At 69.9% G+C, this 50736-nt stretch carries 38 protein-coding genes; 19 read left to right on the top strand and 19 right to left on the bottom strand.

The genetic code is table 11. The features are described from left to right. Nucleotides 1-124: 124 nt before the first annotated feature. The gene (locus ACWEMY_RS20170; protein ID WP_452391246.1) at nucleotides 125-928 is read right to left on the bottom strand and encodes a methyltransferase domain-containing protein; all 804 of its coding nucleotides are present in this window, start codon (nucleotides 926-928) and stop codon (nucleotides 125-127) included. Nucleotides 929-983: 55 nt separating this feature from the next. Between ACWEMY_RS20170 and ACWEMY_RS20165 the strand changes: the two genes are divergently transcribed. The 3 genes from ACWEMY_RS20165 to ACWEMY_RS20155 all read left to right on the top strand — a co-directional run bounded on the left by ACWEMY_RS20165 (nucleotide 984) and on the right by ACWEMY_RS20155 (nucleotide 4025). After that, nucleotides 984-1562 carry an HhH-GPD-type base excision DNA repair protein gene (locus ACWEMY_RS20165; protein WP_375932725.1) on the top strand — a complete coding sequence of 193 codons (579 nt, stop codon included), beginning with the start codon at nucleotides 984-986 and terminating at the stop codon, nucleotides 1560-1562. 106 nt (nucleotides 1563-1668) lie between these two features. Further along, nucleotides 1669-2382 carry a hypothetical protein gene (locus tag ACWEMY_RS20160; RefSeq protein ID WP_375932728.1) on the top strand — a complete coding sequence of 238 codons (714 nt, stop codon included), beginning with the start codon at nucleotides 1669-1671 and terminating at the stop codon, nucleotides 2380-2382. 362 nt (nucleotides 2383-2744) lie between these two features. Further along, on the top strand, nucleotides 2745-4025 hold the full coding sequence (locus tag ACWEMY_RS20155) for an ROK family transcriptional regulator (protein WP_278260686.1): 1281 nt from the start codon (nucleotides 2745-2747) through the stop codon (nucleotides 4023-4025). 21 nt (nucleotides 4026-4046) lie between these two features. On the opposite strand, the gene ACWEMY_RS20150 is transcribed toward ACWEMY_RS20155, so the two are convergent. Further along, complete coding sequence (locus ACWEMY_RS20150) at nucleotides 4047-5672, bottom strand: DUF2207 family protein (RefSeq protein WP_452391245.1); 1626 nt, start codon at nucleotides 5670-5672, stop codon at nucleotides 4047-4049. Between the two features lie 284 nt (nucleotides 5673-5956). Here ACWEMY_RS20150 and ACWEMY_RS20145 point away from each other — a divergent pair, with 284 nt between their 5' ends. Both ACWEMY_RS20145 and ACWEMY_RS20140 read left to right on the top strand, forming a co-directional pair. Continuing rightward, nucleotides 5957-6868: a neutral zinc metallopeptidase gene (locus ACWEMY_RS20145; RefSeq protein ID WP_375932734.1), complete on the top strand. Its 912-nt coding sequence runs from the start codon at nucleotides 5957-5959 to the stop codon at nucleotides 6866-6868. A gap of 80 nt (nucleotides 6869-6948) precedes the next feature. Next, entirely contained in the window at nucleotides 6949-8025 is a 1077-nt protein-coding gene (locus ACWEMY_RS20140) for a neutral zinc metallopeptidase (RefSeq protein WP_452391244.1), read from the top strand. A 3-nt stretch (nucleotides 8026-8028) separates the two neighbouring features. Here the strand turns inward: ACWEMY_RS20140 and ACWEMY_RS20135 are convergent, their stop codons facing one another. Both ACWEMY_RS20135 and ACWEMY_RS20130 read right to left on the bottom strand, forming a co-directional pair. Next, the gene (locus tag ACWEMY_RS20135; RefSeq protein ID WP_452391243.1) at nucleotides 8029-9318 is read right to left on the bottom strand and encodes an ammonium transporter; all 1290 of its coding nucleotides are present in this window, start codon (nucleotides 9316-9318) and stop codon (nucleotides 8029-8031) included. 77 nt (nucleotides 9319-9395) lie between these two features. Continuing rightward, nucleotides 9396-10220 (bottom strand): hypothetical protein, encoded by an 825-nt coding sequence (locus ACWEMY_RS20130; protein ID WP_452391242.1) that lies wholly within the window; start codon nucleotides 10218-10220, stop codon nucleotides 9396-9398. A 485-nt stretch (nucleotides 10221-10705) separates the two neighbouring features. Here ACWEMY_RS20130 and ACWEMY_RS20125 point away from each other — a divergent pair, with 485 nt between their 5' ends. The 4 genes from ACWEMY_RS20125 to ACWEMY_RS20110 all read left to right on the top strand — a co-directional run bounded on the left by ACWEMY_RS20125 (nucleotide 10706) and on the right by ACWEMY_RS20110 (nucleotide 20550). Next, nucleotides 10706-13231, top strand: a complete 2526-nt coding sequence (locus tag ACWEMY_RS20125; protein ID WP_452391241.1) for a DNA polymerase III subunit gamma and tau — start codon at nucleotides 10706-10708, stop codon at nucleotides 13229-13231. A 189-nt stretch (nucleotides 13232-13420) separates the two neighbouring features. After that, entirely contained in the window at nucleotides 13421-14635 is a 1215-nt protein-coding gene (locus tag ACWEMY_RS20120; RefSeq protein WP_375932748.1) for an acetyl-CoA C-acetyltransferase, read from the top strand. A 39-nt stretch (nucleotides 14636-14674) separates the two neighbouring features. Further along, nucleotides 14675-16825 (top strand): 3-hydroxyacyl-CoA dehydrogenase NAD-binding domain-containing protein, encoded by a 2151-nt coding sequence (locus tag ACWEMY_RS20115; RefSeq protein ID WP_452391240.1) that lies wholly within the window; start codon nucleotides 14675-14677, stop codon nucleotides 16823-16825. 188 nt (nucleotides 16826-17013) lie between these two features. Beyond that, on the top strand, nucleotides 17014-20550 hold the full coding sequence (locus ACWEMY_RS20110; RefSeq protein WP_452391239.1) for a protein kinase domain-containing protein: 3537 nt from the start codon (nucleotides 17014-17016) through the stop codon (nucleotides 20548-20550). Between the two features lie 3 nt (nucleotides 20551-20553). Here ACWEMY_RS20110 and ACWEMY_RS20105 read toward each other — a convergent pair whose 3' ends face one another. Together ACWEMY_RS20105 and ACWEMY_RS20100 are read right to left on the bottom strand one after the other, a co-directional pair. Next, on the bottom strand, nucleotides 20554-21879 hold the full coding sequence (locus tag ACWEMY_RS20105) for a class I SAM-dependent methyltransferase (protein WP_452391238.1): 1326 nt from the start codon (nucleotides 21877-21879) through the stop codon (nucleotides 20554-20556). Beyond that, nucleotides 21876-23315 carry an FAD-binding oxidoreductase gene (locus ACWEMY_RS20100; protein WP_452391249.1) on the bottom strand — a complete coding sequence of 480 codons (1440 nt, stop codon included), beginning with the start codon at nucleotides 23313-23315 and terminating at the stop codon, nucleotides 21876-21878. Before ACWEMY_RS20100 ends, ACWEMY_RS20105 begins: the two co-directional genes overlap by 4 nt. A gap of 151 nt (nucleotides 23316-23466) precedes the next feature. On the opposite strand from ACWEMY_RS20100, the gene ACWEMY_RS20095 reads away from it, so the two are divergent. After that, the gene (locus ACWEMY_RS20095) at nucleotides 23467-23901 is read left to right on the top strand and encodes an SRPBCC family protein (RefSeq protein ID WP_452391237.1); all 435 of its coding nucleotides are present in this window, start codon (nucleotides 23467-23469) and stop codon (nucleotides 23899-23901) included. Between the two features lie 27 nt (nucleotides 23902-23928). Here ACWEMY_RS20095 and ACWEMY_RS20090 read toward each other — a convergent pair whose 3' ends face one another. From ACWEMY_RS20090 to ACWEMY_RS20080, 3 genes are read right to left on the bottom strand one after another with little or no spacing between them, the layout of a single operon-like run. Continuing rightward, nucleotides 23929-24279 carry a VOC family protein gene (locus ACWEMY_RS20090; protein ID WP_452391236.1) on the bottom strand — a complete coding sequence of 117 codons (351 nt, stop codon included), beginning with the start codon at nucleotides 24277-24279 and terminating at the stop codon, nucleotides 23929-23931. Beyond that, nucleotides 24276-25106, bottom strand: coding sequence for a MerR family transcriptional regulator (locus ACWEMY_RS20085; protein WP_452391235.1), 831 nt, complete (start codon nucleotides 25104-25106; stop codon nucleotides 24276-24278). The genes ACWEMY_RS20090 and ACWEMY_RS20085 overlap by 4 nt, the downstream gene beginning before the upstream one ends. A gap of 45 nt (nucleotides 25107-25151) precedes the next feature. After that, a complete protein-coding gene (locus ACWEMY_RS20080; protein WP_375932775.1) occupies nucleotides 25152-25715 on the bottom strand; it encodes a hypothetical protein in 564 nt (187 codons plus the stop codon). Between the two features lie 224 nt (nucleotides 25716-25939). Here ACWEMY_RS20080 and ACWEMY_RS20075 point away from each other — a divergent pair, with 224 nt between their 5' ends. Both ACWEMY_RS20075 and recR read left to right on the top strand, forming a co-directional pair. Further along, nucleotides 25940-26284 (top strand): YbaB/EbfC family nucleoid-associated protein, encoded by a 345-nt coding sequence (locus ACWEMY_RS20075; protein WP_452391234.1) that lies wholly within the window; start codon nucleotides 25940-25942, stop codon nucleotides 26282-26284. Continuing rightward, nucleotides 26284-26892 carry a recombination mediator RecR gene (recR, locus tag ACWEMY_RS20070; protein ID WP_071925851.1) on the top strand — a complete coding sequence of 203 codons (609 nt, stop codon included), beginning with the start codon at nucleotides 26284-26286 and terminating at the stop codon, nucleotides 26890-26892. Before ACWEMY_RS20075 ends, recR begins: the two co-directional genes overlap by 1 nt. Here recR and ACWEMY_RS20065 read toward each other — a convergent pair whose 3' ends face one another. Further along, complete coding sequence (locus ACWEMY_RS20065) at nucleotides 26893-27534, bottom strand: hypothetical protein (RefSeq protein ID WP_452391233.1); 642 nt, start codon at nucleotides 27532-27534, stop codon at nucleotides 26893-26895. A gap of 152 nt (nucleotides 27535-27686) precedes the next feature. On the opposite strand from ACWEMY_RS20065, the gene ACWEMY_RS20060 reads away from it, so the two are divergent. The 5 genes from ACWEMY_RS20060 (at nucleotide 27687) to ACWEMY_RS20040 (ending at nucleotide 37163) form a co-directional block, all read left to right on the top strand. Next, nucleotides 27687-31412: a transglutaminase family protein gene (locus tag ACWEMY_RS20060; protein ID WP_452391248.1), complete on the top strand. Its 3726-nt coding sequence runs from the start codon at nucleotides 27687-27689 to the stop codon at nucleotides 31410-31412. 28 nt (nucleotides 31413-31440) lie between these two features. Next, nucleotides 31441-34215 carry a circularly permuted type 2 ATP-grasp protein gene (locus ACWEMY_RS20055; RefSeq protein WP_452391232.1) on the top strand — a complete coding sequence of 925 codons (2775 nt, stop codon included), beginning with the start codon at nucleotides 31441-31443 and terminating at the stop codon, nucleotides 34213-34215. After that, the gene (locus ACWEMY_RS20050; protein WP_452391231.1) at nucleotides 34212-35108 is read left to right on the top strand and encodes a transglutaminase family protein; all 897 of its coding nucleotides are present in this window, start codon (nucleotides 34212-34214) and stop codon (nucleotides 35106-35108) included. The genes ACWEMY_RS20055 and ACWEMY_RS20050 overlap by 4 nt, the downstream gene beginning before the upstream one ends. Nucleotides 35109-35111: 3 nt before the next feature. Further along, on the top strand, nucleotides 35112-36179 hold the full coding sequence (locus tag ACWEMY_RS20045) for a zinc-binding metallopeptidase family protein (protein ID WP_452391230.1): 1068 nt from the start codon (nucleotides 35112-35114) through the stop codon (nucleotides 36177-36179). Nucleotides 36180-36278: 99 nt separating this feature from the next. Next, nucleotides 36279-37163, top strand: a complete 885-nt coding sequence (locus ACWEMY_RS20040) for a bile acid:sodium symporter family protein (protein ID WP_452391229.1) — start codon at nucleotides 36279-36281, stop codon at nucleotides 37161-37163. Here ACWEMY_RS20040 and ACWEMY_RS20035 read toward each other — a convergent pair whose 3' ends face one another. The 7 genes from ACWEMY_RS20035 to ACWEMY_RS20005 form a co-directional block, all read right to left on the bottom strand. Next, nucleotides 37164-37955: an ABC transporter ATP-binding protein gene (locus tag ACWEMY_RS20035; protein WP_452391228.1), complete on the bottom strand. Its 792-nt coding sequence runs from the start codon at nucleotides 37953-37955 to the stop codon at nucleotides 37164-37166. Then, a complete protein-coding gene (locus ACWEMY_RS20030) occupies nucleotides 37952-39013 on the bottom strand; it encodes a taurine ABC transporter substrate-binding protein (RefSeq protein ID WP_452391227.1) in 1062 nt (353 codons plus the stop codon). The genes ACWEMY_RS20035 and ACWEMY_RS20030 overlap by 4 nt, the downstream gene beginning before the upstream one ends. Continuing rightward, the gene (locus ACWEMY_RS20025; RefSeq protein WP_452391247.1) at nucleotides 39010-39864 is read right to left on the bottom strand and encodes an ABC transporter permease; all 855 of its coding nucleotides are present in this window, start codon (nucleotides 39862-39864) and stop codon (nucleotides 39010-39012) included. The genes ACWEMY_RS20030 and ACWEMY_RS20025 overlap by 4 nt, the downstream gene beginning before the upstream one ends. Before the next feature lie 156 nt (nucleotides 39865-40020). Then, the gene (locus ACWEMY_RS20020) at nucleotides 40021-40737 is read right to left on the bottom strand and encodes a type 1 glutamine amidotransferase (RefSeq protein ID WP_452391226.1); all 717 of its coding nucleotides are present in this window, start codon (nucleotides 40735-40737) and stop codon (nucleotides 40021-40023) included. Continuing rightward, a complete protein-coding gene (locus ACWEMY_RS20015; RefSeq protein ID WP_375932810.1) occupies nucleotides 40734-41969 on the bottom strand; it encodes a MurT ligase domain-containing protein in 1236 nt (411 codons plus the stop codon). Before ACWEMY_RS20015 ends, ACWEMY_RS20020 begins: the two co-directional genes overlap by 4 nt. Nucleotides 41970-42015: 46 nt before the next feature. Further along, nucleotides 42016-43677 (bottom strand): hydroxysqualene dehydroxylase, encoded by a 1662-nt coding sequence (locus ACWEMY_RS20010; RefSeq protein ID WP_452391225.1) that lies wholly within the window; start codon nucleotides 43675-43677, stop codon nucleotides 42016-42018. A gap of 244 nt (nucleotides 43678-43921) precedes the next feature. Further along, on the bottom strand, nucleotides 43922-44851 hold the full coding sequence (locus tag ACWEMY_RS20005; protein ID WP_452391224.1) for an EamA family transporter: 930 nt from the start codon (nucleotides 44849-44851) through the stop codon (nucleotides 43922-43924). 71 nt (nucleotides 44852-44922) lie between these two features. Between ACWEMY_RS20005 and ACWEMY_RS20000 the strand changes: the two genes are divergently transcribed. After that, complete coding sequence (locus ACWEMY_RS20000; RefSeq protein ID WP_452391223.1) at nucleotides 44923-45822, top strand: LysR family transcriptional regulator; 900 nt, start codon at nucleotides 44923-44925, stop codon at nucleotides 45820-45822. 56 nt (nucleotides 45823-45878) lie between these two features. Here the strand turns inward: ACWEMY_RS20000 and ACWEMY_RS19995 are convergent, their stop codons facing one another. Together ACWEMY_RS19995 and leuA are read right to left on the bottom strand one after the other, a co-directional pair. Further along, complete coding sequence (locus tag ACWEMY_RS19995) at nucleotides 45879-47579, bottom strand: nucleotide-binding protein (protein ID WP_452391222.1); 1701 nt, start codon at nucleotides 47577-47579, stop codon at nucleotides 45879-45881. 276 nt (nucleotides 47580-47855) lie between these two features. Beyond that, nucleotides 47856-49655 carry a 2-isopropylmalate synthase gene (leuA, locus tag ACWEMY_RS19990; RefSeq protein WP_375932824.1) on the bottom strand — a complete coding sequence of 600 codons (1800 nt, stop codon included), beginning with the start codon at nucleotides 49653-49655 and terminating at the stop codon, nucleotides 47856-47858. 272 nt (nucleotides 49656-49927) lie between these two features. Between leuA and ACWEMY_RS19985 the strand changes: the two genes are divergently transcribed. After that, complete coding sequence (locus tag ACWEMY_RS19985; protein ID WP_452391221.1) at nucleotides 49928-50689, top strand: sulfite exporter TauE/SafE family protein; 762 nt, start codon at nucleotides 49928-49930, stop codon at nucleotides 50687-50689. The last annotated feature ends 47 nt before the right edge of the window (nucleotides 50690-50736 follow it).

The raw sequence follows: 50736 nt of genomic DNA, 5'->3' as shown, positions 1-50736 counted from the left end.
CGTGATCGACGCGGCTCGGCTCTGTGGCCGTCCTCGTTCGTTCTTCGTCCGACGACCCGGCCGCGACGGCCGCTGCGCGGCCTGCCCCTCCTCGGGGTCGGGGCGTGCGGGGCCGGGTTTGGTGCTATCGCTTGTGTGCCAGGACGCCGAACAGGGTGACCGAGATGTGGATGTCGCCGCGTTCGGCGCCCGCGCGCAGGTCGGCGAGCAGTTGGTCGCGGTCGGCGGTGGTGATGGTGCCGCGTAGGACCGCCAGGTCGGCGATCCGGCTGACCAGGGCGCCCGCGCCGACGGTGCGGTCCTGGACCAGGGCCTGGGAGCCGACCTCGTCGACGACCAATCCGGCCTCGGTGAGCAGGCCCGAGAGCCTGCGCCCGGAGTGTGGGTTGGTGGTCGAGGAGATCAGGGTGTCGATCACGGCGCGCACCACTCGCGGGTCGCCGGGGTGCACGATCGCCGTGGCCCAGTCGCTGTCGACCACCACCGCGCGGCCGCCGGGACGCAGCACGCGGGCGATCTCGGCCGCGGCCCTGGCCGGGGCGGTCAGGTGCTGGAAGGCGCGTTCGCAGAGCACGGCGTCGAAGGCGTCGCCGCCGAAGGGCAGGCCGTAGGCGTCACCGGAGACGAATCGCGCGGGGGAGCCGTACTCGGTGGACCGGCGTTCGGCCGAGGCCAGCAGGTTGGGGTCGGGTTCGACGCCGATCGCGGCGCCGGTCGGGCCCACCGCGTCGGCGAAGGCGAAGACCTCCGAACCGGTGCCGGAGCCGACGTCGAGGGCGCGTTCGCCCGGGTGCAGCGCGAGCGCGTCGTGACTCCAGGCGCGCAGGCTGCGCATCCCGGGCTGGGTGACCTCCAGATCGTGGGCGTCGACGAGTTGGTCCTGGCCCGCTTGATCGAAACGGTCTGGACGGGGGGTGTAGTTGGTCATGGGTACCGCCATCATGAACTCAGAGGCTACTGGTGAAATGTGTCACGATGAATGTATGACTCGTACGCTGTGTCTCGCGCAGGAACCCGAGGCCGACGAACTCCTCGGTAGCGACGATTTCGCGTTGCTGCTGGGAATGTTGCTCGACCAGCAGTATCCGATGGAACACGCGTTTCGCGGTCCGCGCAAACTCGCCGAGCGAATGGGTGGATTCGATCTGCGCCGCATCGCCGAGGCCGATCCCGCGGAATTCGAGGAACTCGCCGCCACGCCGCCAGCCATCCACCGGTACGGCCGCTCGATGGCGCGCCGGGCCCAGGCGCTCGCGCAGTACCTCATCGAGAACTACGACGGGGTGCCCGCCAACCTCTGGACCAGCGGCGATCCCGACGGCAAGGAGGTGCTGCGCCGGTTGCAGGACCTGCCGGGCTTCGGCGCCCAGAAGGCGAAGATCTTCCTGGCGTTGCTCGGCAAACAGCGTGACGTGCGTCCCACCGGGTGGCGAAAAGCCGCCGGTTCCTACGGTGACGAGGGCTCGCGGCGCTCGGTCGCCGACGTCGTCGACGCCGAAACCCTCGCCGAAGTCCGGGAATTCAAGAAACAGGCGAAAGCGGCGGCGAAAGCGGCGGGCTGAATTCCCGGGTTCCGATCTCGCTGTTTTTATCCCTCGTCCCGAGCGCGGATCTGCTCGAAGCTTGCTTCTCGAACAGCTCCACCACAGATGAGGGATTGGCAAGTTTATGAAGATGAGGAAGCTCGCCGTGGTTGCGGCGCTCGTGACCCTGGCGACCGGTGTTGCCGCGGGCACCTCCTACGCGGACCCCGCCGCCGAGGCCGCCGCTCCGATCAATTTCAGCGCTCAGGAAGTCAACGGCACCTCGGTGATCACCACCGACGCCGGCTCGCTGGTCGTCGAGGAAGGCGCCTTCAAGGTCAAGGCCGCCGACGGCACCACGGTGGCGGCCACGCCGCTGTCGTTCCGTCTGGACGAGTTCGAGCTGCCGATCGCGGCCGACATCTCCGGCAACACCGCCGTGCTGACCCCGCAGCTGGACCCGGCCAAGGCCGTCTACAAGCCGGTCGCCCTGCCGTTCGAGGACAAGGCGCCGTGGAAGTCCGAGTACGACCGTGAGCAGGCCGCCTGGAGCCGTCTGACCTCCACCATCTCCCTCGGTGCCGCGATCGGCACCCTTGTGGGTGGCCTCGGCGGCGGCGCCGTGGGTTGCGTGCTGGGTGGCATCGCCGGCGCGACCGTCGCCTCGGCGACCATCGTCGGCCTGTTCGGTCCGTTCATTCCGGCCGCGGCCATCGGCTGCATCGGTGGAATCCTGGCCATCGGCGCGCTGGGCACCCTCGCGGGCCAGATCCTGATCACCGCTCCGGTGGCGATCGGCGCCGTGATCCAGTACGTCACCACCATCAACCAGCCCTTCACCGCACCGGCCACCAAGTAGCCGACGCGCACTCCGCAACGCCCCCTCCGGTCCCGCCGGCGGGGGCGTTGCCGTGTCGAGGGGGCTGTATTGCGCGCCGGTCACAACCGGCTGACCTGCGGATATGGTGTGCCGCACAGCACAATCCGCCGGTTCGGCTTGGATGGGTGCGAATTCGGTGTTAGCTTGATTGTTATGTCCGGCAACCATCCCCTCGTAGCGCGTGTCACCTACGTGACCGCCGCTCTGGGCTTGCGTCTGCCGTTGACCCGCGAACTGTGTCGTTCCTGCCGCTGCAGCTGAGCCGCTCCGGCTCGTGTGCTGCCACGTCACACGTGTAGGCAATCCCGTTGGGACAACGGGATTTCAGCAAGGAACTTCATATGTCTGCTCCCACCATCGATCGCCCCCTCTCTCGGGCGGGTGCCGGTCGTCCTCGTGTTTCCCGCCCCGTCGTAGCCCCTGAGCTGCGCCGCAGCGACAATCCCGCCGCCGCCGTGCTGCGTACCGCCGCCTCCGGCCCGGTCTCGCGCGACAATGCCGCGCGCACAACGGGTCTGAGCATCGCGACGGTGAACCGGCAGGTCGCCTCGCTGCTCGCCGCCGGTCTGCTGCGTGAGCGCCCCGACCTCACCGCCGCCGGTGCGGTCGGCCGTCCTCGGGTGCCGTTCGAGATCGACCACGAGGCCTACCTGACCATCGGCATCCACATCGGTGCCGCCGCGACCAAGATCGTCGCCGCCGACCTGCGCGGTCGCATCCTCGGCGGGCTCGCCATCGCGACACCGCAGACCGGCCAGGATTTCGCGGTCACCACGGTGGCCCGCAGCGCCAAGGCGTTCCTGCAGCGCTGGCACAAGCGCACCCCGCTGTGGGCAGGCGTCGCGATCGGTGGCCGGGTCGACCCGCACACCGGCGTCGTCGACCACCCCAAGCTGGACTGGAAGGGCGCTCCGCTCGGCCAGGTCCTCGGTGACGTGCTCGAACTGCCCGTCTCGGTGGCCCCGCACGTGGAGGCCATGGCCGCCTCCGAGCTGCTGCTGCCCACCTTCGACGCGCGCCGCCCCGAACCCGACACCGAACTGCCAGCCACCCAGCACGGCAGCAGCCTGTACTTCTACGTCCGTGAGACCGCGGGCATCGCCGTCACCCTCGACGGCCGGGTACATACCCCGAGCAACGGTCCCGGTTCCATCGCGCACCTGCCCACCGGTTCGGATGTGCAGTGCACCTGCGGTCGGCGCGGCTGCTTGGAAGTGACCGTCGGCGACCGGGCCCTGCAGGCCCGCGCGGTCGGACGCGGCATCATCCCGGCCTACAACGGCACCGTGGGCACCACCATCGCCGATCTGTACCGGGCCGCCGAGTCCGGTTCCGAGCCGGCCAGGGAGCTGCTCGCCGAACGGGCGACCATGCTCGGCCAGACCGTGGCCCTGGTGCGCGACATGCTCAACCCCGACCGGGTGGTGCTCGGCGGCCAGGCCTTCACCGGCTACCGCCCTGCCCTCGGCCACGTCGCGCGCGCGTTCACCCAGAGCACCCAGCTGCCCCCCACCGACATCCGGATCAGCGGATTCGGCGGCAAGGTACAGGAATTCGCCGCGGTGGTCACCTCGCTGAGCGCGCTCTACGCAGATCCGCTCGCCGCCATCCGCCGGGTGTAGTACCCGGCGGACGGGGGCGGTTCACCTCGGGTTGAACGCGCCTTCCAGGGCGGTGATGAAGAACGGGAACTGCGACGCGAAGCGGTGCAGATCGCGGTCGCGGTCGTAGCCGGCGAACCAGTACAGGCCCGGCTGCGAATCGGCCGACGGGTCCATGTCGCGGAAGGTGCGCACCCAGTTGTCGGCGCGGCCGCTGATCACCGTGTAGGGCAGGGCACGGGAGAACACCGTCTCCTGATCGATCGGCGGGATCTGCTGACGCGCAACGGTATCCAGGCCGCGCTGCATGGCGCGGATGCGGCCGACGGTGGTGTCGCCGAAGGTGGTGCGCGTGGGCAGGTAGTTGGGCAGCAGCATCGCCGCCCCGCCCGCCAGCGCGATGGCGACGCCGACCAGTGCGTGCCCGGAGGTCAGCGCCAGCGCCACGGTGGTCACCGCGCCGACCGCGATGAGGGCGGCGCCGATCCAGCGCGGCAGCGCTCGCTGCTTCGGGTCGGCGAAGGCGCCGGTGGTCACGGCGTCGGCGCGCATGGCGGCCCGGATCGGTTCCAGCTGAACACGTCCGGGCGCGCGCAGTTCGCGCACGGCGACGGTGTCGGTGCCCTCGGGCAGCAGCATGTCGTAGACGACGCGCTCGTAGTCGCGCAGCTGGTCGTCGGGCGCGTTGACGCGGCTGATCCGCCAGTCGTCCTCGCCGCGCGCGTTCACCGGCGCGATCCACAGGTAGCGGCGGACCGCGAGATCCACCACGGTGGCGGCGATGTCGACCGGATCGACCTGTTCGTCGAGCAGCAGGCCGGCCTCGCCGGGCAGCACGCCGTCGGGGGTGGTGAAGTCGACCCGGCCGCCCTGCTGGGTGAGCGGTTCGAAGGTGTCGTTGCCCGCGACGGCCTGAGCCGCGCGCTTGCGGGCGAACAGTACGTAGCCGATCATCGCGGCCAGCGCCGCCAGCAGCGCGCCGAAGGCGGCGAAAACCGGTGCGGTGAACGAGAACGGACCGGCGGCGCTGCCGTCGCGCACGTCGGCGTTGGCGGGCACGGTGCCGGGGGGCATCTGCAGGGTGAGGTCGATCGCGTCACCCTTGCGCAGATCGGTCTGGGTCAGATACAGCACACCGTCGGGTTCGGTGTGCACATCGGCGCACGGGCGCGCGTTGCCCGCCGGGCCGAGTTTGCAGTCCACGATGCCCATTTGATAGCTGGGGCTGATCACCGAGACGTCGAGCGCGGCGATATCGGCGTTGAGGACGCCGAGCCAGTGGAACACCTGGGTGCCCGGCGCGTCGGCGACGGTGTTGTGCACCGAGTAGGTGAACGTGGATTCACCCGGCTTCGCCTCGACCACGAATTGATCGTTGGCCGTGGTCGCGGTCCCGGCGCCGGTCGCGGTGACATCGGTGACCTTGAAGACGCGCTCCACGTCGTCGTCGATCTGCACGCGCAGCGGCAGCGACATCGTGAAACTGCCGTCGGCGGGGACACCGACGGTCTCGGTGACGCGGAGCACACCGTCCTCGGTGAGGGTGAGGTCGGCGGTGATCGTGACACCGGCGGGCGCGGGCTCCGTGTGGGCTACCGGCGCGGCCGCGAGCAGACCCGCCGAAGCGAGTAGCAGCGCGCCTGCGGCGCCCCCCCGAAAAGTCAGCATGGCTGCTTACTCTAGACAGCTTGCTATCCTGCGTCAGCGGCTGTCGGCGACGAACTAGACGAGGGGGTACGGGGGACGTGACCCAACCACCGTACGGATATGGCCCGGCAGGGCCTGGTGGACGTCGGGTTCCGCCGCCTCCCGGCTATGGACCGCCCCCGGGATACCGCCCGCAACCGGGCTACGGTCCGCCGCCGGGATATCAGCCCGGATATCAACAGCCACAGGGTTACGCACCACGCCCCGCCTCCTACGGCCCGCCGCCGGGGTACCGGCCACCGCCGATGCCCTACGGTCCGCCGGGCAGGCCGACGCCGCCACCGCGCAAAGGTGGCGGCCGTTTCGTCTCGTTGCTGCTGGTGGTCATCATCGCGGTGGTCAGCATTCTGGTGCGCTATGCCGTGCGCAACGGCATCGATATCGGCTCGGTCGCCGTCGGCCCGAAGCCGAGCACCACCTATTCGCCCGAGCCCGGCAGCGCCCCCGCCAAGACCGGCGACAACCCGCTGCTCCTCGACGCCAACGGCTCGCTGGTGCCCGCCTCCTGCGACTACTCGCCGTGGGGCACCCAGGTGGACAAGGCGCGCGCGTTCTTCGAATCGGCCGCTACCTGCCTGGACGCGGCGTGGAAGCCGTTGCTGACGAACAACGATCTGCCCTTCGAGTCGCCCAAGCTCAGCGTCACCGCGACCACCGCGGGCATCACCACCCCGTGCACCGGCTCGACCAGCAACTTCGCCGCCTTCTACTGCGCGGCCAACAAGACCATCTACATGCCGATCAGCCAGTTGCAGACCGACATGTTCAAGGACAACTGGGTCGTCTACCTCTCGGTGTTCGCCCACGAGTACGGCCACCACATCCAGGCCCAGTCCGGCATCCTGCGCAAGGCCAACAGCGAACGCGTCGACGTGGGCGCCCGCTCGGACAAGGGCCTCGAGCTCTCGCGCCGGGTCGAGTTGCAGGCCAACTGCTTCGACGGCATGTTCATCGCCTCGTCCAAGGGCGGCAATTCGCTCACCGCGAGCCAGGTCACCCTCGCCACCAAGGACGCCTACGGGCGCGGTGACGGCCCCGGTGACATGCGCGATCACGGCACGTCCGAGCACGGCGGGCAGTGGTTCGAAGCCGGACTGGACCGCAATCTCACCGCGCAGTGCAACACCTTCATCGCCAGCGCGAGTGATGTGAGTTGACCGGCCCACCGGGACCGTACGGTGGCCCGCCGTACGGCTACCGTCCGCCGCCGGGTCACCCCGGGCACTATGGCAGGCCGATGCCGCCGTACGGCCGTCCGGCTCCGCCGCCCTATGGCCGTCCGGTCGCGCCGTACGGCCGCCCGTTGCCGCCGCCGTACGGCTATGCGCCGCAGGGTTATCGGCCGCCGCCGCGTCGTGGTGGGTCGGGCGTGCTCGGTGCGGTGCTGTCGATCCTGGTCGTGATCGGTGTCGTCGGGGCGCTGCTGGTGGCGGTCGGGGTGTCGGAGCAGTCCACCGACAATGTCGCGCGGACGACCCCACCGAGTTTCACCTACACCCCCTCGTATTCGCCCGCGCCGACGACGAATCCGGTCACCACCACCCGGACCACGACGAGCGTGCGCACCACCGCGCCGACCACCACCAAACCCGCAGGCCCGCAACCGGTGATCGCGCTCGGTCAGCACCCACTGTTCCGCGACGACGACTGGGGCCTGACCAACCTGGACTGCGATCTGCCCCGCTGGGCCACCGACGCCGCGACCGCGCGCGCCTTCTTCGCCGCGGCCGCGACCTGCCTCGACGACATGTGGCGGCCCAACCTGGCCGCCGCGAACCTGCCGTTCAGCAGCCCCGGACTGGTTGTCGCCGAGGACAAGTCGCAGCTGTCCTCACCGTGCGGCAGCGCCTCGAGCGACGCGTTCTACTGCAGTGCTTCGGCCACGATCTACATGTCGACCAGCGAGCTGCTCAACTACCGCACGCCGTTCCCGCCGATGGAGGCGCTGTCGATCTACGCGCACGAGTACGGCCACCACATCCAGGGCCTGACCGGCCTGTTGCAGGCGGCGTCGAACCAGCGTCGCGAGCAGGGCACCATGTCCGCCGGTGGGCTGGAGGCCTCGCGCCGGATGGAGTTGCAGGCCAGCTGTTTCGGCGGGATGTTCATCGGCTCGGCCGAGGCCGGTGGTTCCTACACGCCGCAGGAGGGTTCCTCGGCGATCAAGAACCACTACCAGCGCGGTGACGGCAACGGCCGCCACCGCGATCACGGCACCCCCGAACACAACGGCAACTGGTACAACCACGGCTACACCAAGAACCGCAATTTCGAGTGCAACACCTGGCTGGCCCCGGCCGACGAGGTCAGCTGAGGCTCAGTGCGGGCGGCCCTGGCCGTAGTGTCCCTCGCCGAAGCGACGCGGTGAAGTGCCGTGCACGCCTTCGGCATACGCGGTCTCGGCGTGCAGGGCGAAGTCGATACCGGAGGTCTCGTCCTCCTTGCTCACCCGGAAACCGATGACCTTGTCGATGCCCTTGCCCAGCGCGAACGACACCACGAAGGCATACGCCGCGACCACCAGCACCGCGAGGATCTGCTTGCCCAGCTGGGCGAATCCGCCGCCGTAGAACAGCCCGTTCACGCCACCGGTCATCACCTGGGTGGCGAGCAGGCCGATCAGCACCGTGCCCACGATGCCGCCGACGAAGTGCACGCCGACCACATCGAGCGAATCGTCATAGCCCGCACGATGTTTCCAGCCGACCGCGAAGGAACACACCACACCGGCCGCCAGGCCGACGATCACCGCGCCGAAGGTGTTCGTCACGCCGCAGGACGGGGTGATCGCGACCAGACCGGCCACCACACCCGAGGCCGCGCCGAAGGTCGTCGGCCTGCCGTCGCGGATCTGCTCGACGATCAACCAGCCGAGCATGCCGAGGCTGCCCGCGATCAGGGTGTTGAGGAAGACCGCCGCCGCGGTGCCGGTGGCGCCGAGTGCCGAACCGGCGTTGAACCCGAACCAGCCGAACCACAGCAGACCGGCGCCGAGCAGCACGAACGGCAGGTTGTGCGGGCGCATCGCGTCGATATTGAAGCCGATACGCGGGCCGAGCACCAGGGCCAGCGCCAGCGCCGAGGCGCCGGAGGCGATCTCGACCACCAGGCCGCCCGCGTAGTCCAGCGCGCCGAAGTTCAGCAGCCAGCCGTCGGGACCCCACACCCAGTGCGCGATCGGCGCGTAGACGGCCAGCGTCCACAGCGGCACGAAGGCCATCCAGCCCGCGAACTTGGCGCGGTCGGCGATGGCGCCGGAGACCAGCGCGGCGGTGAGGATCGCGAAGGTGAGCTGGAAGGTGACGAACAGCAGCTCGGGAATGGTGCCGCGTACCGAATCCGGGTTGATCCCGGCCAGGCCCGCGTGGCCGAGGTCGCCGATCAGGCCGCCGCCCGCGTCGTCACCGAAGGCCAGGCTGTAACCCGCGATGATCCACACCACGGTGACCAGCGGGATCGCGATGAAGCTCATCATCAGCATGTTCAGCACGCCGGTGGAGCGCACCATCCCGCCGTAGAAGATGGCCAGCGCCGGCGTCATCAACAGCACCATGGCGGTGGCCGCGAGTAGCCAGGCGGTGGCCGCGGGATCGATCGTTGCGGGCACGGTAACTCCTTTCACGCGTGAATGCGTTGCGAGGAAATTACCGAATACTCACCGGTACACCGGGGAGCGGAGGGGGTCTAGGCGCGGTTTTCCTTCGCCAGCGCCTTGGCGCCCCGGCGGCCGGGAAGCGGCAGGTCATCGCTGTCGGCCAGCCATTCGGCGGTGGTGAGCCAGCGGCGCTGGGCATGCGCGTCGGCCACGTCGAAGAACACGCGGCGGCCGCGATCGTCGCGCGCGTCGCGCGAGAGCACCGCCCAGCTCGGCGGCCTGCCCTTGGAGGCGGTGTGCTCCACGACGAATCCGGCGACCAGTTTCCCGATGGTGTTGACCGGCTTCTGCGAGACCCGGTTGCCGTATTTGGTGGTGTGCCAGCGCCGGGCCGGGCACAGCGAACCCGGACTCGCGTTCGAGGCGATCCAGCCCGCCCGTTGCGCGCGCTCGATGAGCCACAGATGCTTGACCGCCGAGGGCGCGATCTCGCCGACCCGTTCGGTGATCAGGTCGGCGATCGCGGGGTCGGCCAGCACATCGCGCCTGGTGGGGCCGATGCCGTGCTCGGCCCAGTGCGCCGCGGTGAGGCGGGCCAGGATGCGGCCGAACTCGTCGATGCTGCGTTGGGCGCGCCGGCCCAGCCGTTCGATCCGCTCGGCCTCGCGGCGCATCTCGTTCTGCGCGGTGAGGGTACGGATGGCGGCCATCGTCGGCACCTGCCCGCGTTCGAGCAGTTGCAGGATGGCGGCCGCGGTCGCCGGGTCCGCCGCGGCGGCGACGGGCAGCGAATCGCGTTTGATGTCGTAGTCCTGGGGGCTGATCGCCCGGCTCAGCAGGCCGACCGCGGCGTGATCGCCTGCGAAGTCGGTGTGGGCGAGCCAGGCGGCTGCGATGTCATCACACGACAGCACGGTGAAACGTTCCTCCGGTCGGCGGTGGGGGAGCGATACGGTGCGTGAAGGTTGTGCCCCGGTCGGGATGAGGGACCGGCCGGGGTCACCAACCTGATGAAGGTTTGGCCACCGAAGTTGCCGAGGACAACGGTAGCCAGCCACTTGCGCCGCTGTCACGACGATTGACTGTTTCGTTACCTCCGGAATGTGGGTCGTAATCGGGGAACGGGTCTGCCTGTGCGTGATAACCAGGTTTGATTGCTGTTTCGTATGGTGTCCTGCTCGCCGTCGACACGCGATTGCTCAGCCGTTGCGCCTCGGCGGCCAGGTTTTCTCGGACATCTCCTGACGCGGAGTGCATATGTGATTCATGTCACGTTTTCTGGCAGCGGCTCGGGTGAGGGGAACAGGTCTCGGCCGCCCGCCCTCGTGTCGGACCCAGTCGGTAGCCTTTGGCCGTGGCTCTGTACCGGAAGTATCGACCGGCGACGTTCGCTGAGGTAGTGGGTCAGGAGCATGTCACCGACCCGCTGAGTACGGCGCTGGACACCGGACGGATCAGTCACGCGTATCTGTTCTCCGGGCCGCGTGGCTGCGGTAAGACGTCGTCGGCGCGCATTCTCGCGCGCTCGCTCAACTGTGTGGAGGGGCCGACCTCGACACCGTGTGGCGTGTGCTCCTCGTGTGTGGCGCTCGGGCCGGGCGGCGCGGGCAATCTCGACGTCATCGAGCTCGACGCGGCCAGCCACGGTGGTGTCGACGACACCCGTGAGCTGCGCGATCGTGCCTTCTACGCGCCCGCCGAGTCGCGCTATCGCGTGTTCATCGTCGACGAGGCGCACATGGTCACCACGGCCGGGTTCAACGCGCTGCTCAAGATCGTCGAGGAGCCACCCGCCCACCTGATCTTCATCTTCGCCACCACCGAGCCGGACAAGGTGCTGCCCACCATCCGCTCGCGCACCCACCACTACCCGTTCCGGCTGCTGCCCCCGGCCACCATGCGCGGACTGCTCGGCAAGATCTGCGAGCAGGAGAGCGTTCCGGTCGAGGAGGCGGTGTATCCGCTGGTCATCCGGGCCGGAGGGGGTTCCCCGCGCGACAGTCTGAGCGTGCTCGACCAGCTGCTGGCCGGGGCCGGGCCCGACGGTGTCACCTATCCGCGCGCGGTGGCGCTGCTGGGCGTCACCGATGTCGCGCTGATCGACAACGCCATCGACGCGCTGGCCGCCGACGACGGCGCCGCCCTGTTCGGCACCATCGACAGCGTCATGGAAGCAGGCCACGATCCCCGCCGCTTCGCCGTCGACCTGCTCGAACGCCTGCGCGACCTGATCCTGCTGCGCGCGGTCCCCGACGCCGCCGACCGCGGCCTGGTCTCCGGCCCCGGCGACGTCCTCGAACGCATGCGTGAGCAGGCCGAACGCCTCGGCCCCGCCACCCTCACCCGCTACGCCGAACTCCTCCACGAGGGCCTCGGCGAGATGCGCGGCGCCACCGCCCCCCGCCTCCTGCTCGAGGTCATCTGCGCCCGCATGCTGCTGCCCTCGGTCTCCGACACCGAGTCCGCCACCCTCCAGCGCCTCGAACGCCTGGAACGCGGATTCGCCACCGGCGCTGTCCCTTCCGCGCCGCCGCGCGCATCCGCGAACGACGTACCGGGCGCCGCGGGCGCTCCCATCGAAACGCCACCCGCGCAGTCGTTCAGTGGGAAACGCCCCCGCGGCGCCGAACTTCTCGCCGCCGCCATGGCCGAAAAGGGCGGTGCCACCGCTGAACCGGCCGCGGCCCGCCCCGCAACGCCCGCTCCGCCGTCGACGCCTACTCCGCAGCCGCAAGCCGCCCCTCCCGCCGACCAGTCCGGCGCTGTCGACTCCACGCCGCCCCCAGCTGATGACGCCCAGGCTCCCCAAATGCGGGTGGATGCCGCGCCCGCGGGGCCGGTGCCCCCGGATGCTGCCCCTTCCGTGCCATCGAGCCCGGCGTCCGCACCGTCCGCCGCCGAGTCCACCCGACCCGCGGCTCCGGCCGGAACGCCGACTCCCGAGGCGAGCCTGAACAGTGCCGACGCCGCGCCCGCGGATTCGGCGCAGCCGGAGACTCAGCCGCGGCAGGAACCGCAGGCGCCGGAGGCCCAGTCGGCTACGGAGCCGCGACCCGAACCTCAGCCGCTACCTGAACCGCACTCGCAGCAGGTGCCCGAGGCTCAGTCGGCGCCGCAGTCGCGGCCGGAACCGCAGCCGGAATCCCAGTCGGCGCCGCAGTCTCGACCCGAACCGCGGCCAGAACCCCGGTCGGCTCCGCAGCCGCAGGCTGATTCACGTCCGCGCCCGGAGCCGCAGGCGCCGGAACCGCAGGTCACCGCGCCCGCCGAGGACCTGGTTGCCGTGGTCGATGCGGCGTGGCCGGAGATCAAGGCGAAGGTGCGGGAGTTCGGGCCTACGTTGCAGGCGTTGTTGTCGGGGGCGGCGGTGTCTCGGGTCGACGGGGACGTGATCGTGTTCGCGCATCAGAGTCCGCCGTTGGCGCAGCGGTTGTCCGATCCGCGCAATATCGAGGCGGTGCGCTCGGCGGTGCGGGCCGTGCTCGGGCGTGAGCTGGGTGTGCGCTGGGAGACCGGGGCGCCCGCGCCGCGTCCGGCGCCGCAGGCCAAGGCTCAGGCTGCGCGCGGGGCGGCGGGGGAGGGCAAGCCCGCCGCGCGGCCCAGGTTCTCGCGGCCGAGTCAGGCCAAGGGTGGGCAGTCGGCGGGTGGTTCGGCGCGTCCGGCCGATGACGACATCCCGCCGCCGGACTTCCCCGACCTGCCCGACGACCCGGGTCCGGACGAGGGCTACGGCGCGCAGACCCCCCGCTCGGGCGGCGATTCCGGGCGGGCCGATGCCGCGCTGGCCCCGCCCACGCCGGAGGAGGAGCAGGAGATGCTGGCCGCCGCCGCGGTGCCGGTGGCCCCGGGCGACCGGCAGGACCCGGACGAGGTCGCCCTGGCGTTGCTGCGCAACGAGCTCGGAGCCAAGAGTCTGGATGGTTGACAGCCACCCGTCAGACCACGTTAAGTTAACCGGAGTTCGCACACCACGGTAGTATGAACGGGTGGCCGGGAACACCGGATGGGCATGGTTCTATGCTCCGCTGGTGCTTGCCGGGATTTGTACGGCGTCGAGACAGCTGGTCGTGGCGTTCGTGCGGCCACCGCACCCCAAGGAAGGAAACACTCCGATATGACCACAGAGGCCTACATCTACGAGGCCATCCGCACTCCGCGCGGCCGCGGCAAGAAGAACGGCTCGCTGCACTCGGTCAAGCCGATCGATCTGACTGTTGGTCTGATCCAGGAGCTGCGTGGCCGCTTCCCCAACCTCGACGAGGACCAGATCTCGGACCTGATCCTGGGCGTCGTCACCCCGGTCGGTGACCAGGGCATGGACATCGCCCGCGTCGCGGTGACCACCGCGGGCCTGCCCGACACCGTCGGTGGCTTCCAGCTCAACCGCTTCTGTGCCTCCGGCCTCGAGGCTGTGAACCTGGCTGCGCAGAAGGTTCGCTCCGGCTTCGACGACCTCGTCATCGCCGGTGGCGTCGAGTCCATGTCGCGCGTGCCGATGGGCTCCGACGGCGGCGCCTGGGCGCTGGACCCGGCCACCAACTACGACGGCTACTTCGTGCCGCAGGGCATCTCGGCCGACCTGATCGCCACCATCGAGGGCTTCTCCCGCGATGACGTCGACGCCTACGCCGTGCGTTCGCAGGAGCTGGCCGCCAAGGCCACCACCGGCGGCTACTTCGCCAAGTCGATCGTCCCGGTCAAGGACATCAACGGCCTGGTCGTGCTCGACAACGACGAGCACATGCGTCCCGGCACCACCGCCGCCGACCTGGGCAAGCTGAACCCCTCCTTCGCCGGCATCGGCGAGCTGGGTGGCTTCGACGCCGTCGCGCTGCAGAAGTACACCTACATCGAGAAGATCAACCACGTCCACCACGGTGGCAACAGCTCGGGCATCGTCGACGGCGCCGCCCTGGTGCTGATCGGTTCCGAGGAAGCGGGCAAGAACTCGGGTCTGACCCCGAAGGCGCGCATCGTCTCGACCGCCACCTCCGGCGCCGACTCGACCATCATGCTGACCGGCCCGACCCCGGCCGCGAAGAAGGCGCTGGACCGCGCCGGCCTGACCATCGAGGACATGGACCTCGTCGAGATCAACGAGGCGTTCGCCTCCGTGGTGCTGAAGTTCCAGAAGGACCTCAACGTCCCGGACGAGAAGCTCAACGTCAACGGCGGCGCCATCGCGATGGGCCACCCGCTGGGCGCCACCGGCGCCATGATCACCGGCACCGTGGTCGACGAGCTGGAGCGCCGCAACGCGCGCTACGGCCTGGTCACCCTGTGCATCGGTGGCGGCATGGGTGTTGCCACCATCATCGAGCGCGTCTGATCCCCGGCCGACACTTCTCATAGGAGAGAACGAAAAACTATGACTGACAACATCATCGGCTGGGAGAAGGACGCCGACGGCGTGGTCGTCCTCACCATCGACGACCCCAGCCAGGGCGCCAACACCATGAACGACGCGTACATCACCTCGATGGCCGCGACCGTGGACCGCCTGGAGGCGGAGAAGGACGACATCACCGGTGTCGTCATCACCTCCGGCAAGAAGACCTTCTTCGCCGGCGGCGACCTGAAGAACATGCTGAAGGTCGGCCCGGACGACGCGGCCGAGGTCGTCAAGATGCTCGAGGGCGTCAAGGCCCCGCTGCGTCGCCTCGAGCAGCTCGGCAAGCCGGTCGTGGCCGCCATCAACGGTGCCGCCCTCGGCGGTGGCCTCGAGATCGCGCTGGCGACCCACTACCGTGTCGCGGCCGACGTCAAGGGTTCGGCCATCGGCCTGCCCGAGGTCTCCCTCGGCCTGCTGCCCGGTGGCGGCGGCGTGACCCGCACCGTGCGCATGCTCGGTCTGCAGGGCGCGCTGATGCAGGTGCTGCTGCAGGGTCAGCGCCACCGCGTCACCAAGGCCAAGGAAATCGGCCTGATCAACGAGGTCGTCTCCTCGGTCGAGGAGCTGCTGCCCGCCGCCAAGGCGTGGATCGCGGCCAACCCCGAAGCTGCCCAGCCGTGGGACAAGAAGGGCTTCAAGATCCCCGGTGGCACCCCGTCCACCCCGGCCTTCGCGGCGAACCTGCCCGCGTTCCCGGCCAACCTGCGCAAGCAGATCAAGGGCACCAACATGCCCGCCCCGCGCGCCATCATGGCCGCGGCGGTCGAGGGCGCGCAGGTCGACATCGACAACGCGCTGACCATCGAGGGCCGTTACTTCACGAGCCTGCTGACCGGTCCGGTCGCGAAGAATATGATCCAGGCGTTCTTCTTCGACCTCAACCACATCAACGGTGGTGGCTCGCGTCCCAAGGATGTGCCCAAGCGTGAGATCAAGAAGATCGGTGTCGTCGGCGCCGGCATGATGGGCGCGGGCATCGCCTACGTCTCGGCCAAGGCCGGCTACGAGGTCGTCCTCAAGGACGTCGAGCTCGCCAACGCCCAGAAGGGCAAGGCGTACTCGGAGGCCATCGAGGCCAAGGCCCTCTCCCGTGGCAAGACCACCCAGGAGAAGTCCGACGCGCTGCTGGCCCGCATCACCCCGACCGCGGACGCCGCCGACTTCAAGGGCGTCGACTTCGTGATCGAGGCCGTCTTCGAGAACCCCGACCTGAAGAACAAGGTCTTCCAGGAGATCGAGGACATCGTCGACGCCGACGCGCTGCTCGGCTCGAACACCTCCACCCTGCCGATCACCCTGCTGGCCGACGGTGTGAAGCGTTCCGAGGACTTCATCGGTATCCACTTCTTCTCCCCCGTGGACAAGATGCCGCTGGTGGAGATCATCAAGGGCGAGAAGACCTCCGACGAGGCGCTGGCCCGGGTGTACGACTACACCCTCGCCATCAAGAAGACCCCGATCGTCGTCAACGACAGCCGTGGCTTCTTCACCTCGCGCGTGATCGGCACCTTCATCAACGAGGCCATCGCGCTGGTCGCCGAGGGTGTCGACCCGGCCACCGTCGAGCAGGCCGGTCTGCAGGCGGGCTACCCGGCCGCGCCGCTGAAGCTCAGCGACGAGCTGAACTTCACCACCATGCAGAAGATCTACAAGGAGACCGCCGAGGCCATCCTCGCTTCCGGTGGCGAGCTCAACGCCGCCGCCGCGAAGACCGCCGAGGTCCTCGACACCCTGGTCGGCAAGTACGACCGCAAGGGCAAGGCCGGCGGCGCGGGCTTCTACGACTACGTCGACGGCAAGGCCACCGGCCTGTGGGAAGAGCTGCGTTCGCTCTACAACACCAGCCGTGAGCTCCCGGAGGGCTACACCTTCCAGGACCTCAAGGACCGGATGATGTTCGCCGAGGCCATCGAGACCCAGAAGTGCTTCGACGAAGGCGTGCTCACCAGCACCCAGGACGCGAACATCGGCTCGATCTTCGGCATCGGCTTCCCGGCCTGGACCGGCGGCGTGCACCAGTTCATCGTGGGCTACCCCGGCGGCCAGGAGGCCTTCGTGGCCCGCGCCGACGAGCTGGCCGCGAAGTTCGGCCCCCGCTTCGAGGTCCCGGCCTCGCTGCGCAAGTAAGTCGCTGACAGCGCCCACACGGCGCTGATCAGCCCCGACAGCCCCGTCTCGCCGACCGCGAGGCGGGGCTGTTCGGATGTTGTTGGGCAGCAACCCTGTATCGAATCTCCACCCGATGGATGCCGGATCGCGCTAGCTTGGATATGTAGACACACGCCGGTGCCGCCGTCGATTCGAGGGGTGGTCACATGGATCCGGAACCGACCCGAATGCAGCCGGGGCCGTCGGAGTCGTCGCCGGTGGGTGGCAGCACCCAGCGGGCGAAGGCGCCGGGGGAACCGGATGTCGCGGTGATCGCCGAGTTGGACGCCATGGGACTGACGGGGGCGGTGGAGATCGGGCGTGGTGGGTTCGGCGTGGTGTACCGGGCCAGGCAGCCCGCGCTGGACCGGGTGGTGGCGGTGAAGGTGCTGTCCACCGAGATCGACGCGGAGAGCCGGGAGCGGTTCCTGCGCGAGGAACAGGCCATGGGCAGGCTCTCTGGCCACCCGAACATCGTCGACATCCTGCAGGTCGACGCCACGCCGACCGGGCTGCCGCTGATCGTCATGCCCTATTTCGCGCGCGGCTCGCTGGAGCGGCTCATCCACGACACCGGCCCGCTGACGTGGTCGGACACCCTGCGCGCCGGGGTGAAACTGGCCGCGGCGATCGAGTCGGCGCATCGCGCGCACATCCTGCACCGCGATGTGAAACCGGCGAACGTGCTGATCAGCGATTACGGCGAACCGCAGCTCACCGATTTCGGTATCGCCCGCATCCCGGGCGGCTTCCAGACTTCGAGCAGCATGATCACCGGTTCGCCCGCGTTCACCGCGCCCGAGGTACTCAAGGGCAATGAACCGACCGTGCAGTCCGATATCTACGGACTCGGTGCCACCCTGTTCGCCCTGCTCACCGGCCACGCCGCCTTCGAACGGCAGGCGGGGGAGAAGGTGGTCGCCCAATTCCTGCGGATCACCACCCAGAACGTCCCGGACCTGCGCGCCCAGGACATCCCCGACGATGTGGCCGCCGTCATCGAACGCGCCATGTCACCCGACCCGGCCGACCGCCCCGCCTCCGCCGCGGAATTCGGCGAACTCCTGCGCGAGGTGCAGCGCGCCCACGACCAGCTGCCCGACGAGATGGCCCTGCTCGACACCGTGGAACCGGCCGAGCACACTCCGGAAACGCTGCGGGCCGTCACCGCGCGCCGCAGCTGGCCGCTGACCTTGCGACCGGCGGTGGGCTCCTCGGTCCCGATGCGCACCAGCACCACCCTGCCGCCGACCGCCGCCACCAAGTTCCGCCCGCCCACCCCGGCCCGCGAGCCCTTCCCCCGCCAGCGGCTGCTCGATGTGCTGCGCGCGGGCGGCGATCGCATCCTCGCCCTGGTGCACGCGCCGGCGGGCTTCGGCAAGAGCACCGTGGCCGCGCAGTGGCGCGCCGACCTCGTCGCCCGCGACATCCCGGTCGCCTGGCTCGGCATCGACCACGACGACGACAACGAGATCTGGTTCCTCGGCCATCTCATCCAGGCCATCCGCCGGGTCCGTCCCGATGTCGGCGCCGGACTCGAACAGGTGCTCGAGGAACGGCCCGCCGACGCCGTCGCCTTCGTGATCGCCACCCTGATCGACGAGATCCACGCCAGCGAACGCCCGGTGGTGGTCGTGGTGGACGACTGGCACCGGGTGCGCGACGCGGGCGTTCACCACGCCATGGCCGCGCTGCTCGACAAGGGCTGTCACCACGTGCGTTTCGTGGTGACCAGCCGCGATCAGTCCGGGCTGCCGATCAGCCGGATGCGGGTGCGCGACGAACTGGTCGAGCTGGGCGCCGCGCAACTGCGGCTCACCGAGGCCGAGACCCGCCAGATCCTGGTGGAGCGCAACGGTTTCGCGCTCACCGACGAGCAGATCGAGCAGATCCACGCGGCCACCGAGGGCTGGCCCGCCGCGATCCAGCTGGTGAGCCTGAGCCTGCGCGGCAAGGGCGACCCGGCCCAGCTGCTCGGCTCGCTGGCCGAGGGCGGGCACGGCATGCGCGAGTACCTGGCCGAGAACGTGCTCGACAGCATGGACCCGGAGCTGCTGGAATTCCTGATGGCCATCTCGGTGGTCGAGCGGATCAACGGCCCGCTGGCCGCGGTCCTGGCCGACGTGCCCGACGGCGCCGCGCTGCTGGAACAGGCCGAGCAGCGCGAACTGTTCCTGCGCCGCATCGAGCACGACCCGGAGTGGTTCCGGATGCAGCCGCTGTTCGCCGAGCATCTGCGGGCCCGGCTCGACCGCGTGCACCCCGGCCGCTCGAAGGTGCTGCACCGCAAGGCGGCTCGCTGGTTCGCCGAGCACCAGCTGCTGCGCAAGTCGGTCGATCACGCGCTCGCGGCCACCGACCTCAAGCTCGCCGCCGACCTGCTCGAAAGCGGCGGCATGGACCTGATCGACGGCTCCCGGCTGGCGACCCTGCTCGGCAGTGTCTCGAAACTTCCGGTGCAGCAGGTGACTTCGCGGTCCAAGCTGTTGATGGCCGTGGCCAGGGCGAACATGAACCTGCAGCAGACCGGGACGGCGCGCTCCGCGCTGGGCAGGCTGTCCAACCTGCTCGCCCGCGGGGCCTCCGAACCGGAACTGGCCCAGCAGCGGTGCGCGGCAGCGGTTCTCGACGCCGCCGACCGGGTGGCCCACGACGACACCGCCGAGGTCGCCGACCGCCTCACCGCCTGCCTGGACAACCCCGCCGAGCTGCCCGCCTGGGTGGTCTCCACCGCCGCCAACCTGATCTCGTTCGTGCGGCTGTGCGAGTTCGACTTCGCGGGCGTGACCGAGATGCAGGACTGGGCCGAGGAATACCACGCCGTGTCCAAGGACCCGCTCGGTCCCGTCTTCGGCCTGTGCGCCCGCGGCGACGCGGCCTACGAACAGCTCGATATCGCCACCGCCACGGACTGTTTCCAACGGGCCTACGACACCGCGCGCGACCGCGCCGGTCCGCGTTCGGACGCGGCACGGGTGGCGGCCGCGCTGCTGGGCGAACTGGCCTACCGGCGCGGTGACCTGGACCTGGCCGACCGGCTGCTCGACGAGAGCCACGAGCTGGTCACCCGGGTCGGTCCGGTGGACTTCCTGGTCGCGACCTTCGTCATCGGGGCCAGGGTGAAGGCCGCGCTCGGCGACCGGTACACCGCCGCGGCCCGGCTCGACGAGGGTGCCCGGCTGGCCGCCGACAACGGCCTGGCCCGCCTCGACGCGCAGGTGCGCGCCGAACGGTCGCGTCTGGGTCTGCCGGTCGGCGAGGACGTCGACCGCGTCACCGCGCTCCCGTCCGGCAACGGCTCACGCCGCAAGTCGGGCGCCGCGGTGCTTATCGCCGAAGCCGGGGAGATCGCCCAGATCCGGGAACTGCTGGCCCAGCAGCGCCTGCGCGCCGACGACCGCGCCGCCCGGCACGCCCGCGCCCTCTACTCCCGGATGCTCGACCAGGGCAGGCCCCGCGCCGAACTCGACGCCACGCTGCTACTGGCCGAGACGCTGGCCGCGGCAGGCTGGATCGGCGAGGCCACCGGCCTGGTGCTGCCGGTGCTCGACACCTGCGCCGAGCTGGGCTGGACCAGGCCCCTGCTCGATGCCGGACCGGGTGTGGTCGGCCTGCTGCACGTGCTGCGCACGCAATCGCACGACGGCAACCAGCACCCGATCCTCACCGAGCTACCGGGGCACTTCCTCGACGAACTGTTGTGACCGCTACGGGGTCCACCACGGACGCAGGGGTACGTCCCAGTGGCCCTCACCGTCGAGTTTCACGCCGAGCACGTGGTGCAGCTGCACGACATTGCGCTGGAAGCCGAGCCGACAGCCCGCCATGTACAGGCCCCACACCTTCGCGGTGCCCTCGCCGACCTCGGCGACGCAGGCGTCCCAGTTCTCGACCAGGTTCTTGCACCATTCGTGCAGGGTGAGCGCGTAGTGCTCGCGCAGGTTCTCCTCGTGCAGCACCTCGAGCCCCACGTTCTGGGCCTCGGCGATGATGCGGCCCGAGCCGATGAGCTCGCCGTCGGGGAAGACGTAGCGGTCGATGAAATCGCCGGCCTTGGTGGTGCGGGTGTTGTCGGGCCGGGTGATGCAGTGGTTGAGGAACAGTCCGCCGGGGCGCAGCTTGTCCTTGATGAAGCCGAAGTAGAACGGGTAGTTGTGCACCCCGATGTGCTCGGTGAGCCCGATCGAGGAGACGGCGTCGAAATCGCCCTCGGGGATGTCGCGATAATCGCTGTAGCGGACTTCGGCGAGGTCGGACAGTCCTTCCTCGGCGATCTTGGCCTGCGCCCAGGCAGCCTGCTCGGCGGACAGCGTCGCCCCGATCACCTTCACCCCGCGCCGGGCGGCGTAGCGGACCATGCCGCCCCAGCCGCAGCCGATGTCGAGCAGCCGGTCGCCCTCCTTCAGGCGCAGCTTGTCGAAGATCAGCCGGTACTTGTTCTCCTGGGCCTGTTCGAGGGTCCAGTCGGGGTCGCCGTAGATCGCGCAGGTGTAGGTCATCGACGGGCCGAGGACGTACTCGTAGAAGGTGTTGGAGACGTCGTAGTGGTGGTGGATGGCCTCGGCGTCGCGGGTCTTGGAGTGGCGCAGGCCCTCCAGCGCGATCCGGCGCCAGCGTGGCAGCGTCTCCTGCGGCGGCGGGGCGATCGGCTTGAGCCGTTCCCAGCCGAGCGAACGCGCGATGGTGACCAACGACAACGCCGATGGGCGGTGGAACTTCATGCCCTGCATCGTCTTCAGGATCTCGTACGGGTCACCGGGATGCACGCCCTCGGCGACCATGTCGCCGGAGATGTAGGCACGCGCCATACCCAGGTCGCCGGGGGCGGTGGCCAGGTAGTTGATGCCGCGCGGGGTCTTGATGTCGAGGGTGAACTCCGCGTCGGCGGGGCCGGTGGTACTGCCGTCGTAGGCGTTGAGCCGGATCGGGATGTCACCGTCGATCAGGGTCTCGAAGACCTCGGCGATGGTGAGCCGGGTTCCCAGCTCGGTGAGGCCGACGGCCCGATCGGTTCGGTCCTTGAATGTCGTCACTTGCGTTGCACCGCCTTCGAATACAGATTCAGCAGTCGTTGGTCCGGGTCGTAACGGTTCTTCAGTTGCGCGTAGGTGTCGCCACCGTAGAGCGCGGCGAACTCGGCTTCGTCGTAATAGGCGTCCGAGTACAGCGATTTGTGTCCGTCCAGGGCGGACACGGTCTTCTCGATGGCGCGGTTGGCCGTGCCTTCCGGCTGACCGGGCACCGTCGGCACGGCCGACCAGAACCCGACGTTGACGTAGGTGCGGTCCGGCTCGAGCGGGTACAGCGGCCACGGACGATCGGATTCCGCGCCGGCGACCGCGCTGTCACGCAACCGCAACGGGCACAACCAGATCGGCTCGATCGGTATTTCCCGCAGGAACCATTCGACGAACTCGGCGGTGCGCCCGACCGGCACCTCGATGTCCTGCACCACGCGTTCCTGGGGCGGGTTGCCCTTGCGGGCCTCGAGCCGGTCGCCGATGTGGTACTTGCGGTCCAGTGCGACCAGCTTCCAGTAGAAACTGCTGCGGCGGTACTTCTTGGGCCAGAAACGGCGGATCTTCGGGTTCTGGGTGCCGAAGGCGCGCGAGCACCAGAACCAGTCGGTGTCCCAGCGCCACAGGTAGTCGTGGATGGTGAGCCGGTCGCGTTTCACGCCGTCGGCGTGCTGGAGCGAGCGGTAGAAGATGTCCATGCCGGTGTAGTCGCTGACCGGGCCGGGCTCGTCGGTGCGCCTGCCCAGCGTCAGGTAGCTCTCCTCGGCGGTGAACACCACGCCGTCGAGGTAGTCGACCTGTTCGCCCTGGTAGCTGCGCTCCACCACGATGCGTTCCAGTTCGGCTTCCAGTTCCCGCAGGTCGTGGAAGCGCACGTGCCGCAGTGCGACGAACGGCTGCACCGGTTCGAGTTCGATCTTCAGCCGGACGGTGTAGCCGAGGGTGCCGTAGGAGTTCGGGAAGCCGTGGAACAGTTCGGCGTGCTCGTTGGTGGCGGTCGCGGTGACGATCTCGCCGGAACCGGTCAGCACGTCCATTTCCAGCACGGATTCGTGCGGGAGGCCGTTGCGGAAGGAGGTCGACTCGATGCCGAGGCCGGTCACCGCGCCACCGAGGGTGATGGTCTTGAGCTGCGGCACCACCAGCGGCGCCAAGCCGTAGGGGAGGGTGGCGGCGACCAGGTCCTCGTAGGTGGTCATGCCCGCCACGTCGGCCGTCCTGGCCTCCGGGTCGACGGCGATCACCTGTCCGAGTCCGGAGACATCCAGGCCGGGCGCGGTGGTCGCGGCTCTGGCGCGGAACAGGTTCGACGTCTTCTTGGCCAGGCGGACGACAGCACCGGGAGGGATGGCGCGATAGCTTGCCAGCAGTCGTGCCACGCCCTCTCGGTGCGCAGGGTATCCAGACTCGCGTGCGGCCGGTGCGTGGCCGGCTCTGCCCAACAGACTCACTGCCACCCCTCGACGCTAGTACTCCCACGCCCGCCCGGCCACCGGATAGTTGCGCGCCGTCACGAAAAGTCCCCTGGCCGGGGGTTCGGAACGGGCACAGGGCAGGATGTAACCCGGTCGAGATATCGCACCCGGCGACAAGGAGTCAACAGTGGGACAGGTCAGCGCCAGCAGTTCGATCGTGGTCGCGGCGGATCCGCAGCGCACCATCGAGGCGATCGGCGACTACGAAACGGTCCGCCCCCGCATCCTCTCGTCGCACTACCGCGACTACAAGGTGATCGAGGGCGGCAAGGGCGCGGGCACCGTGGTCGAGTGGACCCTGCAGGCCACCGAGAAGCGTTCGCGCAACGTGCGCGCGAATGTCACCGTGTCGGACTCGATCCTGACCGAGCGTGACGCCAATTCCACGATGGTCAACACCTGGACCGTCACCCCGGAGGGCACTGGATCGCGCGTCACCGTCCGCACCACCTGGCAGGGCGCGGGCGGCATCGCAGGCATCTTCGAGGGCATCTTCGCCCCGCTGGGCCTCAAGAAGATCCAGGCCGAAGTTCTCGGCAACCTCGCGCGCGAACTGGCCTGAGACCCCGCAACCCCGCGGCGCCAGCCGCTATTCGGCACCGATGTCGAAGAGGTTTCCTTCGGGGTCGGCGAGGGTGGCCCATTGCTGGCCGTATTCGTCGAAGTCGCCGATGTGCTTGCCGCCCAGGCTGATCGCGCGCTCGATGTAGTCGCGCCATTCGGCGGCGTGGTAGTCCAGGTGGACGACGTTCTTGCCCGGATTCTTGTCGTCGACCTGGATGAACATCAGGATCGGCGACAGTTCCGCGGTCTTGCCGACGGTGGCGAAGAACTCCGAGGCTTCCGGGTCGACGGGCACGCCGAGCAGTTGGGCGTAGAAGTCGGCCAGGGCCGCGGCGTTGTGGCAGTCGAACGTGACATTGCCCAGGGCGAGGGTCATCGATTTTCTCCTTCGGTGATCGGCCAGCACACCTCGGTGCGGTAGTCGGCCGGGTTTTCGGTGAGGTCCGGTCCGACGAGATAGCGCTCGCGGACCGGTTCGTCGGGTAGGGCGATGGCGTGTTCGGCGACGTGGCTGCCGAGTGCGCCGTAGGTGCGGTCGAAGTCCTCGAAGGCGCCGGTGTGCACGGTGATCGCGAAGCGCACCGCCGGGAACCCGGTGACCTCCATGCCCGCGGGCACCACCAGTTCGGTGCCCGGCGGGATCGGAACGTAGGCGGTGACCGTGCCGAAGTCCTCGGTGAAGAACTCCGTCGAATAGGTCGCGCCCGCGACGCCACCCGGGGTGACGCCGAGGGCGATCAGGCTGGTGTAGAGCTGCTCGAACGACTCGTCGCACCACGGCCCGATCGCCTGGTGCTCGACGAGTTCGGTGCGGGTGAGCGCGGTGAACGCCGGTTCCACCCGGTAGTCCACCCGCAGCGGGGGCGCGGGTTCGGTGAGCAGCGCGCGCAGCGAGGAGATCACGTCCTGCGTGCGCCGCAGCTCGGCTTCCATCCTGCTCAGGTGCGCGCGCAGTGTGACATCGCGTTCGGCCGGGTCGGTGGCCGCCAGCACCGCGCGGATCTCCGGTAACGGCATGTCCAGATCGCGCAGCCTGCGGATCAGATGCGCGCCCTCGACCTGCGCGGTGGAGTACCTGCGATAGCCGGTCCCCGCGTCCACCGCGACGGGTTCGAGCAGCTCGATCTCGTGGTAATAGCGCAGCGTCTTCACGCTGAGATGGGTGAGGCGGGCGAATTCGCCGATCGCCACAGTGGCTGTCATGGGAACCAGCCAACACCCTCCAGCGGGGGGAGGGTCAACAACGGCTCAGGCTGGGGCCAGCACGAAGGCGGCCAGCAGGGGCCACTCGCCCTCGCGCCACCACGAGTAGCCGAACCAGACGCCGGGGGCGATCTCGCGGATCTCGTCGTAGACCTGCGGGGTGGGCGAGGGGGCGTAGTTCAGCGCCCAGGTGGTCTTGCCGTCGAGGATCGACGGTGCCCGGTAGACGTCGGCGGGGAAGGCCTCGATGCCCGCGCCGGTGACCCGGTTGGTCAGTGTGCCGCCGTCGGGCCCGGTGCGGAAGACCTTGCCGATCCACAGCGCGGGCGCGATGCCGGTGAACTGCTGCGGGCGGGTCACCCAGCCGTTGGTGACCCCGTTGGGGACCGCGCCCGCCTCCGCGTCGCGGTAGATCTGGTCCTGCTGGGTGACGCTGCAGCGAAACCGCAGCGAATCCAGGGTCACCCCGGGGTTGCCGGTGTCGACGACGCAACCGCGTCCGTAGTCGGTGACCTCCGCCGACGCGGTGGGGGCGGCGAGAAAGAGCAGGCAGGCGGTCGACGCGCACAGGGCTGCCGCGGTGGACAGTCGAGCACGGGTGGCATTCATCTGTTCTCCCTGGGGTTGCTGGACCTGGCCCGACCTCGATCGATCGTAGGGCGCGCACCGCGATCCGGATCGAATGCGGAATGCCAGCAACGAATCTGTTATCTGAACAGGCGTCGGTTACGGTCCGGTCGGTATGCGCGCCCCCGGTCGCGCATGTGGGACCATCGCCGGCGAAGCCGTGCGTACTAGGCTTGGAGCCGACGACTTTCTAGAGAGGACTTCCTGTGCAACCCGGTGATGGTCAGTTCGATATGCAGGCATTGCTCGCCCAGGCCCAGCAGATGCAGCAGGCGGTGATGCAGGCCCAGGCCGAGCTGGCCGAGTCCGAGGTGCAGGGGCAGGCCGGTGGCGGGCTGGTGCAGGCCACCATCAAGGTCAGCGGTGAGGTCACCGCGCTGACCATCGACCCGAAGGTGGTCGACCCCGACGATGTCGACGGCCTGCAGGACCTGGTCATCGGTGCGATCAACGACGCCATGGCCAACGCGCAGAAGCTCGCGGCCGAGCGGCTCGGCCCGCTCTCGGCCGGTCTCGGCGGCGGTTCGCTGCCCGGTCTGCCCGACTTCTGATGTATGAGGGGCCGGTTCAGGATCTGATCGACGAGCTGGGCAAACTGCCCGGCGTCGGTCCCAAGAGCGCCCAGCGCATCGCGTTCCATCTGCTCGGCGTGGAGCCGCCGGAGATCGACCGGCTGCAGGCGGCGTTGCAGAAGGTGCGCGACGGTGTGCAGTTCTGTGTGTCGTGCGGCACCGTCGCCGACGGCGAACTGTGCCGGATCTGCGCCGACCCGCGCCGCGACCGCACCATGATCTGCGTGGTCGAGGAACCCAAGGACGTGCAGGCCATCGAGCGCACCCGCGAGTTCCGCGGGCGCTACCACGTGCTCGGCGGCGCGCTCGACCCGCTCAGCGGCGTCGGGCCCGACCAGCTGCGCATTCGCGAGCTGCTCACCCGGATCGGCAATCAGGACGACGGCGTCGACGTCAGCGAGGTGATCATCGCGACCGACCCGAACACCGAGGGCGAGGCGACGGCCACCTACCTGGTACGCATGCTGCGTGATTTCCCCGGACTGTCGGTCACCCGGCTGGCCTCGGGCCTGCCGATGGGCGGCGACCTCGAATTCGCCGACGAGCTGACCCTCGGCCGCGCCCTGTCGGGCCGCCGCGCGCTCTGATCAGAACTCGACGCGGGTCCAGGAGACCTCCGCGCCCGCGTCGGGTTCGCCGTTGGCCCAGGCCCAGATGATGCGCGCGACCTGGGCCGGGTCCTCCAGGGTGGTGCCGAAGTGCTTGTCGGCCGAGCCGTCGCGGTATTCGAGGGTGTACGGGCCCGCCGGGTCGCGGTAGGTCTGGATGTAGCGCTGTTCGCCGCGCTCGACGATCAGATACGGATTCGGATCGGCCAGCCCCGCCACCCACCGGTGCGCCAATTCCTCGGTGAGATACGGGAATTCGCCCGCGCCGCCATGCGTCACCGCGATCGGGATGTGCCCCGCGGGATCGATCAGCCAGCTCAGCTGCGGATCGTAGACGGCGTACCCACGCGGCGTCGCGAGATCGAACAGCAGGTTGCGCACGAACCCGATCGCGTCGTACGGCGACGGCACATACAGCGTGTCCCCACTGGGCCCACCCACCGTCTCCACACTCAGAAACACGTCATCGACCGGCAACTCACTGTTGCGCTCGTTCAACTCCGCCGCGATCTCCGCGATCGCCCCCGACTCCGGCTTCCCCTCCTGCTCCGCCAGATAGGCGTCCACCTCATCGATAGACCCGGCGACCCCGGACGGAAGAATGATGTGGTCGTAGCTCACCAGCCCAGCCTACGTGCAGCAAACCCGCCGTCCCGGTTCGGTGTCCCGGCGCCGCGCGCAGGGCGTTACCGTGGGGTTTCGGTGGGGTTCGGGTCGGGAAACGCCGGGGTTGTGCGGGGGCGGTGGGGTGGTTCGGTGTGGTCAACTGGGGTATGGGCATCAAGGTGTCGCTCGAGCACCGGACCGCGTACTCGTTCGATCGGCTCGTGGAGGTGCATCCGCACGAGGTGCGGTTGCGGCCCGCGCCGCATTCGCGGACGCCGATCGAGGCTTATTCGCTGGAGGTGTCCCCGGCGGGGCACTTCGTGAATTGGCAGCAGGACGCGTTCGGGAATTTTGTTGCGCGGCTGGTGTTTCCGGAGCCGACGCGGGAATTGTCGATCACCGTGGGGTTGATCGCGGATCTCGAGGTGGTCAATCCGTTCGATTTCTTCGTCGAGGATTACGCGGAGTATTTCCCGTTCGCCTATCCGGCGGCGCTGGCGGCGGATCTGGAGCCGTATCTGCGGCCGGTCGGTGACGCCGGGGAACTGGTGCGGGAGTGGGTGCGGGTGCATCGGCCGCGGGGGCGGATGCGGTCGATCGACGGGCTGGTCGAGCTGAATTACGCGCTGCGGAATGCGGTCGACTACACCGTGCGGATGGAACCGGGGGTGCAGACGCCCGAGCACACGCTGCGCAGCGGGCTCGGGTCGTGCCGGGATTCGGCGTGGCTGCTGGTGGCGATCCTGCGGGAGCTGGGGCTGGCGGCGCGGTTCGTGTCGGGGTATCTGGTGCAGCTCACCTCGGATACGCCCGCGCTGGACGGGCCGTCGGGGCCCGGCGCCGATTTCACCGATCTGCATGCCTGGACCGAGGTGTATCTGCCCGGCGCCGGGTGGGTCGGCATGGACCCCACCTCGGGATTGTTCGCCGGTGAAGGCCATATTCCGCTGGCCGCGACGCCGCATCCCGGTGCGGCGGCGCCCATCACCGGGGCGACCGGGATCACCGAGGCCACCCTGGAATTCAGCAACGTGGTGCGCCGGGTGCACGAGGACCCGCGAGTCACCCTGCCCTACACCGATTCCCAGTGGGCCCGCATCACCGCCTCCGGCGCCGCCGTCGACGCGCGCATGGCCGCCGCCGACGTGGGCCTGACCATGGGCGGCGAACCCACCTTCGTCTCCATCGACGACCAGATGAGCCCCCAGTGGACCACCGACGCCGACGGCCCCCACAAACGCGAACGCGCCGTCGACCTGGCCGACCGCCTGCGCGCCATCTACGCTCCCACGGGCATCGTCCAATACCGCCAGGGCAAGTGGTACCCGGGAGAACCGCTGCCCCGCTGGGAGATCGCCATCGCCTGGCGCGCGGACGGCCGGCCGATCTGGACCGGACAGGATCTACTGGCCGACCCGTGGACGCCGCTCGGCCCGGCCCGAGTCGCTACCGGCGAAGCGGACAGCGCGGCCGGCGGCGAAATGGGCGGCACCACCAGCCCGGACCCGACGACGGGCGACGCGGCCCCCGCTGCCCCGACCCGTCCGCCGTCGAGTAGCACCGACGTGTTCCGCGGCGAATCCACCCCGGTCGACCACGTCGAAACAGGCGGTGAACTCGGCGAGCGAGTGGACGCGGCAACCGTGGCCGGGGCGGTGCAATCGGGGACCGTAGGGGACACCTTCGATCCCTCGCGCCCGGTGACAACGCAGCCTGCCTCCGCGCAGCCCCAGAACGCTCCCGCGATGCCGGTTGTCGAGAACTCGCTCGATACCGGACAACCGTGGACCACCGGCAACCGACAGTCCCCGAAACCGCCCGCGGACAACGATGCCGCGCGCTCGCTGATCGCCGGGGTCGCGAAGTCCCTCGGTCTGCCACCGACCCAGGTACGGCCCGCCTACGAAGACCCCCTGGCCCGGCTGGCCGCCAAGGTCAGCGCCCCAGACGGGGAGCCTCCCGAGGACGACATCGCCCCGGAGACGGATTCCCCGCAGACCCGGCGCGACCTGCTCGCGAGGCTCGACGCGGCCGTCGACGAGCCGAGCGCGTTCGTCCTGCCACTGCACCGGCGCGAGGACGGCACCGGCTGGGCGAGCGCGGACTGGCAGTTGCGGCGGGGCCGGGAGGACGGTGGTCCGGGCCGGATCGTGCTGGCCGAGGGCGATTCGCCCGCGGGACTCAGGCTTCCGCTGAATTCGGTGTCGTGGCACGAACCGCCGGTGCAGCCCGAGGCCGACCCGCTGTTCCAGGGGCCGCTGCGGCCGTCGCGCACGGAACCGCCCGCCGAGGTCGAAGAGGCGGATTTCCGGCCGACCACCGCGCTGGTCGCGCAGGTGCGCGCGGGGCGGCTGCACGTGTTCCTGCCGCCGGTCGCCGAACTCGACGACTTCCTGGATCTGCTCGCGAAGATCGAACAGGCGGCGGTCGCGATCGAGCAGCCGGTGGTGCTGGAGGGTTATGCCCCGCCGGGTGACGCTCGCCTGCACACCTTTTCGATCACCCCCGATCCCGGGGTGATCGAGGTGAACATCATGGCGACGGCTTCCTTCGCCGAGCAGGCCGAGGTGCTGAGCACCCTCTACGAGCAGGCCAGGCTCGCACGGCTGAGCACCGAATCCTTCGAGGTCGACGGCACGCACGGCGGGACCGGCGGCGGTAACCACATCACGCTCGGCGGTGCCACTCCGGCGCGTTCGCCGCTGCTGCGCAGACCGGATCTGCTGGTTTCGATGCTCACCTACTGGCAGCGTCATCCGGCGCTGTCGTACCTGTTCGCGGGACGGTTCGTCGGTCCCACCTCGCAGGCGCCGCGCGCGGACGAGGGTCGTGAGGACGCGCTCTACGAACTCGAGATCGCCTTCGCCGAAATCGCCCGCCTCACCGCCGAGAAGGCCGCTCCGGGGGCCGAAATCCGGTCCGCCCCCTGGCATATCGACCGGGCCCTGCGGCACCTGCTCACCGATCTCACCGGCAACACCCACCGCGCCGAATTCTGCATCGACAAGCTCTACAGCCCGGATTCCGCGCGCGGCAGGCTCGGCCTGCTGGAACTGCGCGGCTTCGAGATGCCGCCGCATTTCCAGATGGCGATGGTGCAGTCGCTGCTGGTGCGCGGGCTGGTGGCGATGTTCTGGGAGCGGCCCTACCGGGCGCCGCTTATCCGGCACGGCGCGAACCTGCACGGCCGCTATCTGCTGCCGCATTTCCTGACCGCCGATATCGCCGAGGTCGCCGCCGATCTGCGCGCGCACGGCATCGACTTCGACACCGGCTGGCTCGACCCGTTCACCGAGTTCCGTTTCCCCCGCATCGGCACCGCGATCGTCGACGGGGTGGAACTGGAACTGCGCGGCGCGATCGAACCGTGGCTGACCCTCGGCGAACAGGCCACCGAGCAGGGCACCGCCCGCTACGTCGACTCCTCGGTGGAGCGCTTGCAGGTGCGGGTGGTCGGGGCCGATCGCGGCCGGTACGTGCTGACCTGCAACGGGATGCCGGTGCCGCTGCTGGCCACCGACACGACCGACGTGCAGGTGGCGGGCGTGCGGTATCGCGCCTGGCAGCCGCCGAATTCGCTGCACCCCTCGATCACCGTCGACGCGCCGCTGGTCTTCGACCTGGTCGACCCGGCGACGGGCCTGTCGCGCGGCGGCTGCACCTACCACGTCGTGCATCCTGGCGGCCGTGCCTTCGACGACGCTCCCGTCAATGCCGTCGCCGCCCAGTCCCGGCGCAATCGCCGCTTCGAAGCCGCGGGACACACCGTGAATCCCCGGGATCCGGCCGAACTCCGTGCGAAGATCGCGGCGCAGTCGACCGACGTCGGCGCACCGGGCATCCTGGATCTACGTCGCGCGCGCACCGTGTGGGACTGGGCCGGCGACCGGTAGGGATCGGCGAGCGAAGGAGCAAGCCAGGGTGCCTGATCGACTGGACCGTCCCCCGGGCGTGCCGACCCTGCATCAACAGGTGGCCGAGCAATTCGCCCGGTACCGGGCGGCAGGCGACGCCGACGCGCGGTTCGACGGGTGCGGCAGGCCGACGGCCGGGTACTACGACGAACTGGTCGACAGTCACGGCCGGGTGCGGGCGATGTGGTCGGAGCTGTCGGCGGGGTTCGCCGATCAGGGTGTCGCCGGGATCGGGCGCATCGAGGACCGGGTGCGCAGGCAGATCGAGGACGACGGCGTCACCTACACCGAGGTCGGTCTCGGTGACGACGCCGCGACCGCCTCGCCCTGGCGGCTCGACCCGATCCCGCTGCTGGTCTCGGCCGACGACTGGACCCGGCTGGAGAGCGGGCTCGTGCAGCGCTCGCAGGTGCTCGACGAGGTGCTCACCGATGTGTACGGACCGCGCAGGCTGCTGAGTTCGGGACTGCTGCCGCCGGAGATCGTGTTCGGCAGCACCGGGTATGTGCGGGCCGCGCACGGCATCACCATTCCCGGCACCCACCAGCTGTTCCTGCACGCCTGCGACATCAGCCGCTGGAGCGACGGACAGTTCCGGGTGCTGGCCGACTGGGCGCAGGCGCCCTCGGGCGCGGGGTACGCGCTGGCCGACCGGCGGGTGGTGTCGGAGGCCATTCCCGAGGCGTTCGAGCACGCGATCCCGCGCCCGCTCACCCCGTTCGCGCGGGCCATGCGGCTGATGCTCGAGGAGGCCGCGCCCGAACTGGCCGACGGCGAGGAACCGGTGGTGGTGGTGCTCAGCCCCGGCTCGCACTCCGAAACCGCCTTCGACCAGGCCTATCTCGCGCAGACGCTGGGTTTCCCGCTGGTCGAGAGCGCCGATCTGGTGGTGCGCGACGGCGCGCTGTGGATGCGCTCGCTGGGCAGCCTGGAACGCGTCGATGTGGTGTTGCGCCGGGTCGACGCCGAGTTCTCCGATCCGCTGGACCTGCGCGCGGATTCGCGGCTCGGCGTGGTGGGGCTGGTCGAGGTGCTGCGGCGCGGGGCCGTCACGGTGGTCAACACGCTGGGCAGCGGACTGCTGGAATCGCCCGCGCTGAGCGCGTTCCTGCCGCGGATCGCGCGCTCGGTGCTAGGCGAGGACCTGCTACTCGACGGCACGCCCGCCTACTGGGGCGGCGACGACACCGAACGCGCGCACCTGATCGGCCATCTCGACCAGCTGGTGGTGCGGTCGGCTGTCGACGGGACGACGATCGTCGGGCCCACCCTGTCCTCGGCCGAACGCGGCGAACTCGCGGCCCGGATCGAGACCGAGCGGTGGAAGTGGGTGGGCCAGGAGCCCGCCGAGTTCTCCGTCGCGCCCGCCGTGGAAGGGGCCACCGGGCTGGCGCCGGTGCCGGTCGGTATGCGGCTGTTCTCGCTGGCCAGGCGCGGTGGTTACACGGCGATGGCCGGTGGGCTCGGACAGCAGTGGATGCGGCTGGAACCGAGCCGCACCGTGATCAAGGTGGCCGCCAAGGACGTGTGGGTGCGGGCGGCTCCGGCGGTGGCCGCCGCGGTCGGCGCGGAGGCGCCGCACGAGGAACGGCTGCGTCGCGCGGTGCCGGTGGTGGAGGCGGTGAGCTCGCCGCGTGTGCTCAACGACCTGTTCTGGATGGGCCGCTACAGCGAACGCGCCGAGGCGGTCGTCCGGCTGCTGGCCGCCACGCACGACATCTACCAGGACTATCGCTACCGCCCCTGGCACGACGGCGCCGAGGGTCTGCCGATCCTGATGCGCGCGCTGTCGCTCACCACCGGCACCACCGCGCCGGAGTCGGTGCTGCCGCACGAGACGCCCACCGGCCCGGCGCCGATCGCGCAGATCCAGCTCGGCCGGGGCGAGGACCAGTCCGGTGAGCCGGACGCGGACACCGACGCGGCGGTGCCCGAGCCGGGTGACCTCACCGCGCAGGTCCGGCGGGCGGTCGCGGGCGCCTCGGCGGACGGATTCGACTACCTCGCATCGCTCACCGGTGACCGCAACCTGCCCGGGTCCCTGTCCTACGCGGTCGACCACTACGGTTCGGCCGCGCGCGCCGTGCGTGACCAGCTCTCGGCCGACACCTGGATGATCCTCGGCGCCGTCGACCGCGCCCTCGCCGAATTCCGCGGGGCCAGTGCCGAACAGGAGAACGCCCTGTCGGCGGTGCATTCGCTGACGCTGGCGGCGCTGCTGTCGCTGTCGGGGATCGGCGCGGAATCGCTGGTGCGCGACACCGGCTGGTACGTCATGGATATCGGCAAGCGGATCGAACGCGGACTCGGGCTGGCGGCGCTGCTGAAATCGACGCTGGCGCAGTCGAACCCGCCCGAGGTGGACGCCGTGGTCGCCGACGCCGTCCTGGTGGCTACCGAGTCGGCGGTGAGTTACCGGCGCCGCCATCGCGGTTCGGCACACGTGGCCGCGCTCGCCGGGCTGCTGCTGTTCGACGCGGGCAATCCGCGCTCGCTGGTGTATCAGCTCGACCGGCTCGAAGCCGACTTCCAGGCACTGCCCGGCGGTTCGGGCGCCACGCGGTCGCAGCGGCTGCTGGCCGACGCCCAGCGCATGCTGCGCCGCGTCGACCCGGCCGAGCTGGAGAACACCGACCCGGCCGGAATCCGCACCGAGCTGGTGGAACTGCTGGAGGGGGTGCACTTGCGGCTGCGCAAGCTGTCGGAGTCGTTCGAGGCGACCAAACTCGCGGTGCCCGTGGGTATCCAGCCGCTGTGGGGTAACACCAGGATGGTCGGATGAGCAGGCGCTACCGGGTGGTGCACCGCACCACCTACCGCTACTCCGACGAGGTCACCAGCTCCTACGGGCGTGCCTTCCTCACCCCGCGCGCCTTCGCCGGGCAGCGGCTGCTCGAACACGACATCGTCATCGATCCGGTGCCGTCGGACCGGTCGGTGGGCAATGACGTCTACGGCAACGCGACCACCTTCTTCCACGTCACCGCCGAACACCGGACGCTGGAGGTGACTGGGGAATCGCTGGTCGACGTCGACGGCGAGCACCCGTCCACGCTGGCCGGCGCCGATCTCCCGTGGGAATCGGCGCGTCCGGGCGCGACCACCGGCCCGCTGGCGGTCGAGTTCACCCTCGACCTGCTGCCCCCGGAGATCACCCCGGAGGTGTTCGACTACGCCGCCAAGAGTTTCGCGCCGGGGCGGCCGCTGCTGGAGGCGGTCACCGAGCTGAACACCCGGATCAATCGCGATTTCCGCTATGTCTCCGGTTCCACCACGGTCAGCACGAGCGTGGCCGATGTGTTCGCCGCGCGCGAGGGCGTCTGCCAGGATTTCGCCCGCATCGGCGCGGCCTGCCTGCGTTCGCACGGGCTGGCGGCGCGCTATGTGTCGGGCTATCTGGCCACCGATCCGCCGCCCGGCAAGGAGCGCATGGTCGGGGTCGACGCCACCCACGCCTGGGCGGCGGTCTGGCTGCCCGGCACCGATCCCACCGACCGCACCGGTCGCTGGATCGCCTTCGACCCCACCAACGACCAGTTCGCCGACGAGCGGTACGTGACCGTGGCGTGGGGCCGCGACTACCAGGATGTTCCCCCGCTGCGTGGCATCATCTACACCGACGCCAAACAGTCCACGATCACGGTCTCGGTCGATGTAGCCCCGGTGGAGGTGTAGGTCTTGCGTGATTTCGTGTGCCCGAACTGCGGACAGCAGCTGGCGTTCGAGAATTCGGTGTGCCTGTCGTGTTCGAGCCCGCTCGGGTTCAGCCTGCGGGAACGCGCCCTGGTGGTGATCGGTGATCCGCCGGGTGCGGCGGCCGTCGATCCGGTGGGCGGGGTGGTCGACGGCGACCGGTTCCGGCTCTGCGACAACCTGCATGTGGCGCAGTGCAATTGGCTGGTCTCCGACGAGTACGGCGCGCCGGGCCCGAAGCTGTGCGCCTCCTGCGCGCTCACCCGCACCCGCCCCAACGACGCCGACACCGCCGGGCTGGCCGCCTTCGCCGAGGCCGAGGCGGCCAAGCGACGTCTGATCTTCGAGCTGGCCGAACTCGGGCTGCCGATCGTCGGCCGCGACGCCGACCCGCACGGCCTGGCCTTCGACCTGCTCTCCAGCCGCACCGCCGACGTGCTGACCGGGCATGTCGACGGCGTGGTCACCCTCGACCTGGCCGAGGCCAACGACCCGCACCGCGAGCAACTGCGCATCGAGATGGCCGAGCCCTATCGCACGCTGCTGGGCCACTTCCGCCACGAGATCGGCCACTACTACTTCCCGGTCCTGGTCACCGGTGCCGACGCGCTCGCCCGCTTCCGCGAACTGTTCGGCGACCCCGACGCCGACTACCAGGCGGCCCTGGACCGCCACTACTCCCAGGGCGCGCCCGCGGGCTGGGACAACGACTACGTGTCCTCCTACGCCACCATGCACGCCGCCGAGGACTGGGCCGAGACCTTCGCCCACTACCTGCACATCCGCGACACCCTCGACACCGCCGCGGCCTTCGGCTTCGCCCCCGCGGGCGCCACGCTGGACCGTCCGCAGGTGGGCCGGGCGGGCTTCGACAAGATCATCGAGCTGTGGTTGCCGCTGGCCTGGGCGCTGAACATGGTCAACCGCTCGATGGGCCACGACGACCTGTATCCGTTCGTGCTGCCGGACCGGGTGCTGGAGAAGATGCGGTTCGTGCACGATCTGTGCACCGATGCCAGCACCTCGGCCACGGCGGTGAAGGCCACCGCCTAGAGCGGACAAACCCGGCATTTCGGGTACGGTGTGGGGTGTCGGCGGCTATCCTCCCGGTTTGAGACCAACGCGTCTCAGAACCCGCTGGATGAGGATGCTATGAACACACCCTTGGTCACCGTCGGACTCCCGCTGGCGCTGGCGGTGATCATGTTCGGCCTCGGGCTCTCGCTCACCGTCGCCGACTTCACCCGCATCGCCAAGACCCCGCGCGTGGTCGCCATCGCGCTGATCTGCCAGGTCGTGGTGCTGCCGGTCATCGCGTTCGGGCTGGTGCTGGCCTTCGGGCTGCCGCCGATCCTGGCCGTCGGCATGATGCTGCTCGCGGCCTCGCCCGGCGGGACCACGGCCAATCTGTTCAGCCACCTGTTCCGCGGGGACGTGGCGCTCAACGTCTCGCTCACGGCGGTGAATTCGGTGCTGGCAGTGGTCACCGTGCCGCTGGTCACCAACTTCGCCATCGACTACTTCGAGCCGTCCGGCGGGGCCGACGCGATCGGCTTGCAGATCGGCAAGGTGGTGCAGGTGTTCGCTATCGTGCTGGTGCCCGTCGCGCTGGGCATGCTGGTGCGGCGCTGGTCGCAGGATTTCGCCACCCGGATGGAACGCCCGGTGCGCATCGGCTCGGCGGTGACGCTGGTGCTGGTGATCGTCGGCGCCATCCTCAGCGATAGCGGCGCCGACGACGCGCTGGCCGACGTCGGCGTGATCACGCTGGTGTTCTGCCTGATCAGCCTGACCATCGGCTACCTGGTGCCACGCCTGCTCGGCATCCGCACCCGGCAGGCCATCGCCTGCTCGATGGAGGTCGGCCTGCACAACAGCACCATCGCGATCACCATCGCGCTCAGCGTCATCGGCAGTACCGAGATGGCGATGCCCGCGGCCGTCTACGGCGTGGTGATGTTCCCGCTGGCGGCCGGTTTCGGCTGGCTCATCACCCGGCCGTGGCTGCGGCGACGGGTACCCGCGCCCGCCGAGTGATCAGGCGTGGGCGGCGTAGATGTGGCGGGCCAGTTCGTCGCGCAGGGCGATGAATCCGGGGTCGGCCCGGACGGTGTCGAAGTCGGCGCCGGGCTCGAAGCCGGGCGTCACATCGTGCACGATCCGGCCGGGCCGGGTGCCCATCACCAGGACGCGGGTGCCGAGCAGGATGGCCTCCTCGATGCCGTGGGTGACGAACAGGACCGTCTTGCGGCGCTCGCGCCACAGGCCGAGCAGTTCGCGTTGCAGGCGTTCCCTGGTGAGCGCGTCGAGTGCGCCGAAGGGTTCGTCCATCAAGACGATGCCCGGATCGTTGATCAGCACCCTGGCGATCTGCGCGCGCTGCTGCTGACCGCCGGAGAGCTCGTAGGGCCTGCGGTCGCCGAGCTCGTCGAGACCGACCAGCTCGAGCAGCCGCTGGGCCTCGGCGCGACGCGCGTCCTTGCGCACCCCACGCACTTTCGGGCCGAACTCGACATTGCCGCGCACCGTCAGCCACGGATACAGATTCGCCTGCTGGAACACCACCCCGCGATCGGGATCGGGCCCGGTGACCACCCGCTCGCCCACCCGCACCTCGCCCGAGGTCGGCGCGAGGAAACCGGCCAGGATATTGAGCAGCGTCGACTTGCCGCACCCGGACGGGCCGACGACACAGACGAATTCGCCGGGCTCGATGGTGAGATCGGTCGGCGCGAGCACCGGCACGTCACCGTCGGGACCGGGGTAGCTCTTGCACACCCCGGTCAGCGTCACCCGCTCGGCGTCGCCGGTCGCAGGCCCGGTGCTCACGAGGCCGCGCCCGCCGCGGGGGCGACCGCGATGCCGTCGCGGTACTGCTGCTCGCCGCCGACCGCGGTGACGCCACCCTGGCTCAGCAGGAAGCGCGCGGTGCCGGTGAGGTCGGCGGCGAAACCGCCACCGAGATAGCGCGGTCCGGCCTGCTCGGCGGCGGGCAGGTACTGGTATCCGGCCAGCTGGGGGACGACCTGGTCGGGCGCGATACCGAGTTGCGCGCCGATCGAGACGGCCGCGTCGGCATGCTGGGTGCGCAACTGCTCGACGGCGTAGTTCTGCACCTTCGCCCAGACGGTGGCGAACGCGGCATTGGCGGCGAGGAACTTCTTGTCGGCGATGGCCACGTCGTAGGTGGGCGCACCGGCGGCCGCGGTCTCGGCGCTGCTGGTGAGCACCGTGCCGCCCGCGGCGGTCAGCTTGGACAGGGTCGGGTCCCACACCCAGGCGGCATCGATCTGGTTGCCCTGCCACGCACCGGGAATCGCCTCGGGCTGCAGGTTGATCAGCTCCACCTGACCGGTCAGCCCGGCCTTGTCGATGGCGGCGAGCAGGCTGTAGTGCGCGGTGCTGCCGAACGGTGTGGCGACCTTCTTGCCGCGCAGCCCGGCCAGCGTGGTCACCGACTTGTCCTTGACCACCAGTGATTCCGAGGTGCCGATCACGTCGTGGATCCACACCACCTGCACCGGCAGGTTCAGCGGCGCGGACAACGCCTTGGTCGCCGGGCTGGAACCGAGTGTGCCGATATCGAGGCTGCCCGCGCCGAAGGCCTGCACCACATCCGCGCCGGAGGCGAACTGGCTCCAGGTGATCTTCGCGTTGGGCAGGCACACCTGCAGCAGATCGCGGTCCTTCACCAGCAGGTCGCCGTTGGGAATCGCCTGATATCCCAGCCGCACCGTGCTGGTGACGCTGGTGTCGGCGGCGAACGGGCAGCTCGCGGCCGCGGCGCCGGTGTCACCGCGCCCCGATTCCACGCACCCCGCGGTGACGGCGAGAACGGCGGTGAGCGCGGCCGAGGTCGCGACGACCTTGCGCACAGTGGTTGTCATGCTTTGCCTTTCCAGGGAACAGCTTTGGTGCCGAGAAACGCGATCACCGCGTCCAGCAGCAGCGCCGCCACGCCGATCACGATGATGCAGGCGATGGTGAGCGGCGTATTCAGTTGTGTGCCCGCCACATAGGCGAGCCCGCCGATGCCGGGAATGCCGTTGTTCAGTTCGGCCGCGACCACGGTGGTCCACGCGAACGCGGTGGCGATGCGGATGCCGCTGATGACATTCGGCAGGGTCGCGGGCAACACGACCAGCGCGATCACCTGGGCGCGCCCGGCGCCGAGCGAGCGGGCGGCGTGGAGATAGTCCTGTTTGACGCCGAGTACGCCGTCGAGGGTGGCCACGGCGATCGGCGGGAAGGCGGCCAGGAACAGCAGCCAGATCTTGGAGGTGTCACCGATGCCGAACCACACGATCAGCAGGCCGATGTAGCCCAGCGGCGGCAGTGCCCGCAGGAAGTTCAGCACCGGCTCGGTGACCCACCGCACCGGCGCGACCATCCCCATCACGAACCCGACCAGCGGCCCGATCACGATCGCCGCCCCCACACCCACGGCGATCCGCTGGATGCTGGCCAGCAGGTGCTCCCAGAGGTAGTAGTTCTGCTCGCCGACCACCCAGCGATCCACCCCGTCGGCGATCCGATGCGTGCTGTTGGCCCGCACGAACGCCTCCCACACGGCCTTCGGCGACGGCAGATACAGCGGATCAACCAGCCCGGCGCCGGTCACGACGCTCCACCCCAGCAGCACGATCCCCACCGCCACGACCCCGGCCAGCACCGACCGCCCCCGCCGCACCCGAGCCCTGCTCGCCTCCCGTTGCCCGGCGACCCCGGCCGTCACCACTGCGGTCACCCGACTCACCTCCACCTCCGGTGCCCCGGCGGTCGCGGCACATGCGAGGCCCGACGCTATCGGCGCACGCGGCGGCTCAGCGAGGGTAAAAGTCGCCCTGAGCCGAATGCCGATGCCGTGTCGTCGGCAGCGTCGCTGGTCTGCTGATCAGGCGCGGAGGCGTTCTCGGCGGAGGCGGTCGACTTCGGGGAGGTCGAGGGGGGCCAGGTCGGTGGGGAGGATGTTCAGGGCCTGGGCGATGAGGAGGTCGGCCAGTTCGGGGTTGCGGGCCAGGGCGGGGCCGTGCAGGTAGGTGCCGATGACCGAGCCCTGGACCACACCCTCGGTGCCGTCGCCGACGCCGTTGCCGACACCGCGGGTGACGCGGGCCAGGGGCGCGGCGTCGGGGCCGAGTTTCGTGCCGCCGCGGTGGTTCTCGAAGCCGGTGAGCGGGGCGGACAGGCCGGGGATCAGGGGGGTGGTGGTCACTTCGCCGATCGCGCGCAGGTCCTGCGGGGAGGTGGTGACGTCGAACAGGCTCACGCCGTCGACCTTCTCGCCCGCCGAGGTCTCGTACCAGTTGCCGAGCACCTGAATGGCCGCGCAGATGGCCAGCACCGGTGCGCCCTTGGCGGCGGCCTGCTGTAGGCCGGGGTACTTCTGCAGGTGGCGGGTGGCCAGGCGCTGGGCGGAGTCCTCGGCGCCACCGAGGGTGTAGATGTCGAAGGAATCGGGCACGGGGTCGGCCAGGGTGATGTCGATGATCTCGGCGTCGTAGCCGCGCATGCGCAGCCGCTGACGCAGCACCAGGGCGTTGCCGCCATCGCCGTAGGTGCCCATCACATCGGGCAGCACCAGGCCGATACGGATGGTCGACTCGCTCACTTGCGTGCCTCCAGGTCGCGGTTGAGATCGCGGAACGCGGTGTAGTTGGCCAGCACCTCGACGTGCCCGGCGGGGCAGGAGGCGATGGCGCGCAGCGGATCGGGGATGAGGGTGTGCTCGACGCCCGCGTAGGTCAGGCGCACGGCCAGGTCGGTGGCGCGTTCGCCCGCGGCGACCACCTGCACGCCCTCGAAGTGCTCGAAGCGCACGTCCCACAGCCAGGACAGGTCCTCGCCGTCGGGCACCTGCCCGTTCACCGCGATCACCAGCCCGGCCGAGGTCGGCTCGATCATCGACAGCGCTTCCTGCCAGCCCGCCGGATTCTTGGCCAGCAGCAGCCGCGCGTCGTGCTCGCCGACGGTGACGGTGCGGTAGCGGCCCGCGATCTCGCGCACGGTGCCGGTGGCGTCGGTCGCCTTGGCGGGCGAGGCGCCCAGCGCCACCGCCGCGGCCACGGCCTGCGCGGCATTACCGCGGTTGGCGCGCCCGGGCAGCGCCAGGTGCAGGGCCGCGCGGAAGCCGTCGGGCCCGCACAGGTCCTCGCCCTCGAGCCACCACTGCGGTTCCGGACGGTGGAAGTCGGCGCCGGTCGAGCGCCAGTTCTCACCCTCCCAGACGATCGGCTCACCGCTGCGCGGGCAGCTGGTGGCGTCGACGGCCCAGCCGCTGCCCGCCGACACCCACACCACGTTCGGATGGTCGTAGGCGATCGAGGCGACCAGCACGTCGTCACAGTTGGCGATGACGACCGCGTCGGGATGACGCTCGAGCCCCGCGCGCAGCTTGCGTTCGATCATGTTGATCTCGCCGACCCGGTCGAGCTGGTCGCGGCTCAGGTTGAGCAGCACGATCGCGGCCGGGTCCAGCGCGTCGCTGACGTGCGGCAGATGCAGTTCGTCGACCTCGATGGCGGCCAGCGCCACCCCGGGATGCAGGCTCAGCGCGGCGACGATGCCCGCGTCCATATTGGCGCCGTCGGCCTGGGTGGCGACCGCGCCGAGGGTGCCCAGCGCCGCGGTGGTCATCCGGGTGGTGGTGGATTTGCCGTTGGTGCCGGTGATCAGCACCGTGCGCCTGCCCCGCCCGAGCTGCGTCATGATCGACGGATCGATCTTCAACGCGATCAGGCCGCCGATCATCGAACCCTTGCCGCGACCCGCCTTCTGCGAAGCCCACGACGCTGCCGCCGCCGCTCGCAAGGCCAGGCGCCCACGCACCGAGATGTCTGCCACGCCGCGAGTCTATGTGCGCGGTGTTACGGGCGGTGTAACCGGCGTTCTACTCGTCGAAGAGGTTGGGCAGGCCGTGGGCGTAGCGGTCGGCGTCGATGGCGCGCAGGGGTTCGAGTTCGGGGGTGCGGCGCAGGCGGAATGTGGTGCAGCGTGGTGCCGGGGAGCCTGCCACGTCGAGCAGCGCGTTGACGGCCGCGCGGGCGGACTCGTTGGCGCCCTCCATGGTCGCCAGGTCCACATCGGTGCGCACGTAGTCGCCGGCCAGGAAGAGGTTCTCGATCGAGCCGTGTGGTTCCGGGCGTGCGTCCCAGGAGCCCGCGGTGTTGATGAGCAGCGGGTCGGCGTTGGCGTTGCGGCTGCCCTGCCAGGTGATGCCGGGGTCGAGGAACCAGGAGTGCACGTCGACCGGACGCAGCAGTTGCTCGCGATCGTTGAGATGTTCGGCCAGCTGCGCCCACACCTCGCGGAAGATCTCCTCGTGGGTGCATTCCTCGGCGGGCTTGCCGTAGAGGATTCCCGGGGTGTGCCAGTCGGAGATGTCGACCGAGAGGCAGTCGGCCACCGTGCCGTCGCCGAAGGTGTTCAGCTTCTGCGTCCACAGCTGGTTCTGGCTGATCGAGGTGAGCGACCACGGGGAGTCGACGAACGCGGTGTGCCCGCGCGAGATGTTCAGTGGGGAACGGAAATAGATCTGCAGGCCGTTCATCCAGTCGACGAACAGCCGTTCGGTGGCCGCGAGTTCCGGTGCGGCGGCGAGCACCTGCGCCGACCAGAGTGTGCGCGCCTGCTCGACCGGCAGCGCGACGACGAAGTAGTCGGCCTCCACCGTGCGCCCGTCGCCGATGCGCGCCCCGCTGACGCGCCGGTCGCGCATGGTCAGTTGCTCGACGCGCGCGCCGAGCTCGAACCGCACGCCCAGGCCGCGCAGGTGCCGCACCCAGGGGTCGATCCAGGCGGTGTTGGTGGTGTTGTCGAGCACCCGGTCCAGGCCGCCGTCGTTGCCAAGGCCCAGCGGATTGCCGAGGAACTGTTCGCCCATGCCGCCGATGGTGCGGGTGCTGGCGAGGTCTTCCTTGGCGGCGACCATGATGCTGGTCAGCGAGCGCGAGACCAGCGCGCGGAATTCGTGCGAACGTTCGTGGCCGCGCACGAAGTCCTGCCAGGAGGTGTGTTCCCACTGGCCGAAGCGGCGGGCCTCGCAGCTGCTGTTGAACACCAGCAGCCGGTTGGCGAAGTAGGCCGCCTCGGCGGGCGGCATCTTCGACATGGTGGTGATGGTGCCCGCGAGGGTCTCGCGGATCGCTTCGGGCGTGGTCGGGGCGGTGATGCCGTCGGGCAGGGCGAGCATGATGTCGTCGGCGTCGCGGCGGGAGAACCGGGCCTCGGGCACGGAGATCAGGTTGGACCACACGCCGTCGGCATTGCCCGCGACCGGAATCCGGCGCATCGTGTCGGGCAGGTTCTGATAGAAGCCGGGGAAGAAGCGGAAGCCGTGCTCACCGGGCAGATCGGGCCTGCCGTCGCGGCCGGTGCCGGGGACCGGGATGCTGCGCGCCTTGCCGCCGAAGGCACGTGCCTCGTAGACGGTGACCTCGAACCCGCGTTCGGCCAGCTCGTGGGCGGCCGTCAGCCCGGCGACACCGCCGCCGAGCACCGCGACCCGTCGTCCGGGGGGTACGCCCAGCGCGATGCCCGGCGCTCCCGCCATCGCCCCTGCCGATACCGCCCCCGCTGCGACCGTGCCGCGAAGAAACGTCCTTCGCGAAACGGGCCACCGCTGTTCCGCCATACGCTGTTCAGCTGCCTTGTTCGAGTATTGCTTGCAATTTGCTACCACTGTAGAGCGCGGCGAAAAGCGGGCCGCAGGGTACCGACCGGTCGCCCGGAAACGCATCGGACGATCGGCACACATGCTAGCCATACGCTTCATCGATCGTCCGCCGAATCGGACATCAGACCCCGGCGAGGCGGGGGCGCGGTTCCGGCTCCTGGACGGGTGCGGCGCGCCGGGTGCTCGTCGCGGCGAAGGCCCCGCCGATGACGATCACCCCGCCGAGCAGCGCCGCCGCCGACGGCTGCTCGCCCAGCGCGAGCCAGGCCGCCGCGATGCCGACCACCGGCACGAGCAGCGACAACGGCGCCACCGTGCCCGCCGGATAGCGGCTCATGAGATACGTCCACAGCCCCGATCCGCAGACCGTCGCGAGCACGGCGATATAGGCCAGCGCGACCAGCGCGGGCCATCCGGCGGCGGTGGTGACGGCGGTGCCGAGCGCGCGGAACCCGGTGCCAGGGCCCTCGACAAGCATCGACAGCGCCAGCATCGGCAGCACCGGCACCACCGACATCCACAGCGTGAGATGCAGCGGGTCGAAGCCGGGGGAGTCCGCACCCGCCTGCCGGGCACCGATGTTCCCGAACGCCCAGCCGAGGCCACCGGCCAGGGTGAGCAGCACCGGGAGCAGGGTGGCGGTGGCGAAGCGGTCGGCGGCGATGATCGTCATCCCGGCCACGGCCACCGCCAGCCCCGCGAGTTGCACCGGCCGCAACCGTTCGCGCAGCAGCACCGCGCCGAGGACGACGGTGAACGGCGCCGAGGACTGCAGCACCAGCGAGGCCAGCCCGGTCGGCATGCCCACGCGCATGGCGGTGAACAGGAAGGCGAACTGCGCGATGCCGAATCCGGCGCCGTAGAGCAGCAGCCACCGGGTCCGCACCGCCGGGCGCGGGACGAAGACCAGCACCGGGATCGCGATCACGGCGAAGCGCAGGGCGACGAAGAAGAAGGGCGGGAAGTGGTCGAGGCCGATCCGGATGGCCAGGAAATTCAGGCCCCAGAGCACGACGACGGTGAGGCCGAGCAGGCGGTCGCGGGTGGTCACGCACTCATCGTGCGGTCGGCGAAGCATCAGGACAATCGAATAAAAATGCACCGATAACGTAGATTTACTTCATGTTCTCCATCGAGCGGCTGCGCATCCTGCGCGAACTCGCCGACCGGGGCACCGTCGCCGCCGTGGCCGAGGTGCTGTCGATGACACCGTCGGCGGTCTCCCAGCAACTGAAGGTGCTCGCCAGGGAGGCAGGCGTCGCCCTGCTGGAACCCGACGGGCGCCGCGTGCGGCTCACCGACGCGGGCCAGGCGCTCGTGCTGCGTGCCGACGACGTCCTCGCCGCCATGGACCGCGCCGTCGCCGAGATGGCCGGCTACCGCGGCTCCCCGCGCGGCCAGGTGCGGGTGGCCTCGTTCCCGTCCGGTGCCGCGCTGCTGCTCCCGCTCGTGCTCAGGGCGCTGGAGGGCACCGGCGTGGAGATCGTGGCGGGCGACGAGGACCTGCCACCGAGCGAGGCGCCGAAACTGCTGGCCGACTACGACATCGTGCTCACCCACCGCGACGAACGCGCGCCGTCCCTGGCCGGTCCGCGCATCGCCGCCCGGGTGCTCGTGCGGGAGCCGATCGATGTGGTTGTCGCGCACGATCATCCGCTGGCGGCGCGGGAATCGGTGCGCGCCGAGGAACTGGCCGAGGAGACCTGGGTGAGTGTGCGCGGCGGGTTCCCCGTCGACGACGTGCTCGAATCGATCGCCACCATCACCGGGGTCCGGCCACGGATCGCGCAGCGGCTCAACGATTTCCGGGTGATCGAGACCCTGGTGGCCTCGGGCTACGGTGTCGCGCTGATGCCGCGCTGGGCGGTCGCGCATCCGGGGTTGTCGGTGCTGCCGCTGGCTGGAGTGCGGGCGGCACGGGTCTACGAGATCGTCACCAGACCGCAAGCCGACCGACGGCCCGCCATCGCGACGGTGCTCGACGCCTTCGAGGGCGCGGCGCGGGCAGTGAGCGCGGGATGACCTGTTGACGAGGCCGGTCGCGAGCGGGCTGAGTGTCCGTTCGCGACCGGCTCCGATCAGTACTGTCCCGGCTGGTACTGCGGCTGCTGCTGGCCCGGGTACGGCTGGCCGGGCTGGAACTGCGGCTGACCGTGGTAGCTGAAATCGTCGGCCACCATGGCGGCCAGCTCGAGCAGGGCGCGCCGGGTGGGCTTGCTGACCAGCTCGAGGTCGATCTCGGCGCCCTCGGCGAGGTGATCGTCGAAGGGGACGATCTGCACCGCGCGGGTGCGGTCGAGGAACAGCTTGCGCAGCTGGTCCAGGTCGACCGTCGAGGCGCCGCGCCGCGAGGCGTTCACCACCACGACCGTGCGTTCGACGAGCTTGCTGTAGCCGTGGTGATCGAGCCAGTCCAGCGTCGCCGAGGCACTGCGCGCGCCGTCGATCGCGGGGGAGGTGACCAGCACCAGCGAGCTCGCCATGTCCAGCACGCCCGACATCGCCGAGTGCATCAGACCGGTACCGCAGTCGGTCAGGATGATGTTGTAGAAGGACTGCAGGATGCCGATCGCTTTGCGGTAATCGGCCTCGCTGAAGGCCTCCGACACGGCCGGGTCCTGTTCGGAGGCGAGCACTTCCAACCGGCTCGGCGCCTGCGAGGTGTGCGCGCGGACATCGGAGTAGCGGGTGATGCTCTGGTCCTCGAGCAGGTTGCGCACCGTCGAACGGGTCTGGCGCGGCACCCGGTGGGCCAGGGTGCCCAGGTCGGGGTTGGCGTCGATGGCGATGACGCGGTCGCCGCGCTGGGAGGCGAAGGTGGAGCCGAGACCGACCGTGGTGGTGGTCTTGCCGACGCCGCCCTTGAGCGAGAGGATCGCGATCCGGTAATCGCCGCGCACCGGCTGGTTGACCCGCTCGGCCAGGTCGCGGTGCACCACGTCGGCGGCCGACTCACCCGGGTTGATCACGCCACCGGAGACCTTGTGCACGGCCCGGCGCCACCCGCTGCGCGGCGCCTTGCGGGCCCGCTTGAGCAGGTTCAGGTCATTGACCGAATGCCCCGGCTGACCGGGCGCGGGCACATGCTGCGGCTGGAACGGCTGCTGCTGCGGCGGCGGACCACCCTGCCACTGCGGCTGACCCGGCTGCTGGGGCGCGGGCTGACCGGGCATCATGCCCGGGCCACCGGGCACCGGCTGCATACCGGTCTGCGTGGGTGGCTGGTACATCGGCGGCGGCGGGGGAGCCCAGCTGTAGATCGGCTCGCCCTGCGGGTCCTGCGGCGGTTGCTGCTGCTCCTGGCCAGGGAACTGGCCCTGCGCCTCGGCGCCCGGATACGGCTGCTGGCCCGCACCGGGGAACTGCTGCTCGGCGCCCGGATACTGCGGGGGCACACCGGGGTACGGCTGCTCACCGCCCTGCGGCGGCGCGGGCCACGGCTGCTCACCACCGGTCGGCGGGGGCCCGGGCCAGGGCTGCTCGGCGGCCTGCCCCGGCTGGCCCAGGCCGGGCCACGGCTGTTCGGTGCCCGGCGCGGGCTGACCCGGCCCAGCGGCCACCGGGTGCGCGCCACCGCTTTGATGGGGGTCCGGCGACGGATAACCGGGCGGTGCGAACGGGCCCGGCGCGAAACCGCCCGGCTGGAACACGGTCTGCTCGGCCAGGCCGATCTGCGGTTCCTGTTCGGCGCCCGTAGGCTCCTGCGCTTCCCCGGCCCCGGCAGCCGATTCGGCTGCGGCACCGGCCTTCTCGGGATTGTCCTCGGTCGCCGTCTGCACACCGGCGGTACCGGACGCAGCGTCGGCCGTGTCAGCCGACGGACTCTGCAGCCAGGGCGGAGAGGTCGGATTATGGTCGTTGTCGGTCACAGTTCCCCCACTTGCTCGATCGGCTCGAGCACGGAAAGTCGGCCTGAATGTGCAGTTAAAACGCTAGCACGGAGCTAATGGGCACGCCGGGGGTGATGGTGGCCCCGAAGTTTGCCCGCCGAAGGTCGACATGACGAGGGCCGGGTCGCGCTGGTGGCGGACCCGGCCCTCGTCGGCTGCCGGTTTCTAGCGGGCGGCTGCCCGGTTGACGGCTGAGACGACCGCGCGCAGGGACGCGGTGGTGATGGAGGTGGCGATGCCGACGCCCCAGACGACCTTGTCGCCGATGGCGACCTCGACGTAGGCGGCGGCCTGGGCGTCGTCGCCCGCGGACATGGCGTGCTCGCTGTAGTCCAGGACGCGCACGTCGAAGCCGACATTGGCGATGGCGTCGACGAAGGCGGCCAGCGGGCCGTTGCCGGAGCCGGTGATCTCCTGCTCGGCGCCGTCGACCTTCACGGTGGCCACGATGGAGTCGACGCCGCCGTCGGTCTCGGCCGCGGTGACGATCTGCTTGATCCGCTCCAGCGGCAGGATCGGGTTCAGGTATTCGGTGGCGAAGACGTCCCACATCTCCTTGGGCGTCACCTCGCCGCCCTCACCGTCGGTGATCGCCTGGATGGCCTGGGAGAACTCGATCTGCAGGCGGCGCGGCAGCACCAGCCCGTGATCGGTCTTCATGATGTAGGCCACGCCGCCCTTGCCGGACTGCGAGTTCACCCGGATGACGGCTTCGTAGGTGCGGCCGACGTCCTTCGGGTCGATCGGCAGGTACGGGACCTCCCAGACGATGTCGGCCACGTCGGCGTTCTGCGCGTCGGCGGTGGCCTTCATCGCGTCCAGGCCCTTGTTGATGGCGTCCTGGTGGCTGCCGGAGAACGCGGTGTAGACCAGGTCGCCGCCGTAGGGGTGGCGCTCGGCCACGGCCAGCTGGTTGCAGTACTCGACCGTGCGGCGGATCTCGTCGATGTCGGAGAAGTTGATCTGCGGGTCGATGCCGCGCGAGAACATGTTCATGCCCAGCGTCACCAGGCAGACGTTGCCGGTGCGCTCGCCGTTGCCGAACAGGCAGCCCTCGATGCGGTCGGCACCGGCCTGGTAGCCCAGCTCGGCGGCCGCGACGGCGGTGCCCCGGTCGTTGTGCGGGTGCAGCGACAGCACGATCGAATCGCGGCGGGCCAGGTTGCGGTGCATCCACTCGATCGAGTCGGCGTACACGTTGGGCGTGGCCATCTCGACGGTCGCGGGCAGGTTGATGATCAGCGGCTTCTCCGGCGTCGGCGCGATGATCGCCGAGACCGCGTCGCAGACCTCACGGGCGTAGTCCAGCTCGGTGCCGGTGTAGGACTCCGGGCTGTACTCGTAGCGCCACTCGGTGTCCGGGTACTTCTGCTCGATCTCCAGGCACAGCGCGGCGGCGTCGGTGGCGATCTTCTTCACCGCGTCGCGCTCGGCGCGGAACACCACGCGACGCTGCAGGATGGAGGTGGAGTTGTAGAAGTGCACGATCACGTTCGGGGCGCCGTTGCACGCCTCGAAGGTGCGCTCGATCAGCTCCGGACGGCACTGGGTCAGCACCTGGATGGTGACGTCGGCGGGGATGGCGCCGTCCTCGATGATCTCGCGGACGAAGTCGAAATCGGTCTGGCTCGCGGCCGGGAAGCCGACCTCGATCTCCTTGTAACCCATCCGCACCAGCAGGTCGAACATGCGGCGCTTGCGGGCGGGGCTCATCGGGTCGATCAGCGCCTGGTTGCCGTCGCGCAGGTCGACGGCGCACCACGCGGGCGCGCGGTCGATGATCTTGTCGGGCCAGGTGCGGTCGGGCACCGAGATGGGCTCGACCTCCTCGGCGAAGGGCCGGTACCGGAAGGCCGGCATCGAGGAGTTCTTCTGGTTGTTCCAGGCGGGCTGGTCGGCCGGTGCGGGTTTGCCGGGGGCCGTGATGGTGCGCGAAGCGGATACGAATGCGTCAGCCGAGGACATGCAAGTTTCTCCGTGGATGTGAGTGGATTCCCTGGTGGGAGCGGGTCGACCGGCGCGTTGGAACCCCGCGACGGGAGCCGGTCCGTATCAGAACCCGTCGCGGCGGCCGAGAAGAAGTGCCCGCTGCATGATCCTTCGAGGATACCGCGTACCCCATCCGGCGGGTAAGCGGCCTGGAGAAACCGGCCGGTAGCAACCGGGCGGTACGGTTTCAGCGAAACGCACGCTCGTACGGACCATCGCGTCCGACGAGACGGCACAAAGGAACTCGCATGACTTGGTTGGAACAACTCCTGGTCCTGGCCGCCGGTGTCGCGGCCGGTGGCATCAACACGATCGTCGGATCGGGCACGCTGATCACCTTCCCCACGCTGCTGGCGTTCGGGCTGCCGCCGGTGACGGCGAATGTGTCGAACACGATCGGCCTGGTCCCCGGCTCGGTGAGCGGGGTGATCGGCTACCGGCGCGAACTGGAGGGACAGCGGTCGCGACTGCTGCAACTGGGCACCGCCTCGCTGCTGGGTGGCATCACCGGCGCGGTGCTGCTGCTGATCCTGCCCGCCGAGGCGTTCAAGGCGATCGTGCCGGTACTGATCATCGCGGCGCTGATCCTGGTGGTGGTGCAGCCGCGCCTGGCCGCCTGGGTCAAGCAGCGCCGGGGTGAAGACGCCCCCGCGCCCGCGCACGGCGGGCCGATCCTGCTGGTCGCGGTGTATTTCACCGGCGTCTACGGCGGCTACTTCGGTGCCGCCCAGGGCGTGCTGCTGCTTGGCCTGCTCGGGGTGTTCGTGCACGAGGACATCCAGCGGCTCAACGCGGTGAAGAACGTGCTGGCGCTGATCGTCAACGCGGTCTCGGCGACCATCTTCATCGCGATCGCCGAGGTGAACTGGCAGGCGGTGGCGCTGATCGCGATCGGCTCGATCATCGGTGGTCAGCTCGGCGCGCGGGTGGGCCGCAAGCTGCCACCGAACGTCTTGCGCGCGGTGATCGTGGTGGTGGGCACCATCGCAGTGGTCCGCCTGCTCAGCTGAGTTGTTGGAGCGCTGGCGCGCTCGAGGTCGCGGCCCCTGGAGGGCCG

Source organism: Nocardia sp. NPDC004415 (assembly GCF_053602435.1).
Note: the sequence above shows the minus strand (reverse complement) of the source record. Positions and strands in the feature narration are given on the sequence as shown.

Bases quoted from the DNA above. Each gene is read 5' to 3' on its own strand.
- leuA (WP_375932824.1), bottom strand. From the start codon at position 49,655: ATGTCCTCGGCTGACGCATTCGTATCCGCTTCGCGCACCATCACGGCC.
- ACWEMY_RS20060 (WP_452391248.1), top strand. From the start codon at position 27,687: ATGGGCATCAAGGTGTCGCTCGAGCACCGGACCGCGTACTCGTTCGAT.
- ACWEMY_RS20150 (WP_452391245.1), bottom strand. From the start codon at position 5,672: ATGCTGACTTTTCGGGGGGGCGCCGCAGGCGCGCTGCTACTCGCTTCG.
- ACWEMY_RS20165 (WP_375932725.1), top strand. From the start codon at position 984: ATGACTCGTACGCTGTGTCTCGCGCAGGAACCCGAGGCCGACGAACTC.
- ACWEMY_RS20090 (WP_452391236.1), bottom strand. From the start codon at position 24,279: ATGACCCTCGCCCTGGGCAATGTCACGTTCGACTGCCACAACGCCGCG.
- ACWEMY_RS20000 (WP_452391223.1), top strand. From the start codon at position 44,923: ATGTTCTCCATCGAGCGGCTGCGCATCCTGCGCGAACTCGCCGACCGG.
- ACWEMY_RS20155 (WP_278260686.1), top strand. From the start codon at position 2,745: ATGTCTGCTCCCACCATCGATCGCCCCCTCTCTCGGGCGGGTGCCGGT.
- ACWEMY_RS20120 (WP_375932748.1), top strand. From the start codon at position 13,421: ATGACCACAGAGGCCTACATCTACGAGGCCATCCGCACTCCGCGCGGC.
- ACWEMY_RS20140 (WP_452391244.1), top strand. From the start codon at position 6,949: ATGCCGCCGTACGGCCGTCCGGCTCCGCCGCCCTATGGCCGTCCGGTC.
- ACWEMY_RS20030 (WP_452391227.1), bottom strand. From the start codon at position 39,013: ATGACAACCACTGTGCGCAAGGTCGTCGCGACCTCGGCCGCGCTCACC.
- ACWEMY_RS20115 (WP_452391240.1), top strand. From the start codon at position 14,675: ATGACTGACAACATCATCGGCTGGGAGAAGGACGCCGACGGCGTGGTC.
- ACWEMY_RS20160 (WP_375932728.1), top strand. From the start codon at position 1,669: ATGAAGATGAGGAAGCTCGCCGTGGTTGCGGCGCTCGTGACCCTGGCG.
- ACWEMY_RS20080 (WP_375932775.1), bottom strand. From the start codon at position 25,715: ATGAATGCCACCCGTGCTCGACTGTCCACCGCGGCAGCCCTGTGCGCG.
- ACWEMY_RS20050 (WP_452391231.1), top strand. From the start codon at position 34,212: ATGAGCAGGCGCTACCGGGTGGTGCACCGCACCACCTACCGCTACTCC.
- ACWEMY_RS20110 (WP_452391239.1), top strand. From the start codon at position 17,014: ATGGATCCGGAACCGACCCGAATGCAGCCGGGGCCGTCGGAGTCGTCG.
- ACWEMY_RS20040 (WP_452391229.1), top strand. From the start codon at position 36,279: ATGAACACACCCTTGGTCACCGTCGGACTCCCGCTGGCGCTGGCGGTG.
- ACWEMY_RS19985 (WP_452391221.1), top strand. From the start codon at position 49,928: ATGACTTGGTTGGAACAACTCCTGGTCCTGGCCGCCGGTGTCGCGGCC.
- ACWEMY_RS20145 (WP_375932734.1), top strand. From the start codon at position 5,957: ATGCCCTACGGTCCGCCGGGCAGGCCGACGCCGCCACCGCGCAAAGGT.
- ACWEMY_RS20085 (WP_452391235.1), bottom strand. From the start codon at position 25,106: ATGACAGCCACTGTGGCGATCGGCGAATTCGCCCGCCTCACCCATCTC.
- ACWEMY_RS20170 (WP_452391246.1), bottom strand. From the start codon at position 928: ATGACCAACTACACCCCCCGTCCAGACCGTTTCGATCAAGCGGGCCAG.
- recR (WP_071925851.1), top strand. From the start codon at position 26,284: ATGTATGAGGGGCCGGTTCAGGATCTGATCGACGAGCTGGGCAAACTG.
- ACWEMY_RS20010 (WP_452391225.1), bottom strand. From the start codon at position 43,677: ATGGCGGGAGCGCCGGGCATCGCGCTGGGCGTACCCCCCGGACGACGG.